Here is a 41800-nt window from a genome sequence, read left to right on the forward strand (position 1 = left end):
GCAGCGCCCGCAGGTCGAAGCGCGCGTGCCCGAGGCGCAGGCAGCGCTGGCGCAGGCCGAGGCCCAGCTCGAAGAGGCGCAGATCACCCTGACCGCCGCCGAGAAACTGTCGGAGAGCGGCTACTCCTCGCGCACGACGCTGGCCTCGGCCCGCGCCGGGCAGCGCGCCGCCGAAGCCGGGGTGCGCAGCGCCGAGGCCGGGCTGAAATCCGCCGACAGCGGCATCGACAGCCTCGAGGCCCAGATCGAAAGCGCCCGCGCCGCCGTCGCCCGCGCCCGCACCGAGGTCGAGAACCTCTCGATCACCGCGCCCTTCGCCGGCGTGCTCGAGGACGACACCGCCGAGCTCGGCGCGCTGATGACCGTGGGCACGCGCTGCGCCACGGTGCTGCAGCTCGATCCGATCCGGTTGGTGGGCTACGTGCCCGAGGCCGATGTCTCCCGCGTGATCCCCGGAGCCAACGCCGGCGCGCGGCTGGTCGGCGAGCAGCAGGTGATGGGCAAGGTCACCTTCATCGCCCGCCGTGCCGACGAGACCACCCGCACCTTCCGCGTCGACATCACCCTGCCAAACCCGGATCTGGCGATCCGCGCCGGCCAGACCGCCGAGATCGCCATCGAAGCCGACGGCGCCATGGCGCATCTGCTGCCGCAATCGGCGCTCACCCTCGACGATGACGGCAGGCTCGGCATTCGCTCGGTCGCCGCCGACGGCGCGGCGCAGTTCCTGCCGGTGAGCGTGCTGCGCGACACCCGCAGCGGCATCTGGGTCTCGGGCCTGCCCGAGCGCGTCGACGTGATCACCGTGGGCCAGGAATACGTCACCGACGGCGTGCCTGTCCGGCCCAGCTTCGAGGAGGTCGTGCAGTGACCGGCCTCGTCGACTGGGCCGCCGAGCGCGCCCGCATGGTGATGGCCTTCATCTTCCTGTCGCTGGTCGCCGGCGCCTATGCCTACGCCACGCTGCCCAAGGAGGGCGAGCCGGATATCGAGATCCCGGCGCTGTTCATCTCGGTCCCCTTCCCCGGCATCTCGGCCGAGGATGCCGAGAAGCTTCTGGTCAAGCCGATGGAGACCGAGCTGGCCGATCTCGACGGGCTCAAGACGCTCTCGGGCGTGGCCTCCGAGGGCTATGCCGGCGTGGCGCTCGAGTTCGAGTTCGGCTGGAACAAGTCCGAGACCATGGCCGACGTGCGCGACGCCATGAACACCGCCGAGGGCAGCTTTCCCGATGGTGCCGAGAGCTACTCGATCAACGAGATCAACTTCTCGGAATTCCCCATCCTGATCATCTCGCTCACCGGCCCGGTGCCCGAGCGCACCATGGCGCAGGTGGTCAAGGACCTGCAGGACCGGGTCGAGGCGCTCGACTCGGTGCTCGAGGCGGGCATCGCCGGCAATCGCGACGAGATGGTCGAGGTGATCATCGACCCGCTGCGGCTCGAGAGCTACAACGTCACCGCCAGCGAGCTGATCAACGTGGTGCAGAACAACAACCTGCTGGTCGCCGCAGGCGAGGTCGAGACCGAGACCGGCGCCTTCTCGGTCAAGATCCCCTCGAGCTTCGACGAGCCGCGCGACATCTACGACCTGCCGGTGAAGGTCAATGGCGACCGGGTGGTGACGCTGGGCGAGCTGGCCACCATCAGCCTGACCTTCGAGGATCGCGAAGGCACCGCGCGCTTCAACGGCGACAGCACGGTGGCGCTGCAGGTGGTCAAGCGCAAGGGGTTCAACCTGATCGACACGGCGACCGAGGTGCGCGCCGTCGTGGCACAGGCCGAGGCCGACTGGCCGCCCGAGCTGCGCGCCGCGGTCACGGTCTCGGCCAGCAATGACCAGAGCCGCATCGTCGACAGCATGGTCAAGCAGCTCGAGGGCTCGGTGCTGACCGCGATCGCGCTGGTGATGATCGTGGTGCTGGCGGCGCTCGGCACCCGCGCGGCGCTGCTGGTGGGCTTTGCGATCCCGACGAGCTTCCTGCTCTGCTTCCTGCTGCTGCTCGGCATGGGCATCACGGTGTCGAACATCGTCATGTTCGGGCTGATCCTCGCGGTGGGGATGCTGGTCGACGGCGCCATCGTCGTCGTCGAGTACGCCGACAAGCGCATCGCGCAGGGAACCGGGCCGATGCACGCCTATGTCGAGGCAGCCAAGCGCATGTTCTGGCCGGTGGTGAGCTCGACCGCGACCACGCTCTGCGCCTTCCTGCCGATGCTGTTCTGGCCCGGCGTGGCGGGTCAGTTCATGGGCATGCTGCCGGTGACGCTGATCTTCGTGCTCTCGGCCTCGCTGGTGGTGGCGCTGATCTACCTGCCGGTGATGGGCGGCGTCTCGGGGCGATTCTCGCGCGGGCTGCACCGCAAGGGCGCGCGGCTGCGCCGCCGCCTGCCGAACTGGTGGGCGCGCGCGGCACTGGTGCCGATGGCGCTGCTGGGCATGTTCGTGGGCGCCATGATGGTGCTGAACCCGGACTTCCTGTTCCATTCGCCCTTCACCGGCTACGGCGCGCGCCTGCCGGGCGTCGCGGTCTTCCTCGCCTTCGCGGTGATGGCATCGATCACGCTGGATGCCGCGCGCATCGAGCACCGGCGCAAGCGCATCAAGGCGCAGTACCGCCGCACGCCTTTCGGCTGGCTGATCCAGCTGATCACCGCCAACCCGGTGATGCCGGTGGTGACCATCGGCGCGGTGGTGTTCTTCGTGATCTCGGTCTTCGGCTATTACGGCGAGAACAACAACGGCACCCAGTTCTTCACCGAGAGCGAGCCCGAGCAGGCCATCGTCTACGTCCGCGCCCGCGGCAACCTCTCGCTGGCCGAGAAGGATGCGCTCGTCCGACGCGCCGAGCAAATCGTGCTGGCCCATCCCGGCATCGAGACCGCCTTCGCCTTCTCCGGCGATGGCGGGCTCAGCTCCAACACCGGCGGGGCCGAGCCACCCAAGGACACGATCGGGCAGATCCAGCTCGAGATCGTGCCGTGGGAGAACCGCCGCGACCGGCCCGAACTCGACGGCGATCTGGTGCTGGCCGAGCTGACCCAGGCGATGCGGGCCTTGCCCGGCATCCAGATCGAGATCCTCGACCTTGCCATGGGGCCGGCCTCGGCCAAGCCGGTGCACCTGCGGCTGAAATCCGACGATTGGGACGCTCTGCTCGCCGCCACGGGGGCCGCGCGCGCGCAGTTCGACGCCATGGCCGGGCTGCGCCAGATCGAGGACACCCGCCCCCTGCCCGGCATCGACTGGCAGATCGATGTCGATGTCGAGAAGGCCGGCCGCTACGGCGCCGACGTGGCCACGGTGGGCGCCATGGTGCAGCTCGTCACCCGTGGGCTGACGCTCGACACCATGCGGGTCGACAGCTCGGACGAGGAGATCGACATCCGCGTGCGCCTGCCCGAGGCGGATCGGGTGCTCTCGACGCTGGACAGCCTCAAGGTGCGCACGCAGGACGGGCTGGTGCCGCTGTCGAATTTCATCACCCGCCAGCCGGTGGAGAAACTCGCCGAGATCAACCGCGTCGACCAGAAGCGCCATTTCGACATCAAGGCCGGGGTGCGCGAGGGGCTGGTGAAATTCGTGAGCGACGGCGCGACCGTCGGCTACGGGACAGAGGCCGCGTCCGGCCCCGGAGACCTCAGCCTGCGCGGCAACGCCTATGATCTGACGCAGGTCGAGGGAGATGCCGACCCGGCGGCTCTGGCCGAAAACGGCGCGTTGCAGCTGGTGCCGGTTAATGCCAACGAGCGCATCGCGGCGCTGACCGCGTGGCTCGAGACCGACCCGCTCCCGCAGGGGGTGAGCTGGGAATGGACCGGGGACCAGGAGGAGGAGGCCGACAGCCAGGCCTTCCTCAGCCAGGCCTTCTCGGCGGCGCTGGCGCTGATGTTCATCATCCTGCTGGCGCAGTTCAACAGCTTCTACAACGCGGTGCTGGTGCTGCTGGCGGTTGTGCTCTCGACCGCCGGCGTGTTCCTCGGGATGATCGTGATGGACCAGACCTTCTCGATCATCATGACCGGCACCGGCGTGGTGGCGCTCGCCGGGATCGTGGTGAACAACAACATCGTGCTGATCGACACCTTTCAGGAGTATTCGCGCTACATGCCGCGGATCGAGGCGATCATCCGCACCGCCGAAGACCGCATCCGCCCCGTCCTGCTCACCACCATCACCACCATCGCCGGGCTGTTCCCGATGATGATCGGCCTCAGCCTCGATTTCTTCGGCGGCGGCTATGCCATCGACAGCCCGACCTCGCTGTGGTGGAAGCCGCTGGCCACGGCGGTGGTCTTCGGCCTCGCCATCGCCACGGTGCTGACTCTGGTCTTCACGCCGGCGATGCTGGCGCTACGGGTCTGGTTCAACACCTATCTCGGCTGGATCGCCCGGGCCTTGGCGGCGCTGTCGCTGGGCCGCGGCAGCCGCGCGGCGCAGGACTGGGCGCTGGCGCGTGCGGCGCGGCGGGTGAAGGCGCCGACCATCCTCTGGGAAGAGGTGCCGCCCTTCCCGTCCCGCCCCTCACGCACGCCCGACGCGACCGGCGGCGAGGACGCTCTGAAGGCGGCGGAGTGAGACTGGCGGCGAATCTCGGCGACCCCTCGCCGGGCCTGCACCGTCGCCGCGCATTTCTTCGACCAACGCCAGCCTGATCGGCGCCCCCCTGCGCGGGTCTCACGGCCCGAAATGCGTTGCCGCGAGACCATCACGCGAGCAAGGTAAATTCCGCCTCGGCGACGTCTCGTCCGTTGACCTGCAGGATCACCGCGTGCACCCCCGGGTGCAGCCGAAAGGTGGTGGCATCGCCCTTCATCCGGTGGCGCTTGGTGAGTGTCAGGGGCTTGCCCGGGGCGAGTTCGGCGGCCTTCAGCTTGAAGACCTTCTCGGCGCTGCCCGTGGGCCGCGCAAAGCGCAGCCGGTAGTCGACCAGCACCGGCCCGGCCTCCGGGCTCTCGAGGCTGGCGGCGATGGTCAGAACCTCGCCGATCCGCAGCTCGGGCTGGATGTCGAGCCGCGCGGTGACCGGCAGGTCCGGCCGGTAGCCCAGCAGCCCAAGCGCCCCGGGCTCGCCGCGCTTGACCGCGGTGCGCAGGGCGTGTCGTGTGATCCAGTCGCGCTCGCGCGGGGTTTGCGCCTGGCTCGACCGCCACGCGGCCAGCCGGTCGAGCACCGCGTCGGGATGGGTCTTGCTCAGATCGTTGAGATGATTGGCCACCGAGCGCGTCACGAAGCGGGTGTCGTCGGCATGTAGCACGTCGAGCAGCGGAAGCGGTGCGCGCGGATCAAGCGTGATGCCGATGCCCCAAGGCAGCTTGGGCCGCGTGCCCTCGGAGACCAGCCGGCGCACGTGGTAATGCGGATCACGGGCCCAGCCCTGCATCCGCGCGAGCACCAGATCGGGCCAGCGGTTGAGGAACGGCCGGATGGCGTATTCCATCGAGAAGCGCTGGGTCGCGGCGTGGATCAAATCAAGCGCGCGCTCTGGATGGTCGATCCCGTGCCTCGCTGCGAGCACGCCATGCACCGCGTGAATGAAGCGACCGAAGTCGTCATCCTTGCGCGCAGGGTCGAGCGGCTCTGGAAGCGATGCCTCAAGAGATTCAGCCATGGCATTGAAATCGTTGGGGAGTTTCGCCTCCAGCCCATCCGCGAGAACCTCGAGCCTTGCATGCACACCGAGCCCCTCAAAGCGCGGCAGGACCTGATCGAGGAAGCGCCCAGCCTCGAAGCCGGGCAGCACGGAGAATTCCTGCGCCAGTGCCGCGGCGCTGTCGGCGTTGAAGAGCTGGTCGGCGAGGGAGAACCCCGCGCCGCCGCCCTTGCCGTCAGGACCGCGGGCCATGGGCGTCGCGGGTTTGGGGGCGCTGCCCCCGCCGCCCGTTCCGGGCGACTCCCCCGGGATATTTCCGGCCAGAAGAAGCTGTGGGCATCTCAGATGGTGGCAAAGGTCTCGCCCCCGTCGAGCACGATGTTCTGGCCGACGATGTAGCCGGCATGGGTGGAGCACAGGAAGGCGCACATCTTGCCGAACTCGGCCGGATCGCCGTAGCGGCCGGCGGGGATGCCGGCGGCGCGGATCTTGCGGGCCTCGTCGCGGCTGATGCCCTTCTGAGCGGCCATGACGTCGTCCATCTGGTCGATGCGGGCGGTGTCGTGCACGCCGGGCAGCAGGTTGTTGATGGTGACGCCCTTGTCGGCGATCTGGCGGGAGGTGCCTGCAACGAAGCCGGTGAGCCCGGAGCGGGCGGCGTTCGACAGGCCCAGCGGCAGCAGCGGCGCCTTGACCGAACGCGAGGTGATGTTGACCACCCGGCCCCAGCCGCGCTCCATCATGCCGGGCACCAGCGCCTGCATCAGCGCGATCGGCGACAGCATCGAGCCGTCGAGCGCATCGATGAAATCGCCACGGTCCCAGTCGGTCCAGTAGCCCGGGGGCGGGCCGCCCGCATTGGTCACCAGGATGTCGCAGGGACCCGCGGCGTCCAGCACCTCGGCGCGGCCCTCGGGATCGGTGATGTCGCCTGCGATGGCGGTGACCTCGACGCCGTAGGCCTCGCTGATCTCGCCCGAGGCCTGCTCGAGCGGACCAGCGCTGCGGGCGTTCATCACCAGCGTGCAGCCGGCCTCGGCCAGCGCCTCGGCACAGCCGCGCCCCAACCCCTTCGAGGAGGCGCAGACCAGCGCGCGCTTGCCGGAAATTCCAAGATCCATGTCGTCAGTCTCCTTCTGTGGCCCGGGTCGCGCCCGGGCGGGCCGGGAAAAAGACCGGCCGAGATCCCATTTGATGCCACAATGGTTTGGCATACAATGGCATGATCCACATCCGGCGCGGCCGGCGTGCGCCGGCCGGTGGCGGGCCGGACCGCAGAAGACCGCAGAAGACCACGGAAAACGACAGAACAGGCAGGGGCCGACCCGACATGACCGAGGCTGAAGGCGTACGCGTCGCGCATGGCGTCACCGTCTACCGCGCGGACCAGATCCGCGTCATCAACGGCGCGAATCTCGGCGACGGGCTGAGCTTTGCCGAGGAACTGGTGCCGGATGACATCTACCGGCTGTCTCCGGTCGCGGCGCAGCATCGCCTGAGCCTCTACCCGGCCTCCGAATCGCCGTTCCGCATCGCGGCCGACAGCGAGATCGGCACGCCGGGAGCGGATCTGCATCTCGATTGCGTGCTCACCTTCATGTCGGGCGACGGCCACACCACCGAGGGGCTGGTGCTGGTCGAGACCGACGCGGGCGGCGACGTGGCGGCGATCCTGTTCCTGCCGCTGGCCGCGCTCGATCCCCGCCAGGACCTTGCGCTGGTGGGCATCACCCGAGACGGCGCACTGCAGAAATTTGCGCAATCGGCCTGCGTCTCCTTCACCCGGGGCACGATGATCACCATGGCCTCCGGCGCGCAGCGCCCGGTGGAAGAGCTCGCGGTGGGCGACCGGGTCCTGACCCGCGACGACGGCCCGCAGGAGATCCGCTGGCTGGGGCATCACACGGTGCGCGCGGTGGGCGAGTTCGCCCCGATCCTGATCCGCGAGGGTGTGCTGAACAATTCCGGCGACCTGCTGGTGAGCCCGGATCACCGCCTGTTCATCTACCAGCGTCGCGACCAGATCGGCGTCGGGCGCTCGGAGTTGCTCGTCAAGGCGCGTCACCTGGTCAACGGCGACAGCATCCGCCGAATGCAGGGCGGCTTCGTGGACTATTACCAGATGCTCTTCGATCATCACCAGATCATCTATGCCGAGGGCATCGCGGCGGAATCGATGCTGATCGACACCCGCACCCATGCCGCTCTGCCCGACGAGCTGCACCAGCGGCTCTCGGAGCTTCTACCAGGACACAGCCGCAGCGATCACCGCGCGCTCGAGGTGCAGGAGGCGTTGCTCGACCGGCCGGACCTGGCGGAGCTGCTGCGCAAGTCCTCGAGCGGCTGAGCCGGCGTCACTCGGCGGGCGGATCATCCTGTGATGCTTCCGCCTGTTCGACCGCCCAGCTCGTCGCGACCTCGACCGCCACCGGAGAGGTGGTCGGCAGGACGGTGAGGTAGCTGTCGGTATCCTCGACCTGGATCGCCGGGCGCTGCGTCATGCGGTAAAGCGCGTAGAGCGCGATCCCGGCAAAGGTCAGCGTCAGCACCAGCCAGAAGCCATGCGGCCCCAGCGACTGCATCGCCCAGCCGCTCAGCAGCGGGCCGGCGATCGCGCCAAGGCCGAAGATGAAGACAAGGCCCCCGGATGCGGCGGGCATGTCATCGGCGGGCAGATCGTCATTGGCGTAGGCGAGAAACAGCGAATAGAGCGGCGTGGTCACGCCCCCGGCGAGGAAGGCGGCCACGAAGAGCATCTCGGAGCGCCCATCGGTCATCAGCCCGAGGGCGCAGGCGCCCGCGCCCATCGCGGCGGCGGCAAAGATCAGCTTGCGGCGGTCGAGCACGTCGGACAGCCAGCCGATCGGGTATTGCAGGAACAGGGCGCCGGCGAAAAGCATGGCGACGAAGAACGCGATCTGCGGCGTCGGGAGGCCGATCTGCGTGCCAAACACCGCGCCCATGCCCGATTGCGTGGCGTAGATGCTGCCGAGAAAGAACGTGCCCACGGTCGCCAGCGGCGCGATCCCGAACAGCTGGCGCAGCGACATCGGCCGCGCCACGCTGACCGCGGGGGTCGGCGTGGCCGAGAGCAGGATCGGCCCGAAGGACAGCGACACGAGGATCGAGGCGACGATGAACAGCACCGATGTGGCGGCGTCTCCGAAGGTCAGCAGCCATTGCGCGCCGATCACGCCCAGGGTCTGGGCGATCATGTAAGCCGAGAGGATCTTGCCGCGGGTGTCGTTGGTGGCGGCGTGGTTGAGCCAGCTTTCGGCAGCGACATAGACGCCGGACATGCAGAAGCCGAGGATCAGGCGCAGCGGGGTCCAGGCCCAGGTTTCGGTGATCAGCGGGAACGCGATGAGCCCGGCGGACATGAAGCTGCCGAGCGCGGCGAAGACCCGCACATGGCCGACGCGGCGAATCAGGATCGGGGTCACGCGGGCCCCGGACAAGAAACCGATGTAGTAGCCCGAGGTGATGACAGCCAGCGCGCCGGCGGAGAAGCCCTCGATATCGCCGCGCAGACCGATGAGCGTGAACTGCATGCCGTTGCCGAGCATGATCAGAAGCGTGCCAAGAAGCAGCGCCCAGACGCTGCCGAGAACGGAAATCATGCGGGGCCCCTCGTATCGCCGGCCGGGAATTCCCCGATCCATGCAACAGGCCGGCGCGATCCGCGAGCATCGCTGCGTCACGGGACGCGTCCTTCGCGACATTGGTGAAGAAATCAGCGCCGGCGTGGCAGCCTCGATGCCTCTCGACGCATGGCGCGACCGGAAGACGCGCAGTGCTCCACGGGTCGCTGCCGCCTGTCGCAGCCGAGCTGCGCCTTTAATCGGAGGGAGGGGGGCGCTGCCCCCTCTTGGCGCTGTGCGCCAATTCACCCCCGAGGTATTTTTGAACCAAAGAAGCCAGAAGCGCTGCGCCCCTGGCTTCTCTTCGTCAAAAATACTCCCGCCGGAGGCAGGCCGTCCTTCGCGGCCGGGTGTCAGGCCTGATCTTTGCTCGGGCCGCCGACCCCGAGGTCCCGACCGGCACCGAGAGACGGGGCGCTCAGTGGTTGCGCAGCGCGTCGATGAGCTCGTCCTTGGTCATGTCGGAGCGGCCATCGATGCCGATCTCCTGAGCCCGGGCATAGAGATCGTCCTTGGTCCAGTCCTCGTAGGGCGGGGCCTTGCCGCCCTTCTCGGAGGGGTGCATGTCCTTGTTGGCCTGCGCGTTCGAGATGCGCGCGGCCTTCTCCTTGGACATGCCGTCCTCGCGCAGGTCCTCGTAGAGTTTCTCGTTCTTCAGGCTCGGGTTGGCCATGATCGGTCCTCCTGTGTCGTGGTCAGAACCCGCGAAGCAAGGCCCCGGTTCCGCGCAGGCCGCTCTTCCCTTGGCGCATGGCCGGCGTTATATGCGCGCTCATGCTGGACACGCCCACCAACCGCCCCGACCTTCCCGCGGAAATCGCCCGCCGCCGCACCTTTGCGATCATCTCGCACCCGGATGCCGGCAAGACGACGCTGACGGAGAAATTCCTGCTCTATGGCGGTGCCATCCAGATGGCCGGACAGGTGCGCGCCAAGGGCGAGGCGCGGCGCACGCGCTCGGACTTCATGAAGATGGAGCAGGAGCGCGGGATCTCGGTCTCGGCCTCGGCCATGTCTTTCGACTACGGCAATTTCCGCTACAACCTCGTCGACACGCCCGGCCACTCGGACTTCTCGGAAGACACCTACCGCACGCTGACCGCGGTGGACGCGGCGATCATGGTGATCGACGGCGCCAAGGGCGTGGAAAGCCAGACCCAGAAGCTCTTCGAGGTCTGCCGCCTGCGCGATCTGCCGATTCTGACCTTCTGCAACAAGATGGACCGCGAGGCGCGCGACGTCTTCGAGATCATCGACGAGATCCAGGAGAACCTCGCCATCGACGTGACGCCGGCCTCCTGGCCGATCGGCATGGGACGCGAGTTCGTCGGCTGCTACGACATGCTGCGCAACCGGCTCGAGCTGATGGACCGGGCCGACCGCAACAAGGTGGCGGAATCGATCAAGATCGACGGGCTCGACGACCCAAAGCTTGCCGAGCACGTGCCGGACGAGCTACTCGAACAGCTCAAGGAAGAGATCGAGATGGCGCGCGAGCTGCTGCCCGAACTCGACCCGCAGGCGGTGCTCGAAGGCCACATGACGCCGATCTGGTTCGGCTCTGCGATCAACTCGTTCGGGGTGAAGGAGCTGATGGACGGCATCGGCAACCTCGCGCCTGAGCCCCAGCCCACCAGCGCCGAGCCGCGCCAGATTGCGCCGGAGGAGAAGAAGGTCTCGGGCTTCGTCTTCAAGGTGCAGGCCAACATGGACCCCAAGCACCGCGACCGGGTGGCGTTTGTCCGGCTCAGCTCGGGCCATTTCAACCGCGGCATGAAGCTCACCCATGTGCGCACCAAGAAGCCGATGAGCATCACCGCGCCGGTGCTGTTCCTCGCCTCCGACCGCGAGTTGGCCGAGGAGGCCTGGGCCGGCGATATCATCGGCATCCCGAACCACGGCCAGCTGCGGATCGGCGATACGCTGACCGAGGGCGAGGCGCTCAAAGTGACCGGCATCCCCTCCTTCGCGCCGGAGCTGCTGCAGGGCGTGCGCGCGGGCGACCCGATGAAGGCCAAGCATCTCGAGAAGGCGCTGTTCCAGTTCGCCGAAGAAGGCGCGGCCAAGGTCTTCAAGCCGAATATCGGCTCGGGCTACATCGTCGGCGTCGTCGGTGCCCTGCAGTTCGAGGTGCTGGGCGCGCGGATCGAGCAGGAATACGGCCTGCCGGTGCGCTTCGAGGCGTCGCAGTTCACCTCGGCGCGCTGGGTGCATGGCGACAAGGCGGCGGTGGAGAAATTCGTCAACGCCAACAAGCAGCACATCGCCCACGACAATGACGGTGACGTGGTCTACATGACCCGCCTGCAATGGGATATCGACCGCGTGGTGCGCGACTATCCCGACATCACCCTCTCGGCCACCAAAGAAATGATGGTGTAAACGCCGGTCCGGGCCCGTCGGGGCCCGGCAAACGCTCGGGGGGAGCGTTTGAGGCGTTTACGGGCGGAGCCTCCTGCCGGTCCGGGCCCTCTGGGCCTGGCAATCTCTCCGGGGGAGAGATTGAGGGGATCACGCGCGGAGCCCTGCCCGCCTCCACGCGCAACCTCCTCTCCACAGAACTTTCCGCTTGACCTGGAGCGCGCTCCACCCCCTAGCAAGGGAAGCGTCGAACGGAGAGGAGCCCGGATCATGCGGATCGCCGAGTTCGCGCGGGCCACCGGTTTCCCGGTGGATACGCTGCGCTATTACGAAAAGATCGGTCTCATCGACCCGCCGCTGCGCGACAGCGCCGGGCACCGGGTCTATGGCGACGCCGAACTGCGCTGGGCGGAATTCCTGCACAGGCTCAGAACGACCGGCATGTCGATCTCCGAGATGCTGGCCTATGCGAGGGCACGGGCCGAGGGCGATGCCACCGCCCCCGAGCGCGCGGAGATGCTGCGCCAGCATCGGGCCGAGGTCGCTGCCCGCGTGGCAAACCTGCAGGAGTGCCTCTCCGTTCTCGACACCAAGATCGCCACCTACGAGGCGATGATGTCAGACGCGAAAGGACCTGACCATGCTGCACCAGACCACCGAGACCAGAGGGGAACGCGGCCGCAGGCTGCTGAATGAGATCGACGGCGCCGCCGGAAAGGCGGTGATCGCCGGCCTGCAGGACATTGCCCCGGACTTTGCCGAGCTGCTGTTCGAATTCCCCTTCGGCGACATCTACGCGCGGGACGGGCTGTCGCTGCGCGACCGCGAGATTGCCACCGTGGCGGCGCTTTCGGCGATGGGAACCGCCCCGAAGCAACTGGGCGTCCATGTGCATGGCGCGCTGAATGTCGGCGTGACACGCGAAGAGATCGTCGAGGTGATGATGCAGATGGCGGTCTATGCCGGTTTTCCCGCCGCGCTCAACGCGCTTGGTGTCGCCAAGGACGTGATTGCCGAGCGCGACGCCGAGAGCGGCGACTGACCGGCAGCGCACAAGACAATCGCGGCGCGCCCGAGGCGCGCCGCGATCCGTTTGTCAGGGGCCGAATGGCCTGGCCGGGATGGCTCAGCTGCCCTGAAGCAGCGGCGTGATGCGGCGCACCGCGGCGCGGCGGTTGGCGCGTTCGGAGGTCTGGGTCTCGATCGCCAGATCACTCTCACCATAGCCCTGAAGCACCATGTTTTCCGGCGGCACGTCGAAATACTCGGTCAGCGCCAGCGCCACCGATTCCGCGCGACGATCCGAAAGCGCGAGGTTGTAGCCCCAGCCGCCGGTCGCATCGGTGTGGCCCTCGATCAGAAAGACCTCTCCCGGGTTGTCGGAGATCACCCGCTTCATCGCATTGCCGAGCGCGGCGAGCGCCTGCGCCTCCTGCGGGCGGATCGCCGCGGAGCCGGTCTCGAAGTTGATCGAGTCGACGCTGATCTCGGGCACGAGATGGCGCACCGTGTCGATGTTGCGGATCTGGTTCAGAGAGAAGGTGCGGCCCACATCCGTGCCGTTCTCGGCCGCCAGCGCCGCCGCCAGCTCGGCCTCGTCGACCTCGCGGATGTTCATGCGGCGCGGGGTCTCCTGCGTTTGCGGCAGGTCGTTGACCACCACCTGCTGCTCGGCCTGGGTGTCGTCGAAGAGCACGATCTGCTCGCCATCCGGCAGGGTGCGGATGCGGCGCAGCACGCGGCCATCCGCGGCCTTCACGGTCTCGACCGCGTTGCCGTTCTCGTATTGCACCACGGTGCGGGTCGAGCCGTCATCGTAGCGATAGGTTGTCACGTCCGAGCCGGGGCGACGCAGCAGCACGTCATCATTGCGCAACACGCGGTACTGGCCGTTTTCTTCGACCACCAGACGGTCGCCCGTATTTTCGACCACCCTCGCATCGTCCGAGAGGAACTTGCTCAACGCCACGGCCCCGAGGCCGGCGATCGCAGCGGTGCCCAGATTGCGCAGCGTGTCATTGCGGTCATTGTCGTCGGCGCTGTCGCGATCACGCTCGGCGACACCGTCCCGCGCCTGCTGCAGCGCCTCCCCGATGCGGGTGCCGAAATCCTCGTCGGAACTGCGCACGTCGGCATCGGAGACTTCTTCCTCGACCACCTCGGGCTCGCCGGCCTCTGCGAGGCCAAGCGCTGCGGCGGCGGCCCCGAGTTGCTGCGACAGGCGCGCGGCGGCGTCGGCCTGCTCCTGGTCCGAGACCTCCTCGGGCTCGGACTGCAGGCTGGGCTCCTCGGTCTCGGCCTCGGCCTGAACCTCGGTATTCTCATCGGAAGCGGTATCGGTCTGCGGCTCCGCCGCCGCGACCGGCTCCTGCGCCGGGGCCTCCTGTGCCTCGGCGTCCTCGGGGGGTTCGTTGCCCTCCGTGGCGGGGGTCTCGGCCTCGGCGACCGGTGCTTCGGCAGGGGCGTCCTGCGCCTCGGCCTCCTCCAGCGCTTCGCGCAGTTCGTCGGTGCCTTCGGTCCCGGCAGTCTCGGCTTCCGTGACCGGCGCTTCGGCGGGGGCATCCGACGCTTCGACTTCCTCGGGCGCTTCGCTCGGCGCGCCCGCCTCTTCGGTCTGGGCAGTTCGCGCCTCGGCGGCAGGCGCTTCGCTTGGCGCGTCCTGCGCTTCCGCCTCCTCGAGCGCTTCGCGCAGCTCGTCGGTGCCTTCGCTCTCGGCAGTCTCCGCCTCGGCCGCCGACGCTTCGGCGGGGGCATCCTGTGCCTCGGCCTCGGCGGTGGCGTCCACCTCGGCGCTCATCTCCTGCGTCTGGCCGTTGCCTTCCGCCTGCGCGTCCTCGACGGCCGCGCCGAGCGCACCATTGCCGCCCGCCAGCGCCGCCGCGTCGGGCAGTTCCACGATCCGGTCGCAGTTCACACCCTCCGAGGCTTCTCCGGCCTCGCAGAGCGCCTGCAGACGCGCAAGCTCGGCAACCAGCTGCTTGCGATTCATGCCGTCCGTCTCGAACCCCACATCGAGCGATCCATCACGGGCACCCTTGAGAATGTCCTTCGGCGTCATCCCGTCGAGCCCCTGCGCCACTGCGGGCAGTGTCATGCTGGCCATCATCACCAGCGCGGTGGTGGTTCTCAGAAACGGTTTGGTCATGGTCATTGTGCGTCCTTTCCTCCGGACCGCCGTCAGAAGAGGCGGTTTGAAGGACACAACGCGGCCAGACAGGTTTTGTTCAAAGAGCAGGCAAAACGCCGCCGATCCGGGCAGTCGCCGCTCAGAGCGCCGCCATCAGCCGCGCCTTCTCGCCGGCATCGTCGGGACGCGAGATCGCCTCGGCCAGCTCCTCGAGCGTGCGGATGGAATGGCCGGCGCGGAAGCTGTCGACATGCGGGAGCATGGCGCGGATGCCCGCGGCCTTCGGTGCGAAGCCGTCCCAGCGGAGCAGCGGGTTCAGCCAGATCAGACGCCGCGCCGAGAGGTGCAGCCGCTCCATCTCTTTCGCCAGAGCCCCCGCATCGTCCCGGTCGAGACCGTCGGTGATCAGCAGCACCACCGCGCCCTGCCCCATGACCCGACGCGACCAGTCGCGGTTGAAGTCATGCAGGCACTGTCCGATGCGGGTGCCGCCCTGCCAGTCCTGCGCCTCGGCCCCGGCGGATTTCAGCGCGGCATCGACATCGCGCGTGGCAAGGTGGCGGGTGATGTTGGTGAGCCGCGTGCCGAAGGTGAAGGCATGCACCTTGGCCCAGCCGGCGCCCTTCTCGTTGGCCACCGCGTGCAAGAAATGCAGCACCATGCGGGAATATTGCGACATCGAGCCCGAGATGTCGCAGAGCACCACGAGATTGGGCCAGCGCGGGCGCGGCTTGAGATGGGCGAGCTCGCGCAGCTCTCCCCCCTGCCGCATCGAGCCGCGCAGGGTGCGGCGCCAGTCGATGCGCCGCCCACCATGCGCCGCCATGCCGCGCCGCGAGGGGATCGGCTTCACCGGCAGGGTGAGCCGTGCGATCATGCGCTTGGCCTCGGCGATCTCGTCGGTCGACATCTGCTCGAAATCGAGCGTCTTGAGCTTTTCCTCCGCCGAGAGGGTGAAGGAGCTGTCGACCTCGATCTTGGTGGCCTCCTCCTCTCCTTCGGGCTGCGGGATCTCGGGCATCTGGTCGCCCAGAAGCGCCTGCGCCGCGCGCTTCTCGGCAGATTGGGCGACCTTCTCCTCCTGCACGCCGCGCACCGCAGGCAGCATCATCGACATCATGTGCTCGAGATAGCGCGGATCGCGCCAGTAGAGCCGGAAGACCTGCGCGAACACCACGCGATGCTCGGGTCGGTTCACGAAGCAGGCATGCAGGGTCCAGTAGAAATCCATCCGGTCGGTGAAGCCCGCCGCCGCCACCGCGCGGATTGCATCGATGACCCGGCCCGGCCCCACCGGCAGACCCGCGCGCCGCAGGGCGCGGGCGAAATGGATGATGTTCTGCGCGAGCCTCGGGTTGTCGGGGATCGCGATGGGGACGTATTCGGGCATCAGGCCTCTGTTCCTGCCGGCAGCGCGCGGGCGCCGGTCTCCTCTCCTCCGGGTCGGGCCAGCGAACCGCATCGCAAGACGCGGGGCAAGTGCTTCCTTGGTCGCGGGGGCCGGTCAGTTGCGCCGGCCGGATGCCCCTCCGCGCCGTCGCGGCGCGCCGCCCCGCGCCATCCCCTCGCGCAGCACCGCGGTCATCGGGTGGCCCTCCTCGCGATGACGCGCAAGCAGTACCTCGATCAGCGGGCGCGCTTCGGCATCCCCGGGCAGCGACAGCGCCCAGTCGAGAAAGATCGAGCGGCATTCCGCGTCCGTTATGCCGTCGATGCGGTAGGCCTCGGCGATCAGGCCCTTTGGGTCCTCGGGGGTTCCCTTCTTCATGGGTCAGGCTCCTTCATGTCTCGGGCGGCGGCAGGGCAGCGTCGATGATATCGGCCGCGCGGGCGGTCATCTCGGAGAGCTTTTCGCGCAGCTCGTCGGGGCCGTCGGTCCCGGTCAGGCGGGTCAGGAAGGCACAGCCCCCGGCGCCGAGTTCGGTTGGGTCGAGCGCGCCCTCGGCAATCAGGCGGGCGCCGATCTGCAGGCTCCAGCACAGCCGGTAGGTGGCGGCGAGGTGATCGGCATCCGCCTTGCTCAGCCAGCCTTCGCGCGCCGCCATGGCGAGCCCGCGCGTGGTGCGCCGCGGCGCCTGCCCGGAGAGCAGCGCGCCGGCCTGCGCGGTGAGCTCGATATCCTGCATCCGGCCGCGCCCGATCTTGGGATCCCAGACCGCGCCCTGCCCCTTTGCGGCAGCGATGCGCGCCCGCATGGTCGCAAGCTCGCCCAGCACCTTGTCTCGCGGCGGCGGGCTGGCGAGCAGCGTGGCGCGCAGCGCCTCGACATCTTCGGCCAGCGGCGCAGGGCCCGCCACGACGCGGGCGCGAGTCAGCGCGAGATGTTCCCAGACCCAAGCCTGCTCGCTCTGGTAGCTGCGGAACGAGGCCAGCGAGGTCGCCACCGGCCCCTGATTGCCCGAGGGCCGCAGGCGCATGTCGATCTCGTAGAGCTTTCCTTCCGCCATCGGTGCCGTCATCGCGGTGATCGCGGCCTGGGTCAGCCGGGCGTAGTATTGCCGCGCGGGCAGCGGGCGGCGCCCGTCGGACGCCTCGACCCCGTCGGGGTCATAGATCGAGATCAGATCGAGATCCGAGAGCGCGTGCAGCCTTCGCGCGCCCAGAGACCCCATGCCCACCACAACCGCGCCGCGCCCCGGGGCGGACCCATGCTTGCGGGCGAATTCCTCCTGAACCACCGGCAGGACGGCGGCCAGAGACGCCTCGGCGAGGTCGGCATAATGCTCGCCCGCCTCCTCCGGCTCGCTGAGGCCGCGCAGCAGGTGCACCCCGGCCCGGAAGTGCCATTCCTTCTGCCAGCGCCGCGCCATGTCGAGCCGGGTCTCGTAGTCCCCCTCGCGCGCAAGGATCTCCTTCAGCTCGGCGGTGAGCGCGGCGGCCCCTGGCCAAGGGCTGAAGAAATCGCCGCCGATCACCGCATCGAAGACGCTGGAATTGCGCGACAGGTGCCGCGCCAGATCCGGCGAGGTCGAGACGATGTCGATCAGCAGGTCGATGAGCTGCGGGTTGGCCTCGAAGAGCGAGAACAGCTGCACCCCCGCCGGCAGCCCGGCAAGAAAACCGTCGAAAGCCGCAAGCGCCTCCTGCGGCTTCGCGGCCTTGGCGAGCCGTCCGAGAATCTCGGGCTTCAGGCGCTTGAAGATCTCCACCGCCCGGCCCGAGCGCAGCGCCGGGTAGTTCGGCCAGCGCGCCACCAGCTCGCTGCGCTCGATCTCGTCGGGCACGTCGGTCTCGCAGGGCGCGTCGGGGGCGAAGAAGCCCTCGGTCAGCTCGTGCACCTCTTCCAGACGGCGCTTCAGATCCTGCTCGAGCTCGGCGCGGTCGCGCCCGCAAAGCGCCGCCAGCCGGTCGAACTCGGGATCCGAGCTTGGCAGCTGGTGGGTCTGCGCGTCGCGCAGCATCTGCACCCGGTGCTCGATCTCGCGATGGGCGCGGTAATGCTCGGTGAGCTTCTCGGTCACGCCTTGCGGCACCCAGCCGGTCCGGGTCAGCACCCGCAGCCCGTCGACCGTGCCGCGCACCCGCAACTCCGGGTCGCGCCCGCCGGCGATGATCTGGCGGGTCTGGGTGAAGAACTCGATCTCGCGGATGCCCCCGCGGCCCAGCTTCATGTCGTGCCCCGGCAGGGTGATGGCCCCGTGTCCGTGCTTGTCGCGGTAGCGCAACCGCATGTCGTGCGCGTCCTGGATGGCGGCGAAATCCAGATGCCGGCGCCAGACGAAGGGGCGCAACGTCTCGAGGAAACGCTCGCCGGCCTCGACATCGCCGGCGCAGGGCCGCGCCTTGATATAGGCGGCGCGCTCCCAGGCCCGGCCGAGGCTCTCGTAGTAGCGCTCTGCCGCCTCCATCGAGATGCAGACCGGCGTCACGGCCGGATCGGGACGCAGCCGCAGATCGGTGCGGAACACGTAGCCCTCCCCGGTCAGATCGCCGAGACTGCCCGACATGCGCCGGGTGGCGCGGACAAAGGCGCTGCGGGCCTCGTGGAAATCATCGCGGTCGAAGCGGGTTTCGTCGAACAGGCAGATCAGGTCGATATCCGAGCTGTAGTTGAGCTCGAACGCGCCCATCTTGCCCATTGCCAGCACCACCATGCCGCCGGCGGTCGCGATGTCGTCCTCGGTCGCGCCGGGCAGCTTGCCGCGGCGGATCTCGCGCGCGATGGCGGCCTGCAGCGCTTTCTGCACCGCGAGATCGGCAAAGCGGGTGAGCGCGCCGGTGACCTCCTCGAGCGTCCAGACGCCCGCAAGGTCCGACAGTCCGGCCAACAACGCCACGCGACGCTTGGCCTGCCGAAGCGCCACGTCGACCTCGTCGGGTGCGCCGGCGTCGAGCTCGGCAAAAAGCGCTGGCAGCGCGGCGTCGGGATCGTCGAGCGCGGCGTGCAGCCAGTCGGCCTCCTTGCGGATCAGGCCCTGAAGATAGGGGCTGGTGCCGCCGGTGCCCTCGATCAGCGTGGCGACATCGCCCTCGGCCCAGGGCGTGGCGGCAAGCGCCTCGGCGCCGAGGTCTGGCTCGAAGGGGCGCGGCAGGCGGGTGGTGCGGGATGCAAAGCTCATGCCGCCTATATGGCGGAGCGCGGCGGCATTGCGCAATGGGCTGCGCTTGCAGCCGGGCACGCGACGCGCTCTAACCGGGCCGGCAAGAACAGGAGACCACGATGAGCAAGAGCCTCAAACGCGTCCGAGCGGCGCTGGAAGACGCAGGGCTGACCCCGGAGATCCGCGAGGTGGGCCAGGCCCGCACCGCGCAAGAGGCCGCCGACAGCGTCGACTGCGAAATCGACCAGATCGCCAAGTCGATCATCTTCCGCGCCGAGGACAGCGGCGAGGCGGTGCTGTTTCTGACCGCCGGCGGCAACAAGGTCTGCGCCGAGAAGGCCTCGGCGCTGGCAGGCGAGCCGCTGGGCAAGGCCGATGCGACGCTGATCCGCAGCCAGACCGGCTTTGCCATCGGAGGCGTCTCGCCGGTGGGTCATCTCAACCCGATCCGGGCGTGGATTGATCCGCGCCTGCTCGACTTCACCACCATCTGGGCCGCCGCCGGCACGCCGCGCCACGTCTTTGCACTCGACGCGCACCTGCTCCCCCAGCTGACCGGCGCGGTGGCGGCAGAGTTCACGCTCTGAGCCGCCGCTGAGCCCTTGCCGCTGCGGCGTGGCGGCGCCATGCTGCGGGCAAAGCGAGGAGATTTTGTCATGGGCTGGTCCTTTCCCATCGGTCGGCTGTTCGGCTCGGAGCTGCGGGTGCACGCCACCTTCTTCCTGCTGCTGGCCTGGATCGCGGTCTCGGCCTGGTCCTATGGCGGGCCGGCGGCGGCACTGCAGAACGTGGCCTTCGTGCTGGCGCTCTTCGCCTGCGTGGTGGCGCACGAGTTCGGCCACGCGCTGACCGCGCGGCGCTACGGCATCAAGACCCCCGACATCACGCTCCTGCCGATCGGCGGCCTCGCCCGGCTTGAGCGGATGCCGGAAAATCCGCGTCACGAGATCATCGTGGCGCTGGCAGGTCCGGCGGTAAACATCGTGATCTGGGCGGTGCTTCTGCTCTTCGGGGCCAACACCCATCTCGACGAGCTGATCGCGCTTGGCAACGCGCCCGGCGCCTTCCTTGGCCAGCTCGCGGCGGTGAACCTGTTCCTCGCATTGTTCAATCTGCTGCCCGCCTTCCCGATGGATGGCGGACGCGTCCTGCGCGCGGCACTCGCCACCCGCATGGACCGCGTCCACGCCACCCGCGCCGCCGCCACGGCGGGCCAGCTCATGGCGTTCCTGTTTGCGTTCTGGGGGCTGGCCTCGGGCAATTTCATGCTGCTTCTGATCGCCATCTTCGTGTTCTTCGCCGGCCAGGCCGAGAGCCAGGATGTCAGCTCGCGCGCGGTGGCCAAGGGGCTGATGGCGCGCGATGCGATGATCACCAGCTTCGAGAGCCTGAGCCCCGCCGATCCGATCCATGTGGCCGCGCAGACCCTGATCCGCACCACGCAGCACGAATTCCCGGTGCTCGGCGAGGATGGAAAGCTCGCTGGCTTCCTCACGCGCACGGCGCTGTTTCACGCGGTGGCCGAGGGGCAGAACACGCTCGAGATCGGTGCGGTGATGGAGGACGTGCCGCAGGTGTCGCTCGACACCCCGCTGGATGCCGCGCTCGACGCGCTGAGCGAGGCCCCCTCGGTGGCGGTGGTCGATCCCGATGCGCGGGTGCTGGGCTACATCACGCGCGAGAACGTGGGCGAGTTGATGGTGCTGCGCACTCCGCGCTGAGCCAGCCGGCATCGCCGCCCGAGGCGCGAAACGCTTGACCCCGGTGGCGGGAATGCTACGGAGAGCGTCACGGTGGGCCTGTAGCTCAATTGGTTAGAGCAGGGCGCTCATAACGCCTTGGTTGCGGGTTCAAGTCCTGCCGGGCCTACCAGACCGAACTCACCAAGCGCCGCGCCAACAGGGTCTGCGCCAGCGCCTTGATTGCCGTCCCTCTTCCCTCCCCTGTTCGGCCAGAAACGCGCCTCTGGGCGATACGCGCTAGCAAGTGTTCGCGGCGGAGACCGGCAGGACGACCTCGCGCGGGTTCGGGATTACCATCCGGCATTCGCCACGCGCGGCTCTGGATCGTGTTGCAACGCCGGCTCTGCCCCGAGGCCATCGATACGGAACACCCGGACACCGTCCGAAAGTGTCCGGCTGTTTTGCGTCAGGCTCCGGATGGCGCTGGCGGTCTGGTTGACCATGGCCGCGTTCTGCTGCGTGACCGTGTCGAGCTGCGAGATGGCGGTGTTGATCTCGCCCAGCGTCATGGTCTGCTCGTTGAGCCCGTGCACCACTTCGCGGATCCGGTCCGAGATCCGATCGACGCCTGAAAAGATGCTGCCGAGCTCGCCGCTGGCGCGGCCGACAAGTTCGACCCCGGCCTTGACGTGGATGCCGCTTTCGCTGATCAGCGCCTTGATCTCCTGCGCCGATTCCGCCGACCGCTGCGCCAGGGTGCGGACCTCGGAGGCCACCACCGCAAAGCCGCGCCCGGCCTCGCCTGCGCGCGCCGCCTCGACCCCGGCATTGAGCGCGAGCAGGTTGGTCTGGAAGGCGATGTCGTCAATCACCGAGATGATCTGCGAGATCGAATCCGACGAGGTCTCGATGCGCTTCATCGCCTCGGTGACGTCTTCGACCACCTTGCTGCTGCCTTCGGCAGCGCTCTTGGTCTCCTCCGCCTCTCGCCCGACCTCGGTGGCGTATTCGGCGGCAGACTTGGCATTGGAATTAAGCTCTTCGACCGCCGCGGCGGTCTCTTCCAGTGTCGCCGCCTGGGTTTCTGTGCGCTGCGACAGCTCGTCGGAATTGTCGCCGATTTCGGAGGCCACGCTGTCGATCTCGCCCGAGACGCTCTGCACCTGGCGGATCAGCCCCGAGATGTGCTCGGCCGCGGCGTTGAACGCATCGGCCAGCTCGCGCAGACGATCCTGCGCGGTGAGCGTCACGCGATGCGACAGGTCACCCGAGCTCAACGCCTCGAGCCCGTCGGCGATGGCGCGGATCGCCTGGCGCTGGCCGGTGATCTCGGTCGCGATCTTGGTGATGCGCACCACGTCACCAGCCTCGTCATAGACCGGCGCATAGGTGGCGGAGATCCAGATCACCTTGTCATCTCTGGTGATGCGCGGAAACTCGTCCGAGAAGAACTTCCCGGCCCGCAGATCCTCCCAGAATTGCCTGTAGGCCTCGGATTGGCGGTACTTCTTCTGCACGAAGATGCTGTGATGCTTGCCGATGACCTCGCTCTCGTCCGGATAGCCGAGCGCCGCGAGAAAATTCTCGTTGGCGCGCAGGATCGTGCCGTCGGGCGCGAAATGGATCACGGCCTGCGTGCGTTCGACGATCTGCAGGATCGCCTCATCGCCGGTCACTTCGTGCTGACTGTCTTGCTTCGACTTGCGGGAAAACCACATCCCAGCGCTCCTTCAGGCGGTTCCTGACGGAGCAGATACCTCGACAGACCTTTCCAGAGACTGAACAGGCGCGCAATTTTACGCCGCGCGCGCGTCCAGCCCCTGCAGCGCATCCATCGCGATGGCGTAGCTCCGCTGACGCGCCTTGGGATCGTGCATCGCGCTCGACAGGATCAGCTCGTCGGGACGGTAGCGCTCGATCAGCCTCGACAGCCCCGCAGAGACCTGCGCCGGATCGCCGGTGGCGCTCACGCTCAGCGCCTGCTCGACAATCGCCACGTAGCGCGGGTCGGCGACGTCGTGAATATTATCCACCGGGTGCGGCAGCTTGCCGGGCCGACCGCTGCGCAGGTTGATGAAGGCCTGCTGCTGCGAGGTCTTCAGCCGCAGCGCCTCGGCCTCGGTCTCGGCCGCCCAGACATTGGCCGCCAGCATGAAGCGCGGCTTGTCGGTGATGCCGGGCTGGAAGCGGTCGCGGTAGATCTCGACAGCCTGATCCAGCGCGTCGGGGGCGAAATGCGAAGCGAAGGCATAGGGCAGCCCCAGATGCGCCGCGAGCTGCGCACCATAGAGCGACGAGCCGAGGATCCACACCGGCACATGCGTGCCCTCGCCCGGCACCGCGCGCACCGGCTGACCCTCGCTGGCCTCCTGAAACAGGCCGATGAGCTCGACCACGTCCTCGGGGAAGCGATCCGAGGAGGTGTGGTTGCGGCGCAGCGCCATGGCGGTGATCTGGTCCGAGCCCGGCGCCCGCCCGAGCCCGAGGTCGATGCGGTCCGGGAACAGCGTGGCCAGCGTGCCGAACTGCTCGGCGATCACCAGCGGCGAGTGGTTGGGCAGCATGATGCCGCCCGCGCCGACACGAATCTTGCTGGTGGCGGCGGCCACCTGCCCGATCACCACCGAGGTCGCCGCCGAGGCGATGCCCACCATGTTGTGATGTTCGGCCAACCAGAAGCGGTGATAGCCCAGCCGCTCCACGTGGCGCGCCAGATCGAGCGTGTTGCTCAGGGCGTCGGCCACGGTGCCGCCTTCGGACACCATGGAGAGATCGAGAACGGATGCGGGGATCATGGCCGGCCTTTCTGCTGCGTCGTCCTCCCGCATATAGGCATGCACGTTTTGTCTTGAAGATGCAAAGGCCCCCGATCTTTCCAGACCGAGGGCCAATTCACGATTGCTTGTCGCGCCTTAGGCGGCGGCCTTCACCGCGCGCTTGGTCAGAACCGCGATCAGGTGGGCGCGGTAATCGCCCGAGCCGTGCAGGTCCGAGATCATGCCGTCGCCCGAGAGCGACAGACCGTCGAGCGCGTCGGCCCCGAAATTCGACGACAGCGCGGACTCGGCCTCGGACCAGCGGAACACGCCATCCTCGGAGGCGCCGGTCACCGCAACGCGCACGCCGTCGGCGTATTTCGCCACGAACACCCCCACCAGCGCGAAGCGCGATGCGGGCTGCTCGAACTTGATATAGGCCGCGGCCTCCGGCACCGGAAACTTGACCGCGGTGACGATCTCGCCCTCTTCGAGCGCGGTGGTGAACATGCCCTCGAAATAGTCGTCCGCCGCAATCTCGCGGGTGTTGGTGACGATGGTCGCGCCCGAGGCCAGCGCCGCCGCCGGGTAACAGGCGGAGGGGTCGTTGTTGGCGAGGCTGCCGCCGATGGTACCGCGGTTGCGCACCGCCGGGTCCCCGATGTTCACCGCCAGGTCGGCCAGCGCCGGATAGGCGCTGCCCACCTCGGCCGCCACCGTCGCATGGGTGGTGCCGCCGCCGATGGTGACGGTGTCCCCATTGATGGAGACGCCCTTGATCTCGTCGATATTCTTCAGGCTCACCAGCACCGACGGCGCGGCGAGGCGCGCCTTCAGCGACGGAATCAGCGTCTGACCGCCGCCCAGCGCCTGCGCCTCTTCCTTGCCCAGCGCCGCCACCGCGTCGGCGACGCTTGTCGGGCTTTCGATCTCGAAGCTGTACATCTTCTATCCTCCTGTCGAAGGGTCTCCGGGCGCAGCGCCCTGCCCTTCTTCACGTTCCAAATACTCAACGATCCGGCGGCGCCGTCAAGCGATGCCGCCGGAAAGAGGCTCAGCCCTGCATCGCTTTCCACACACGGTGCGGCGAAACCGGCATGTCGATGTGATCGACCTGCGTGTAGCCGCCCGAATGCAGCGCGTCGATCACCGCGTTGACCACCGCCGGCGGCGAGCCGATGGCGCCGGCCTCGCCGCAGCCCTTCACCCCGAGCGGGTTGTGGGTGCAAGGCGTGGCACAGGAATGGTCCACCTGGTAGAACGGCACGTCCTCGGCCCGCGGCATGGCGTAGTCCATGTAGGAGGCCGACAGAAGCTGGCCGTTCTCGTCATAGACGCAGCTCTCGAGCAGCGCCTGCCCGATGCCCTGCGCCAGACCGCCATGCACCTGCCCTTCCACGATCATCGGGTTCACCACGTTGCCGAAATCGTCGGCGGCGGCAAAGCGCTCGATGGTGACGCGGCCGGTCTCGGGGTCGAGCTCGAGCTCGCAGGCATAGGCGCCCGAGGGATAGGTGAAGTTCGCCGGATCGTAGAACGCCGTCTCCTCCAGCCCCGGCTCGATATCCTCGAGCGGGTAGTTGTGCGGCACGTAGGCGGCCAGCGTCACGTCGCCCCAGGCCACCGACTTGTCGGTGCCCGCCACGGTGAACTGGCCGTCCTTGAGCTCGATGTCGGCATCCGAGGCCTCGAGCAGGTGGCCGGCGATCTTCTTGGCCTTGTTGATGATCTTCTCGGTGGCGCGCACCATGGCCGAGCCGCAGACCGCGAGGCTGCGCGAGCCATAGGTGCCCATGCCGAAGGGGATCTTCGAGGTGTCGCCGTGCACGATGTCGATCATGCTCTCGTCGATGCCGAGCATCTCGGCCACCACCTGCGGGAAGGCGGTCTCGTGGCCCTGCCCGTGCGAATGGGCACCCACCATGACCGAGATCGATCCGGTCGCATTCACCCGCACCGTGGCGGCGTCATAGAGACCGGCGCGCGCGCCGAGCTGACCCACGAGGTTCGACGGCGCAATGCCGCAGGCCTCGATATAGCAGTTGATGCCGAGCCCGCGCAGCTTGCCATTGGCCTCGCTCTCCTTGCGGCGGGCTCAAAGCCCTCGCGATCGATCATCTCCTCGAGCTTGTCCATCGTCGCGGTGTAATCGCCGGTGTCGTATTCGACGGCCACCGGGGTCGAGTAGGGGAAGCTGTCGATGAAGTTCTGCCGGCGCAGCGCGATCGGATCGACGCCGAGCTCGCGTGCCGCCTTGTCGACCAGCCGCTCAAGCTGGAACGTGGCCTCCGGGCGGCAGGCGCCGCGATAGGCATCGACCGGGACGGTGTTGGTGAAGACGGCCTTCACGTTCACCTGGATCGCCGGGGTCTTGTAGTTGCCCGCCATCAGCGTGCCGTGCAGCCAGGTCGGCACCGACGACGAGAAGGTCGACAGATACGCGCCCATGTTGGCCAGCGTATCGGTGCGCAGGCCGATGAAGTTGTTGTCGGCATCGAGCGCCAGCTCGATCTTGGTCACGTGGTCGCGACCATGGGCGTCGGACATGAACGCCTCGGAGCGGGTCGAGGTCCACTTGACCGGGCGATTGATCTGCCGCGACGCGAAGGTGACGAAGGCCTCCTCGGCGTAGTGGAAGATCTTGGTGCCGAAGCCGCCGCCCACATCCGGGGCCACCACCCGCAGCTTGTGCTCGGGGATGCCGAGCACGAAGGCGCCCATCAGCAGACGGATCACGTGCGGGTTCTGCGAGGTGGTGTAGAGCGTGCTCTCGTCGTTGGCGCGGTTGTACTCGCCCAGCGCGACGCGCGGCTCCATCGGGTTGGCCACGAGGCGGTTGTTGATCAGATCCAGCGTCGTCACATGCGCGGCGTTCGAGAAGGCCTCGTCGATCGCCGCCTGATCGGAGCCGAACTGCCAGTCGTAGCAGAGGTTGTCGTCGAGATCGTCGTGCACCTTGGCGGCACCGGCCTCGAGCGCGGCCTTCATGTCGACCACCGCCGGAAGCTCGTCGATGTCGTAGACGATGGCCTCGGCGGCGTTGCGCGCCTCCTCCAGGCTCTCTGCCACGACCGCGGCGATGGGATCGCCCACATGGCGCACCTTGCCCTGCGCCAGAACCGGGTGCGCCGGCTCCTTCATCGGCTCGCCGTTCTTGTCGGTCACCTGCCAGCCGCAGGGCAGACCGCCGATGCCCTCGAAATCCTTCCCGGTGAAGATCCGCACCACGCCGGGCATCGCCTCGGCATCGCTGGTGTCGAGATTGTTGATGGTGCCATGCGCCACGTCCGAGCGCAGGAACACGCAATAGGTCTGGCCGTAGGTGCTGATGTCGTCGGTGTACTGACCGGCGCCTGTCAGGAAACGCACGTCTTCGCGGCGTTTCTGCGAGGCTCCGATGCCATGATCCTTGGGCATGAAAACTCCTCCCTGGGTGTGGCGGGCAGCCCCCGCCTTGGCAAATCCCTCCCGGACGCCGCGATCCGGCGGGTCCTCCACCCGCCGATCCGGCCGTTCCGGTTCGTCGCTAACTCACTCGGCGGCGATGCCGCTCACGTCCTGCCCGCTCGCCGCCAGGATCGCCTTGACGATGTTGTGGTAGCCGGTGCAGCGGCAGATATTGCCCTCAAGGTAATCGCGCACCTCGTGCTCGCTGGGCTTGGGGTTCTCCTTGAGCAGCGCCGCCGCGGTCATCACCATGCCCGGGGTGCAGAAGCCGCACTGAAGCCCGTGATGGTCCTGAAACGCCTGCTGGATCACCGAAAGCGAGCCATCCGCATTGGCCATACCCTCGATCGTCGTCACCGAGGCGCCCTCGGCCTCGCCGGCGAACATGGTGCAGGCCTTTACGCTCTGGCCGTCCACGTGAATCACGCAGGCACCGCACTGGCTGGTGTCACAGCCCACATGGGTGCCCGTCAGGTGCAGCTCGTCGCGCAGAAATTCGGTCATGAGCGTGTTGCCCGAGACCTCTTTCGAGACGGCCTTGCCATTCACCGTCATCGTCACCTTGGTCATCAAGTCCTCCCTGGGTGTCCCTGTCTGTTGTCCTTTGGTGGTCGCGGGCTCCTTGCCTGCCCGCGGGATCTTGTCGAATGCGCTTCAGGCAATGGGCCTCAGTTCGAGACCATGCGCTTGAACCAGCCCTTCTTCTTGCCCTCTTCGGCCGCCTCGCCTTCGGCTTCCGGCGCGTCCTCGGGATCCGCCGGTCCTTCGACCGCGTCCTGAAGGTTGGTGAAGAACTGGTCCGCCATCTTCTTTGCGAAACCGTCGATGATGCGGCTGCCGAGCTGTGCCAGCTTGCCGCCGACCTTGGCCTCGACCTCGTAATGCAGCTCGGTGATGCCGTCGCCCTTGTCGGTCAGCGTCACGTCGGCACCGCCCTTGGCGAAGCCCGCGGCACCGCCCTTGCCCTCGCCCGACAGCGTCAGGCTCTCGGGCTCGTTGCGGTTCGACAGCGCGACCTGTCCCTTGAAGGTCGCCTTCACCGGGCCGACTTTCTGAACCACGGTGGCCTCGAAGCCCTCTTCCGGCGACCCGGTCATCTCGGTGCAGCCGGGCACGCATTGCTTGAGAACCTCCGGGTCCAGGATCGCGGCCCAGACGACCTCGCGGGGCGCCTTGATCTCGCGCGTGTCGCTCATGTGCATGGTGGGGGTCCTCCCTTCCTCTCCGGGCCCCACAGTACACGTTGGCCGTGGGGCGCATATAAGACCAATGGCTAAGACCAGTGGCGTGTCTCCGGCCGGTCCCGAAAAGGGGATCCGGCCATTTGCCGGCAGCATGGACAATGGCCTCATCGCTGCCAAGCGGATTCGTCAAATCTGCCCGGGGCTTGCGCTCCTGGCGCGCGATCAGCCTCCGGCGTAGACCTCGACTGTGGGCAGATCCGTCAGAGGTGCCTCGATCAGGCGCATCGCGGCAAGCGAGATGCGACTGCCGCCGGTGGCGGGCCCGTCGATGGGGGTCAGCGTCACCTGCGCGGATTTGCCGGTCGCCGGGAACACCACGCGGCCTTGGCGTTCGGCGCTGACCAGAGGCGTCTCGAGCCAGAAGCCCGGCTTCGAGGGGTCTCCGAGCGACACCACGGTGGTCCCGAGCCGGCTCTCACCGCCCGCGGACGGTGCCGCCGCGGCGGCGCGCTCCTCGGCGCTGGTGGTGTCGAACTCTTCCTCGGTGCGGGCACCGACGGGCGGGGCGATGCCGCTGGCAGGCCGCGCTTCGGGGCGCGCGGCCTCGGTCGAGGTGGCGGCGGTCGCGGTGGCGACGGGCTCTTCCTGCTGGGCCGGCGACATGACCTGGCCACAGGCGGCGAGCAGCAAGACGGGGAGAAGGGAATACGCTTTCATGCCGGCAGCCTAGGACCAATATCCGGGGCTGACAATCGCGTCCGTCCTTGCCGAGCGGCGCAATCGCGCCTAGATTTCGCGGATGGAAAAGCTCATCGATCCCTTCGCGCGCCCGATCTCCTACCTGCGGGTCTCGGTCACCGACCGCTGCGACTTCCGCTGCGTCTACTGCATGTCCGAGAACATGAGCTTCCTGCCCAAGAAAGAGCTGCTGACGCTGGAAGAGCTCGACAGGCTGTGCTCGACCTTCATCGGCATGGGGGTCGAAAAGCTGCGCATCACCGGCGGCGAGCCCCTGGTGCGGCGCGACATCCTCAAGTTCTTCCAATCGATGACCCGGCATCTCGATTCGGGCGCCCTGCGCGAGCTGACGCTGACCACCAACGGCTCGCAGCTCGAGAAATTCGCCAAGCCGCTCTACGAGGCCGGCGTGCGCCGGGTGAACATCTCCGCCGACACCCTCAACGAGGAAAAGTTCGCCGAGATCACCCGCTGGGGCCGCCTGCCCCAGGTGCTGCGTGGCATCGACGCGGCGCAGCAGGCCGGGATGCGGGTCAAGCTGAACGCTGTGGCGCTCAAGGGCTTCAACGAGGACGAACTGTTCTCGATGACCGAATGGTGCGCCGAGCGTGACATGGACCTGACCTGGATCGAGGTCATGCCGATGGGCGACATCGGCAACGAGGACCGGCTCGACCAGTACTGGAAACTGACCGACCTGCGGGCGCGGCTGGCCGAGCAGTACACGCTCACCGACCTGCCCGAGAGCACCGGCGGTCCGGCCCGCTACGTGCGCCTTGAGGAGACCGGGCAGAAGATCGGCTTCATCACGCCGCTCACGCATAATTTCTGCGAAAGCTGCAACCGCGTGCGTCTCACCTGCACCGGCGAGCTCTTCATGTGCCTGGGGCAAGAAGACAATGCCGACCTGCGCAGTGCGTTGCGCAACCACCCGGGCAGCGACGCGCCGCTCGAGGCGGCGATCCGTGCCGCCATCGAGCGCAAGCCCGAGGGCCATGATTTCGACTACTCGCGCCAGAGCGTCGACGGCCGCGTGTCACGCCACATGAGCCACACCGGCGGCTGATCCCCGTGCCCGAAAAATCTTCGCAGGAAGATTTTTCGCCCCCCCGCGCATCGAAGATTTTTCGTCCGAAAAATCTTGCGACGTTCGACGGTCGAGCCAGTGACCGGGTCGAGGCCCATGGCGCCGACGTCGCCTTTCACCTTGCGCCAACGCCCCGCCTGAGCGGCGAAATCCGCCGGCCTCGCGGAAGGGCGTTGGGTCGCGCGCCGCTTTGTGCCTATACTCGCAACAATCCGGGCGCGAGACCCGCCCCCGAGCAGCGATGGCAAGACAGGCAAGACCCACAGATGACCCAAGACACGGTTACCGTGCGCCCGCTCCGGGCGGCAGACGAAGAGAGCTGGCGCAAGCTCTGGACCGGCTACCTCACCTTTTACGAGTCCTCGGTGAGCGAGGAGGTCTACCAGACCACCTTTGGGCGCCTGCTCGACGGTGACGACCACGAATTCCACGCGCTGGTGGCCGAAAGCGACGGCGAATTGATTGGCCTCGTGCACTACCTCTTCCACCGTCACTGCTGGCGGGTCGAGAATGTCTGCTACCTGCAGGATCTCTTCGCCGCGCCCGAGGCGCGCGGCAAGGGCGTTGGCCGGGCGCTGATCGAGGCGGTCTATGCCAAGGCCGACGAGGCCGGATCGCCGAATGTCTACTGGCTGACACAGGATTTCAACCACACCGCCCGGCAGCTTTACGACCGGATCGGGACCCTGACCCCCTTCATAAAGTACCAGAGGGCCTGATGCGCCGGCTGCTGTTTCCGGTGCTGATGTGGCTGGCCTCCTGCATGCCGGTCGCCTCTCCGGAGACGGCGAGTCGCGCCGCCGCCTCGCTGGGCGATCTCGGCCCGCTGCCGGCGATGAAGAGCTTCGCCCAAGCACATCCCGCGCCGCCCGCCATCTCGAATGCCGATCTCTTCCGCGACGTGCTGGACCTGGCCTTCGCGCTGGAATCGGGCCGCGCGCTCGAGCAGTTCTCGCGTTTCGAGACGCCGGTCACCGTCACGGTGCAGGGCAAGGCGCCGCCGTCCATGGGACCGGATCTCGACCGGCTGCTGCAGCGCCTGAGACGCGAGGCGGGGATCGACATTTCGCGCGTCAGCGCCGCCGAGGCCAATATCACCCTCGTTGCGGTTCCGCGCGACGAGATCCGCCGCCACCTGCCTCAGGCCGCCTGCTTCGTTGTGCCCAATGTCAGTTCGCTGCAGGAATATCTCTCCGCGCGCAAGAGCCGGCGGGTGAGCTGGACCAGCGTCACGCGGCGCGAGCGCGTGGCGATCTTCCTGCCCGCCGATGCCGCGCCGCAGGAGCTGCGCGACTGCCTGCACGAAGAGATCGCCCAGGCGCTGGGACCGCTCAACGATCTCTACCGGCTGGGCGACAGCGTGTTCAACGACGACAACGTCCACACTGTGCTGACCGGCTATGACATGACGGTGCTGCGGGTTTTCTACGACCGCACCCTGCGCTCGGGGATGCGCCGAGACGAGGTCGCGGCGCGGCTGCCGGCGATCCTCGCCCGGATCAATCCCGAGGGCAGCCTGCACCAGGCGCGCCGTCTGCCCGCCACACCACGGGACTGGAGCGCGGCGGTGCAGACCGCGCTCGGCCCCGGCACGGATTACGACGCGCGGCTGAAGGCCGCTTCCACGGCACTGGGGATTGCCGAGCGCGAGGGCTGGCACGACCACCGGCTGGGCTTTTCCCACTACGCCATGGGCCGGCTCTTGCAGGGCAGCGACGCCGAGGCAGCACGGCGCGCCTTCCTGCGTGCCCGGGACACCTTTGAGCACGCGCCGGATACGGCACTCCACCAGGCCTACGTGGCCGCACAGCTCGCCGCATACGAGATCCACGCCAACCGCCCCGAGGCGGCGCTGGCGCTGACCGCGCCGCATCTCGACACCGCCATGCGACACGAGAACGCGGCGCTGCTCTCGACGCTGCTCCTCTTGCGCAGCGAGGCGCTCGACCTGGCCGGGCGGGCCTCGGAAAGCCGGCTGGTCAAGCTGGACTCCCTGGGCTGGGCACGATACGGCTTCGGCCCGGACTGGGCCGTGCGCGCCAAGGCGCGCGAGATCGGCTCGCTCAATCCGCTCAAGGGAGGCAGGGGCGCAGGATGATCGTGATCGCTGGGGTTCTCATCGGGGCCATCATCGGCGGGCTGACCGCCAAGCGCCGCAAGGGCGATCTTGCCGATATCGCGCAGTTCGTGGTGGTCTATGCCATCGCCTTCGGGCTGGCCGGGCTGATCGCGACCATCGTGATCGAGAAACTCGCGACCTGAGCCGAGAGGCCTGCGTCGCAGGCCGTAGAGCAGGCAGGGGCGCTGCCCCTCTGGCGCCTGCGGCGCCATTCACCCAGGGATATTTCCGGCCAGAAGAAGAACAAGGGCCGCGCGCCGTTTCGGAGGCAGCGCGGTGGGCGGGAAACGTCGGGCGCGTTTTTCCGCGGGGCCGGCGTCGTGGTGGTTGCGACCGGGGCCGCTTTGCGTAGGATGAGCGCATCCCCAGCGGAGCCCGCATGTTCGTACCCTTCTTCGAAACCCTTCGCGCCGCTCAGGTGCCGGTCTCGCTTCGCGAGTATCTGACCTTTCTCGAGGCCATGCGCGCAGGTCTGGCGACCTATGACGTGGAGGGGTTCTACTACCTCGCACGCAGCGCCATGGTGAAGGACGAGCGCCATCTCGACCGCTTCGACCAGGCCTTTGCCCACAGTTTCAAGGGGCTCGAAAAGATCGGGCTGGAGCAGATGCTCGAAGCGGTGGAGCTGCCCGAAGACTGGCTGCGCAAGATGGCCGAGAAGCACCTCACCGAAGAAGAGAAGCGCGAGATCGAGGCGCTTGGCGGTTTCGACAAGCTCATGGAAACGCTGCAGGAGCGTCTCAAGGAGCAGCAGGGCCGGCACCAGGGCGGCAACAAGTGGGTCGGCACCGCCGGCACCTCGCCCTTCGGTGCCTACGGCTACAACCCCGAGGGCGTGCGCATCGGTCAGAAGGAGAGCCGGCACCAGCGCGCGGTCAAGGTCTGGGACAAGCGCGAGTTCAGGAACCTCGACGACAGCGTCGAGCTTGGCACCCGCAACATCAAGGTGGCGCTGAAACGGCTGCGCCGCTGGGCCCGCGACGGGGCGCAGGACGAGCTCGATCTCGACGGCACCATCCGTGCCACCGCCGAGCACGGCTATCTCGACGTCAAGACAAGGCCCGAGCGCCGCAACGCGGTGAAGCTGCTCCTGTTCTTCGACATCGGCGGCTCGATGGATCCGCATATCAAGGTGGTCGAAGAGCTGTTCTCGGCGGCGCGCTCGGAGTTCAAGCATCTCGAGCACTACTACTTCCACAACTGCCTCTACGAGGGCCTGTGGCGCGACAACCGGCGGCGCTGGGACCAGCAGACCGCGACCTGGGACGTGCTCAACACCTACGGCTCGGACTACAAGTGCATCTTCGTCGGCGACGCCTCGATGAGCCCCTACGAGATCGCCTATCCGGGCGGCGCCAACGAGCACTGGAACCAGGAGGCCGGTCAGGTCTGGCTCGAGCGCGCCCGAGCGCAATGGCCGGACCACCTGTGGATCAACCCGGTGCCCGAGCGGCACTGGCCCTATACCCAGAGCATCGGCATGATCCGCGAGATCTTTGACGACCGCATGGTGCCTATGACACTGGACGGGATCGAGCGCGGCATGAAGGAGCTGTCGCGATGATCCTCGCGGTGGATGGCGGCGGCTCGACCTGCCGGGTGGCGCTGGAGCACGCCGGCAGCCGCCACGTGGTCAGCCTTGGTGCCGCCAACGTGACCAGCGATTTCGACGGCGCCGTGGCGCGCATCACCGAAGGTATTCAGGCGGTGTCGCAGGCGGCCGGGCTGAGCCCGGAGGCGCTGCGCGCCTGCCCGGCCTATCTCGGGCTTGCCGGGGTCACCGGCCCGGCGCTGGCCGACACAGTGGCACGCGCCCTGCCCCTCAACCACGCGGTGGTCGAAGAGGATCGCCGCGCCGCGGTGGTGGGTGCGCTGGGGCGCGTGACCGGCTGCGTGGCCGGGCTTGGCACCGGCAGCTTCCTCGCACGGCAGGATGGCGACAACTTCCGCAGCATCGGCGGCTATGGCCTGGTGCTCGGCGACGAGGCCTCGGCGGCGTGGCTCGGCCGCGAACTTCTGATCTATACGTTGCGCGCCCATGACCGGCTCGAGGCACACACCCCGGTGAGCAAGGCGCTGCTCGATGATCTGGGCGGCGCGCCCGGTGTCATCGCCTTCGCCGCGAGCGCCACGCCGGAACGCTTCGGCCAGCTCGCGCCGCGGATCACGCAGGCGCCCGACGATCCCGCGGCGGCGCTGCAGATGCGGCGCGGCACAGCCTATGTGGCGACCGGTCTCAACGCGCTCGGCTGGCGCCCGGAAGAGCCGATCTGCCTGATCGGCGGCGTCGCGGGCGCCTATGCCGACTGGCTGCCCAAGGAGATGGCGGAAGCGCTGCGGCCCGCCGAAGGCAGCGCGCTCGACGGCGCGCTGGCGCTGGCGCGGCGGCTGGCGCCGGTGGCCTGAGACCCCGCGGCCCGAGGCCTAGAACTCGACCTCGAGCTCCTCGATCTCTTCCGGCTCGGCCAGCGCGCCGGAGATCCAGTCCTGCATCGGGGCCCAGTCGAGCACCGTGTCGATATAGGCCTCGAGCCGGTCGTCGAGAGTCACCGCGTAGGTGCGGAAGCGGGTGCAGACCGGCGCGTACATGGCATCGGCCACGGTGGGCCGGCCGAACAGGAACGGCCCGTCATAGGTGTCGAGGCAATCGTGCCAGATTGTCTTGACCCGCTCCACGTCTGGGCGCGCACCCGAGAAGATCTTGAAGCGCTCCTGACGGGCTTTGAGATTCATCGGCAGCGCAGAGCGCAGGTTGTAGAACCCCGAATGCATCTCGCCCGAGATCGCGCGGCAATGGGCGCGCCGCGCCACGTCCTTCGGGTAGAGCCCGGCATCGGGGAAGGCCTCGTTGAGATACTCGGCGATGGCCAGCGTGTCCCAGACCTGCACCTTGCCGTGGGTCAGGCGCGGCACACGCACCGTGGGCGACAGCAGCAGCAGTTCCTGGCGCATCTCGGCATCGGAAGGATCGACCGGCGCCTCGTCGAAATCGAGCCCGGACATCTTGCACAGAAGCCAGCCCCGCAGCGACCAGGACGAGTAGTTCTTCGATGAAATCGTGAGCGTTGCCTTGGCCATGCTCCCCCCGTTGCTGACGTGATGCTGCACTGCGACATGATTTTTGTCGCATGGCCCCCGGGTTCTGGCTAGCGTTTTCACAGCAAGGGAGGGTTTCGACACCGTGCTGTACGCCACCTACCAGGGGTTTGATGATTTAATCGCCCCTTTTCGAACCGCCGCGCTTACCGCGATGGCCTTCGCCCCAAGAGGCCCCGGCCCCTTCGCCGACCTGATCCGCAAGAACGCCGCGCTGGCCGAGATGATCTCGCGCTTCCAGCTGACCCACGAGCGACCGGGCTTTGGCATCTCCTCGGTGCGGGTCGAGAACCGCGACGTGCCGGTGACCGAGGAGGTGGTGCTCGACCTGCCCTTCGGCAATCTTCTGCGCTTCCGCAAGGACATCGACACCGCCCAGCCCAAGGTGCTGGTGACGGCGCCGCTCTCGGGCCATTTCGCCACCCTGCTGGCGGGCACGGTGAAGACCCTGCTGCGCGACCACGATGTCTATATCACCGACTGGAAGAACGCCCGCGACGTGCCGCGCGATGCCGGTGAGTTTGGCGTCGAGGATTACGTCGACTACGTGATCCGCTTCATGGAACAGATCGGCCCCGGCGGTCACGTGCTCGCGGTCTGCCAGCCCTGCGTGCAGGCCCTCGCGGCGGTGGCGGTGATGTCCGAGGACCGCAACCCGGCGACGCCGCGCTCGATGACGCTGATGGCGGGCCCGGTGGACGTGCGCGAGAGCCCGACCACGGTGAACGAGCTGGCGCAGGACAAGCCGCTCGGCTGGTTCGAGCGCAACGTGATCTCGACGGTGCCGTTCCGCTATCCGGGCGCCGGGCGGCGGGTCTATCCCGGTTTCGTGCAGCTCACCGCCTTCATGTCGATGAACATGGAGCGGCACCAGGCGCAGCACCGCAAGCTCTACGATCATCTCGCCGCCGGAGAGGACACGGAAGCAGGCCGGATCAAGGCGTTCTATGACGAGTATTTCGCAGTGCTGGACCTCACCGAGGAGTTCTACATCGAGACCATCGACCGGGTGTTCCAGCGCGCCGAGCTCGCCACAGGCGATTTCAGCTTTCGCGGCCGCAAGGTCGACCCGTCGAAGATCCGCAACACCGCGCTGCTGACCGTCGAGGGCGGACGCGACGACATCTGCGGGCTCGGCCAGACCACCGCGGCGCATGATCTGTGCTCGACGCTGAGGCCGCACCTCAAGCGCCACCACCTGCAGGCCAATGTCGGCCATTACGGCGTGTTCAACGGCCGCCGCTGGGAGAACGAGATCTACCCGGTGGTGCGCAACATGATCCTCGCAATGGAGTGAGCCGGTCGCGTCCCGCGCCGCTTCGGGCTCATTGGCTGGCACGCGCGTATACGCTGGCCGCTGATAGGTCCGATGGCCGATATGGCCCTGCGCCAAGCAATAATGCGCCTTCACAGGTCGCGCTACGTGCTCAGCGTCCCTTTGCGCCCCGTGCGTCTGCGAAGGGGCACGCCCTATCCATCTCGCCTGATGCGATCCAAAAAGGCGCACGTCAGGGGGCGGTGCATCGAAGGGAATGGTGGGTGATGAGAGACTCGAACTCCCGACATCTTCGGTGTAAACGAAGCGCTCTACCAACTGAGCTAATCACCCGGTGCGCGCGGTTTAGCCAAGCGCGCGGCGCAGTTCAAGTCGCTTTGCGCAGCCGGCGCTCACGTGCGATCCAGGTGCGCGGTCCCGGCCCCTCCCGGCCCTTCCTGTCATCGGGGTTATAGAGCGGGCAGGTCTCCATGGACAGGCAGCCACAGCCGATGCAGCCATCGAGATCGTCGCGAAGCGCCTCAAGCCGGGCAATGCGGGCGTCGAGCTCGCGACTCCAGTCCTCGGACACGGCCTGCCACTCCGCCTTGTTCGGCGCCCGGCCCTTCGGCAGCCGCGCCAGCATGGCGCGGATCTCCGCCAGAGGGATGCCCAGCGATTGCGCCACCCGGATCACCGCCACCCGGCGCAGCTCGCGACGGTCGTAGCGGCGGTGATTGGCGGGCGTGCGCCAGCTCTCGATCAGGCCCTCGGATTCGTAGAAATGCAGCGTCGAGACCGCGACGCCGGCGCGGGCAGCCATCTCTCCGACCGAAAGGTCGTTGGGGCGCACCGGCGCGCCGCGGCGGGAAGCAGGGAGAGACATGAGCGCTTGACCTCAAGTGAGCTTGAGGAAGCAGGTTGGCCGATATCGACCGAATCTGCAAGGAGACCCGCCCATGTCGACCCCAATCCGCATCATCGGCCTGCGCCCGATCCGTCTGCGCCTGCTTGGCCCCTTGCGGGCATGGCTGCGCGCCCGCCATGCCCGCAAGCGGCTGGCACAGCTGCGCCGCAGCCCGGCCCTGGTCCGCGATATCGGGCTGACAACACACCCCGAGCCACTGGACCCGCCACGGCCGCCTGAACGGTGGTGAGCCACGCGACGCAGCCAGCCAAACCGCGCCACGCTCTTCAGCGCTCCGCCCGCCGCGACGCGCTTTGCCTGTCGGGACTCGAGGACAGCGCCCGGACCGGGCGCGTTGCGCAGGAAAACCTTGGGCCAGAACGAAAAAGGGCGCGCTCGATCCGGTTGGAGAGCGCGCCCTTCAGAAGAATGGTGGGTGATAAGAGATTTGAACTCCTGACATCTTCGATGTGAACGAAGCGCTCTACCACTGAGCTAATCACCCGGTAGCGGGTCTAATAAGAGAAGCCGCCGAGAGGTGCAAGAGGGCAATCGCAGGATTTTCCGCGAAATCTCTGCCCCCCCCCGCGCGCTGCCGTTGCGGCAGCCCCCGGGGCTTAGTCTTCAGCGGCTTCGGGGCCCTCGCCGGCACTGCCGGGTCGCTGTGGCGCGTTCTGACGCAGCCGCGCGTTGATCACGCGCTTCTCGCCCCGGGTCTTGATGTTGCTGACCTTGAGTTTGCCGAAGGGCTCCAGCCGCAGCTCTCGGCCCTCGGCCAGCGCCTCGCCGAGAATCGCCAGCGCCGCCTCGACCGATGGCTTTGCCTCGCGCTTCTTGACCCCGCAGCGCGCCACCACCCGGTCGACCAGCTCCTTCTTGTCGAGTTCCCCGGACGCCGCGCCACCGACCGACGCATCGGGTGCTGCGTCGGGATCATCCGGTACGGTCTCGAGGGATGGCACGACGTCCGCCTCCTCGGCGTCGCACGCCTCGGTCGCGGTGGCCACGGATGCGCTGCGCTGCGCCTTGCTGCTGTATGTCATGGCGATCCAGTTCCGGTTGAGGGCGACCCGCCCAGAAAACTCTCCATATGAGAATATTAACCAATTCAGACCCCACTGAACAGGGCGCGGCGGATGGGGCAGAGGAAAGATGCCGTCGTCGCCCGCTCTGGTGCCGCCAGCGGCGCTCGGCTACACCGAGGCCAAGGGGGAGCCACATGCCAGAGATCCAACTCGTCATCTTCGACTTCGACGGTGTCGTCGTCGACAGCGAGGTCATCAGTGCCCGGATGCTGGTGGCTGAGCTGGCCGAGTATGGCGTCAGCATCGACCTGCCCTACGTGGCGCAGCACTTCCTCGGGCGCAGCTACCCGGTGGTGCTCGAGCAGATCCGGCGCGAGTTCGCGATCACCCTGCCCCGGGGATTCGAGGCCGATTACCGCGCCCGGCTGGTCGCGGCCTTCCGCGACGGGCTGCGCGTGATGCCAGGGCTGACCGAAACGCTCGAGGCGCTCCGCGTGCCCTATGGCATTGCCACCAGCTCGAGCCCGGCGCGGGTGGCGCAGTCGATGGAGATCGTGGGCCTGACGCGATTTTTCGACGGGCGCATCACCACCGCCGCCGAGGTGACGCATGGCAAGCCGGCCCCAGACCTGCCGCTCAGGGCGGCAGAGAAGGCCGGAATCGCGCCGGAAAACTGCCTACTGATCGAGGATTCACTGGCCGGGATCCGCGCCGGCCTCGCGGCGGGAATGCAGGTCTGGCAATTCACCGGCGGCAGCCATTTCGCGGGCATGGTGCCGCCTTCGGCACCGGATGCCCTGCCGCATCAAGCATTTGCCAAATTCTCCGAGCTCGCGCATCTTGCCCCGCAGCTTCTGACAGCGGCACAGACGAAGGGACCGGCGCATGAGTGACGACAGCGAGGCATCCGCCGACGACATCGCGGCCCGCGCCGGCTGGCTCTACTACGTCGGCGGCCTGCGGCAGGACCAGATCGCGCAGGAGCTGGGCATCTCGCGCCAGCGCGCCCAGCGCATGGTGGCCCGCGCCATGGCCGAGGGTCTGGTGCGGGTGCGTATCGACCATCCGATCGCCGACTGCCTCGAACTGGAGCGCGCGCTGCGCCGCCAGTATGGGCTCGATCGGGTGCGCGTCGCGCCGGGGATCGGCTCCGGGCAGGATGCGCCGCGCGCCATCGCCCCCTTCGCCGCGCCCGAGCTCGAGCGCGTGTTCCGAGACCCCGAGCCCAAGCTCGTCGCGCTTGGCACCGGGCGGATGCTGCGCGCGGTGATCGAGGAAATGCAGGTGCTCCCCGCCAGCCACCACCGGGTGGTCTCGCTGATCGGAAACGTCTCTCCCGACGGTTCGGCCTCGTTCTACGAGGTCATCATGCGCATTGCCGACAAGACCGGCGCGCCGCACTACCCGATGTCAGTGCCGGTGATGGCCCGCGATGCCGAGCATTTCGAGATCTACCGCAGCCTGCCCCACGTCAAAAGCTCGCGCGCGCTCGGGGCGCAGGCCGACCTGACCATCGTGGGAATCGGCCAGATGGCCGAGGACGCGCCGCTCTATGTCGACGGGTTCATCACCGCCGACGAGCTTCACGCGGTGCAGGAGGCCGGCGCGGCGGGCGAGATCTGCGGCCATATCTTCGATTCGAACGGCCACTATATCGACCATCCCGTCAACAACTTCATGGTCGGCTCGCGCGTGCCCGTGAACGACAATCCGGTGATCTGCATCGCCGGTGGTCCCAGCAAGATCAAGGCGTTGCGGGCTGCTCTCAAGGGCCGGCTCATCCAAGGCCTGATCACGGACGAACACACCGCCGCCGCTTTGCTCGGCAGCTGAGCCATGCGTTGCACGCAAATCAGGCTTGACAAGACTCGCGCCCTCATGTGAGCTTTTACTCACTTCTTGAGCATATGCTCAGTGTGAAGGTTTGGGAGGACCACCATGTCTAATTCGATCCGTGCCCTGATGGGCGCGTGCGCCATTGGTGCGCTTGCAACCGCCGCATCGGCGGAGACGATCACAGTTGCGACCGTGAACAACGGCGACATGATCCGGATGCAGGGGCTGATGGATGAGTTCAACGCCGAGTACCCCGACATCGAAGTCGAGTGGGTGACCCTCGAGGAGAACGTGCTGCGCCAGCGCGTGACCCAGGATGTGGCGGCCAAGGGCGGCCAGTTCGACGTCATGACCATCGGCACCTACGAGGTTCCGATCTGGGGCGCACAGGGCTGGCTGGTATCGCTGAACGACCTGCCCGCCGAGTGGGACGCGGATGACATCCTGCCCGCGATCCGCGGCGGCCTGACCGTCGACGGCGAGCTCTATGCGGCGCCGTTCTACGGCGAAAGCTCGATGGTGATGTACCGCAAGGACCTGATGGAAGCCGCTGGCATGGAGATGCCCGAGGCGCCGACCTGGGACGACATCGCCGCGGCCGCCGAGGCGATGACCGACAAGGACAACGAAATCTACGGCATCTGCCTGCGCGGCAAGGCTGGCTGGGGCGAGAACATGGCCTTCCTGACCGCCATGTCGAACTCGTTCGGCGCGCGCTGGTTCGACGAGAACTGGACCCCGCAATTCGACAGCGAGGCCTGGGCGAACACCATCAACACCTACATGGACCTGATGACCAACTACGGCCCCCCGGGCGCCTCGACCAACGGCTTCAACGAGAACCTCTCGCTGTTCCAGCAGGGCAAGTGCGGCATGTGGATCGACGCCACCGTGGCGGCCTCCTTCGTGACCAACCCCAACGACTCCTCCGTGGCGGACCAGGTGGGCTTCGCCCTTGCGCCCGACAACGGCCTTGGCAAGCGCGGCAACTGGCTCTGGGCCTGGTCGCTGGGCATCCCCGCCGGCACCGATGCCGAGGATGCGGCCAAGACCTTCGTCGCCTGGGCGACCTCGAAGGAATACACCCAGCTCGTGGCCGAGAAAGAGGGGTGGGCCAACGTGCCCCCGGGCACCCGCACCTCGCTCTACGAGAACGAGGAGTACCAGAAGGTGCCGTTCGCGGAGATGACCCTCAACAGCATCAACGAGGCTGACCCGAACCAGCCCACCGTCGATCCGGTGCCCTATACCGGCGTGCAGTTCGTCGCGATCCCCGAGTTCGCGGGCATCGGCACCCAGGTCGGTCAGGAATTCTCGGCGGCCCTCGCAGGCCAGCAATCGGTCGAGCAGGCGCTCGAGAACGCGCAGGCGATCACCACCGACGAGATGGAAGCTGCCGGCTACT

At 67.7% G+C, this 41800-nt stretch carries 36 protein-coding genes, 3 tRNA genes and 1 pseudogene (1 of these 40 only partly in view); 20 read left to right on the forward strand and 20 right to left on the reverse strand.

What is annotated here, in order from left to right; all coding sequences use genetic code 11:
• Both R2601_RS18230 and R2601_RS18235 read left to right on the forward strand, forming a co-directional pair.
• Positions 1-871, forward strand: partial view of an efflux RND transporter periplasmic adaptor subunit gene (locus tag R2601_RS18230; protein WP_007801005.1) — the 3' portion only. Its footprint begins 455 nt before the window's first position; 871 of the gene's 1326 nt are visible here — the last part of the coding sequence; its start codon lies beyond the left edge, outside the window; the stop codon is at positions 869-871.
• Positions 868-4578, forward strand: coding sequence for an efflux RND transporter permease subunit (locus tag R2601_RS18235; RefSeq protein ID WP_007801007.1), 3711 nt, complete (start codon positions 868-870; stop codon positions 4576-4578). Before R2601_RS18230 ends, R2601_RS18235 begins: the two co-directional genes overlap by 4 nt.
• Before the next feature lie 130 nt (positions 4579-4708).
• Here the strand turns inward: R2601_RS18235 and R2601_RS18240 are convergent, their stop codons facing one another.
• The gene (locus R2601_RS18240) at positions 4709-5845 is read right to left on the reverse strand and encodes a YhaZ family DNA alkylation repair protein (RefSeq protein WP_007801009.1); all 1137 of its coding nucleotides are present in this window, start codon (positions 5843-5845) and stop codon (positions 4709-4711) included.
• A gap of 89 nt (positions 5846-5934) precedes the next feature.
• Positions 5935-6714: an SDR family oxidoreductase gene (locus tag R2601_RS18245; protein ID WP_007801011.1), complete on the reverse strand. Its 780-nt coding sequence runs from the start codon at positions 6712-6714 to the stop codon at positions 5935-5937.
• Positions 6715-6923: 209 nt separating this feature from the next.
• On the opposite strand from R2601_RS18245, the gene R2601_RS18250 reads away from it, so the two are divergent.
• Positions 6924-7940 (forward strand): Hint domain-containing protein, encoded by a 1017-nt coding sequence (locus R2601_RS18250; RefSeq protein WP_007801012.1) that lies wholly within the window; start codon positions 6924-6926, stop codon positions 7938-7940.
• A 7-nt stretch (positions 7941-7947) separates the two neighbouring features.
• Here the strand turns inward: R2601_RS18250 and R2601_RS18255 are convergent, their stop codons facing one another.
• Together R2601_RS18255 and R2601_RS18260 are read right to left on the reverse strand one after the other, a co-directional pair.
• Positions 7948-9213 (reverse strand): MFS transporter, encoded by a 1266-nt coding sequence (locus tag R2601_RS18255; RefSeq protein WP_007801014.1) that lies wholly within the window; start codon positions 9211-9213, stop codon positions 7948-7950.
• 439 nt (positions 9214-9652) lie between these two features.
• The gene (locus R2601_RS18260) at positions 9653-9907 is read right to left on the reverse strand and encodes a DUF7218 family protein (protein ID WP_007801016.1); all 255 of its coding nucleotides are present in this window, start codon (positions 9905-9907) and stop codon (positions 9653-9655) included.
• Between the two features lie 101 nt (positions 9908-10008).
• Between R2601_RS18260 and R2601_RS18265 the strand changes: the two genes are divergently transcribed.
• From R2601_RS18265 to R2601_RS18275, 3 genes are all read left to right on the forward strand, one after another.
• Positions 10009-11616: a peptide chain release factor 3 gene (locus tag R2601_RS18265; protein WP_040545503.1), complete on the forward strand. Its 1608-nt coding sequence runs from the start codon at positions 10009-10011 to the stop codon at positions 11614-11616.
• Positions 11617-11865: 249 nt separating this feature from the next.
• A complete protein-coding gene (locus R2601_RS18270; protein ID WP_007801019.1) occupies positions 11866-12291 on the forward strand; it encodes a MerR family transcriptional regulator in 426 nt (141 codons plus the stop codon).
• A complete protein-coding gene (locus R2601_RS18275; protein WP_007801021.1) occupies positions 12236-12637 on the forward strand; it encodes a carboxymuconolactone decarboxylase family protein in 402 nt (133 codons plus the stop codon). Before R2601_RS18270 ends, R2601_RS18275 begins: the two co-directional genes overlap by 56 nt.
• Positions 12638-12721: 84 nt before the next feature.
• Here the strand turns inward: R2601_RS18275 and R2601_RS27590 are convergent, their stop codons facing one another.
• The 4 genes from R2601_RS27590 to glnE all read right to left on the reverse strand — a co-directional run bounded on the left by R2601_RS27590 (position 12722) and on the right by glnE (position 19281).
• Positions 12722-14746 (reverse strand): OmpA family protein, encoded by a 2025-nt coding sequence (locus R2601_RS27590; protein WP_007801024.1) that lies wholly within the window; start codon positions 14744-14746, stop codon positions 12722-12724.
• 115 nt (positions 14747-14861) lie between these two features.
• The gene (locus R2601_RS18285) at positions 14862-16112 is read right to left on the reverse strand and encodes a vWA domain-containing protein (RefSeq protein WP_007801026.1); all 1251 of its coding nucleotides are present in this window, start codon (positions 16110-16112) and stop codon (positions 14862-14864) included.
• Positions 16113-16226: 114 nt separating this feature from the next.
• A complete protein-coding gene (locus tag R2601_RS18290; RefSeq protein WP_007801028.1) occupies positions 16227-16490 on the reverse strand; it encodes a hypothetical protein in 264 nt (87 codons plus the stop codon).
• Positions 16491-16503: 13 nt separating this feature from the next.
• Complete coding sequence (glnE, locus tag R2601_RS18295) at positions 16504-19281, reverse strand: bifunctional [glutamate--ammonia ligase]-adenylyl-L-tyrosine phosphorylase/[glutamate--ammonia-ligase] adenylyltransferase (RefSeq protein ID WP_040545507.1); 2778 nt, start codon at positions 19279-19281, stop codon at positions 16504-16506.
• A gap of 101 nt (positions 19282-19382) precedes the next feature.
• Between glnE and R2601_RS18300 the strand changes: the two genes are divergently transcribed.
• The 3 genes from R2601_RS18300 to R2601_RS18310 all read left to right on the forward strand — a co-directional run bounded on the left by R2601_RS18300 (position 19383) and on the right by R2601_RS18310 (position 21135).
• Positions 19383-19850, forward strand: a complete 468-nt coding sequence (locus R2601_RS18300; protein ID WP_007801033.1) for a YbaK/EbsC family protein — start codon at positions 19383-19385, stop codon at positions 19848-19850.
• Between the two features lie 69 nt (positions 19851-19919).
• Complete coding sequence (locus tag R2601_RS18305; RefSeq protein WP_007801036.1) at positions 19920-20984, forward strand: site-2 protease family protein; 1065 nt, start codon at positions 19920-19922, stop codon at positions 20982-20984.
• Positions 20985-21058: 74 nt separating this feature from the next.
• Positions 21059-21135 (forward strand) — tRNA-Ile (locus R2601_RS18310).
• Positions 21136-21295: 160 nt separating this feature from the next.
• Here the strand turns inward: R2601_RS18310 and R2601_RS18315 are convergent.
• From R2601_RS18315 to R2601_RS18345, 7 genes and pseudogenes are all read right to left on the reverse strand, one after another.
• Positions 21296-22663 (reverse strand): methyl-accepting chemotaxis protein, encoded by a 1368-nt coding sequence (locus tag R2601_RS18315; protein ID WP_007801038.1) that lies wholly within the window; start codon positions 22661-22663, stop codon positions 21296-21298.
• 78 nt (positions 22664-22741) lie between these two features.
• On the reverse strand, positions 22742-23740 hold the full coding sequence (locus R2601_RS18320) for an LLM class flavin-dependent oxidoreductase (RefSeq protein ID WP_007801040.1): 999 nt from the start codon (positions 23738-23740) through the stop codon (positions 22742-22744).
• Between the two features lie 117 nt (positions 23741-23857).
• Positions 23858-24646 carry an FAD binding domain-containing protein gene (locus tag R2601_RS18325; protein WP_007801041.1) on the reverse strand — a complete coding sequence of 263 codons (789 nt, stop codon included), beginning with the start codon at positions 24644-24646 and terminating at the stop codon, positions 23858-23860.
• A gap of 109 nt (positions 24647-24755) precedes the next feature.
• Positions 24756-27118 (reverse strand): annotated as a pseudogene (locus tag R2601_RS27670) (xanthine dehydrogenase family protein molybdopterin-binding subunit).
• A 114-nt stretch (positions 27119-27232) separates the two neighbouring features.
• Entirely contained in the window at positions 27233-27718 is a 486-nt protein-coding gene (locus R2601_RS18335) for a (2Fe-2S)-binding protein (protein ID WP_007801048.1), read from the reverse strand.
• A gap of 98 nt (positions 27719-27816) precedes the next feature.
• Positions 27817-28350, reverse strand: a complete 534-nt coding sequence (locus R2601_RS18340) for an SRPBCC family protein (RefSeq protein WP_007801050.1) — start codon at positions 28348-28350, stop codon at positions 27817-27819.
• Positions 28351-28554: 204 nt separating this feature from the next.
• Entirely contained in the window at positions 28555-29049 is a 495-nt protein-coding gene (locus R2601_RS18345; RefSeq protein WP_007801053.1) for a hypothetical protein, read from the reverse strand.
• An 82-nt stretch (positions 29050-29131) separates the two neighbouring features.
• Here R2601_RS18345 and moaA point away from each other — a divergent pair, with 82 nt between their 5' ends.
• The 6 genes from moaA to R2601_RS18375 all read left to right on the forward strand — a co-directional run bounded on the left by moaA (position 29132) and on the right by R2601_RS18375 (position 34682).
• Positions 29132-30136 carry a GTP 3',8-cyclase MoaA gene (moaA, locus tag R2601_RS18350; RefSeq protein WP_007801055.1) on the forward strand — a complete coding sequence of 335 codons (1005 nt, stop codon included), beginning with the start codon at positions 29132-29134 and terminating at the stop codon, positions 30134-30136.
• A 287-nt stretch (positions 30137-30423) separates the two neighbouring features.
• Positions 30424-30876, forward strand: coding sequence for a GNAT family N-acetyltransferase (locus R2601_RS18355; RefSeq protein ID WP_007801057.1), 453 nt, complete (start codon positions 30424-30426; stop codon positions 30874-30876).
• The gene (locus R2601_RS18360; RefSeq protein WP_007801059.1) at positions 30876-32255 is read left to right on the forward strand and encodes a DUF2927 domain-containing protein; all 1380 of its coding nucleotides are present in this window, start codon (positions 30876-30878) and stop codon (positions 32253-32255) included. Before R2601_RS18355 ends, R2601_RS18360 begins: the two co-directional genes overlap by 1 nt.
• On the forward strand, positions 32252-32419 hold the full coding sequence (locus R2601_RS18365; RefSeq protein ID WP_007801060.1) for a hypothetical protein: 168 nt from the start codon (positions 32252-32254) through the stop codon (positions 32417-32419). Before R2601_RS18360 ends, R2601_RS18365 begins: the two co-directional genes overlap by 4 nt.
• Positions 32420-32655: 236 nt before the next feature.
• Positions 32656-33840, forward strand: a complete 1185-nt coding sequence (locus R2601_RS18370; RefSeq protein ID WP_007801062.1) for a vWA domain-containing protein — start codon at positions 32656-32658, stop codon at positions 33838-33840.
• Complete coding sequence (locus tag R2601_RS18375; protein WP_007801064.1) at positions 33837-34682, forward strand: glucosamine kinase nucleotide-binding domain-containing protein; 846 nt, start codon at positions 33837-33839, stop codon at positions 34680-34682. Before R2601_RS18370 ends, R2601_RS18375 begins: the two co-directional genes overlap by 4 nt.
• 18 nt (positions 34683-34700) lie before the next feature.
• On the opposite strand, the gene R2601_RS18380 is transcribed toward R2601_RS18375, so the two are convergent.
• The gene (locus tag R2601_RS18380; protein WP_007801066.1) at positions 34701-35354 is read right to left on the reverse strand and encodes a glutathione S-transferase family protein; all 654 of its coding nucleotides are present in this window, start codon (positions 35352-35354) and stop codon (positions 34701-34703) included.
• A 103-nt stretch (positions 35355-35457) separates the two neighbouring features.
• Between R2601_RS18380 and R2601_RS18385 the strand changes: the two genes are divergently transcribed.
• Complete coding sequence (locus R2601_RS18385) at positions 35458-36669, forward strand: polyhydroxyalkanoate depolymerase (RefSeq protein ID WP_040544898.1); 1212 nt, start codon at positions 35458-35460, stop codon at positions 36667-36669.
• Between the two features lie 236 nt (positions 36670-36905).
• On the opposite strand, the gene R2601_RS18390 is transcribed toward R2601_RS18385, so the two are convergent.
• A tRNA-Val gene (locus R2601_RS18390) sits at positions 36906-36981 on the reverse strand.
• Between the two features lie 34 nt (positions 36982-37015).
• On the reverse strand, positions 37016-37513 hold the full coding sequence (gene soxR / locus R2601_RS18395; protein WP_050768422.1) for a redox-sensitive transcriptional activator SoxR: 498 nt from the start codon (positions 37511-37513) through the stop codon (positions 37016-37018).
• A gap of 73 nt (positions 37514-37586) precedes the next feature.
• Here soxR and R2601_RS18400 point away from each other — a divergent pair, with 73 nt between their 5' ends.
• On the forward strand, positions 37587-37784 hold the full coding sequence (locus tag R2601_RS18400; RefSeq protein WP_007801072.1) for a hypothetical protein: 198 nt from the start codon (positions 37587-37589) through the stop codon (positions 37782-37784).
• Between the two features lie 180 nt (positions 37785-37964).
• Here R2601_RS18400 and R2601_RS18405 read toward each other — a convergent pair.
• Together R2601_RS18405 and R2601_RS26095 are read right to left on the reverse strand one after the other, a co-directional pair.
• Positions 37965-38039: transfer RNA gene (locus R2601_RS18405), tRNA-Val, on the reverse strand.
• Between the two features lie 112 nt (positions 38040-38151).
• Positions 38152-38577 carry an HU family DNA-binding protein gene (locus R2601_RS26095; protein WP_007801074.1) on the reverse strand — a complete coding sequence of 142 codons (426 nt, stop codon included), beginning with the start codon at positions 38575-38577 and terminating at the stop codon, positions 38152-38154.
• Positions 38578-38753: 176 nt separating this feature from the next.
• Between R2601_RS26095 and R2601_RS18415 the strand changes: the two genes are divergently transcribed.
• The 3 genes from R2601_RS18415 to R2601_RS18425 all read left to right on the forward strand — a co-directional run.
• On the forward strand, positions 38754-39452 hold the full coding sequence (locus R2601_RS18415) for an HAD family hydrolase (RefSeq protein WP_007801075.1): 699 nt from the start codon (positions 38754-38756) through the stop codon (positions 39450-39452).
• On the forward strand, positions 39445-40392 hold the full coding sequence (locus tag R2601_RS18420; protein ID WP_007801077.1) for a sugar-binding transcriptional regulator: 948 nt from the start codon (positions 39445-39447) through the stop codon (positions 40390-40392). The genes R2601_RS18415 and R2601_RS18420 overlap by 8 nt, the downstream gene beginning before the upstream one ends.
• Before the next feature lie 105 nt (positions 40393-40497).
• The coding region (locus R2601_RS18425; RefSeq protein WP_040544901.1) for an ABC transporter substrate-binding protein at positions 40498-41800 on the forward strand (1303 nt) is incomplete at its 3' end.

Origin of the sequence: Salipiger bermudensis HTCC2601 (assembly GCF_000153725.1) — a bacterium.
Lineage (GTDB): Bacteria > Pseudomonadota > Alphaproteobacteria > Rhodobacterales > Rhodobacteraceae > Salipiger > Salipiger bermudensis.

Bases quoted from the DNA above. Each gene is read 5' to 3' on its own strand.
- R2601_RS18240 (WP_007801009.1), bottom strand. From the start codon at position 5,845: ATGGCCCGCGGTCCTGACGGCAAGGGCGGCGGCGCGGGGTTCTCCCTC.
- R2601_RS18245 (WP_007801011.1), bottom strand. From the start codon at position 6,714: ATGGATCTTGGAATTTCCGGCAAGCGCGCGCTGGTCTGCGCCTCCTCG.
- R2601_RS18250 (WP_007801012.1), top strand. From the start codon at position 6,924: ATGACCGAGGCTGAAGGCGTACGCGTCGCGCATGGCGTCACCGTCTAC.
- R2601_RS18255 (WP_007801014.1), bottom strand. From the start codon at position 9,213: ATGATTTCCGTTCTCGGCAGCGTCTGGGCGCTGCTTCTTGGCACGCTT.
- R2601_RS18260 (WP_007801016.1), bottom strand. From the start codon at position 9,907: ATGGCCAACCCGAGCCTGAAGAACGAGAAACTCTACGAGGACCTGCGC.
- R2601_RS18265 (WP_040545503.1), top strand. From the start codon at position 10,009: ATGCTGGACACGCCCACCAACCGCCCCGACCTTCCCGCGGAAATCGCC.
- R2601_RS18270 (WP_007801019.1), top strand. From the start codon at position 11,866: ATGCGGATCGCCGAGTTCGCGCGGGCCACCGGTTTCCCGGTGGATACG.
- R2601_RS18275 (WP_007801021.1), top strand. From the start codon at position 12,236: ATGCTGCACCAGACCACCGAGACCAGAGGGGAACGCGGCCGCAGGCTG.
- R2601_RS27590 (WP_007801024.1), bottom strand. From the start codon at position 14,746: ATGACCATGACCAAACCGTTTCTGAGAACCACCACCGCGCTGGTGATG.
- R2601_RS18285 (WP_007801026.1), bottom strand. From the start codon at position 16,112: ATGCCCGAATACGTCCCCATCGCGATCCCCGACAACCCGAGGCTCGCG.
- R2601_RS18290 (WP_007801028.1), bottom strand. From the start codon at position 16,490: ATGAAGAAGGGAACCCCCGAGGACCCAAAGGGCCTGATCGCCGAGGCC.
- glnE (WP_040545507.1), bottom strand. From the start codon at position 19,281: ATGAGCTTTGCATCCCGCACCACCCGCCTGCCGCGCCCCTTCGAGCCA.
- R2601_RS18300 (WP_007801033.1), top strand. From the start codon at position 19,383: ATGAGCAAGAGCCTCAAACGCGTCCGAGCGGCGCTGGAAGACGCAGGG.
- R2601_RS18305 (WP_007801036.1), top strand. From the start codon at position 19,920: ATGGGCTGGTCCTTTCCCATCGGTCGGCTGTTCGGCTCGGAGCTGCGG.
- R2601_RS18315 (WP_007801038.1), bottom strand. From the start codon at position 22,663: ATGTGGTTTTCCCGCAAGTCGAAGCAAGACAGTCAGCACGAAGTGACC.
- R2601_RS18320 (WP_007801040.1), bottom strand. From the start codon at position 23,740: ATGATCCCCGCATCCGTTCTCGATCTCTCCATGGTGTCCGAAGGCGGC.
- R2601_RS18325 (WP_007801041.1), bottom strand. From the start codon at position 24,646: ATGTACAGCTTCGAGATCGAAAGCCCGACAAGCGTCGCCGACGCGGTG.
- R2601_RS18335 (WP_007801048.1), bottom strand. From the start codon at position 27,718: ATGACCAAGGTGACGATGACGGTGAATGGCAAGGCCGTCTCGAAAGAG.
- R2601_RS18340 (WP_007801050.1), bottom strand. From the start codon at position 28,350: ATGCACATGAGCGACACGCGCGAGATCAAGGCGCCCCGCGAGGTCGTC.
- R2601_RS18345 (WP_007801053.1), bottom strand. From the start codon at position 29,049: ATGAAAGCGTATTCCCTTCTCCCCGTCTTGCTGCTCGCCGCCTGTGGC.
- moaA (WP_007801055.1), top strand. From the start codon at position 29,132: ATGGAAAAGCTCATCGATCCCTTCGCGCGCCCGATCTCCTACCTGCGG.
- R2601_RS18355 (WP_007801057.1), top strand. From the start codon at position 30,424: ATGACCCAAGACACGGTTACCGTGCGCCCGCTCCGGGCGGCAGACGAA.
- R2601_RS18360 (WP_007801059.1), top strand. From the start codon at position 30,876: ATGCGCCGGCTGCTGTTTCCGGTGCTGATGTGGCTGGCCTCCTGCATG.
- R2601_RS18365 (WP_007801060.1), top strand. From the start codon at position 32,252: ATGATCGTGATCGCTGGGGTTCTCATCGGGGCCATCATCGGCGGGCTG.
- R2601_RS18370 (WP_007801062.1), top strand. From the start codon at position 32,656: ATGTTCGTACCCTTCTTCGAAACCCTTCGCGCCGCTCAGGTGCCGGTC.
- R2601_RS18375 (WP_007801064.1), top strand. From the start codon at position 33,837: ATGATCCTCGCGGTGGATGGCGGCGGCTCGACCTGCCGGGTGGCGCTG.
- R2601_RS18380 (WP_007801066.1), bottom strand. From the start codon at position 35,354: ATGGCCAAGGCAACGCTCACGATTTCATCGAAGAACTACTCGTCCTGG.
- soxR (WP_050768422.1), bottom strand. From the start codon at position 37,513: ATGTCTCTCCCTGCTTCCCGCCGCGGCGCGCCGGTGCGCCCCAACGAC.
- R2601_RS18400 (WP_007801072.1), top strand. From the start codon at position 37,587: ATGTCGACCCCAATCCGCATCATCGGCCTGCGCCCGATCCGTCTGCGC.
- R2601_RS26095 (WP_007801074.1), bottom strand. From the start codon at position 38,577: ATGACATACAGCAGCAAGGCGCAGCGCAGCGCATCCGTGGCCACCGCG.
- R2601_RS18415 (WP_007801075.1), top strand. From the start codon at position 38,754: ATGCCAGAGATCCAACTCGTCATCTTCGACTTCGACGGTGTCGTCGTC.
- R2601_RS18420 (WP_007801077.1), top strand. From the start codon at position 39,445: ATGAGTGACGACAGCGAGGCATCCGCCGACGACATCGCGGCCCGCGCC.